General features: G+C 73.4%; 47 protein-coding genes, 1 tRNA gene and 1 pseudogene. 16 read left to right on the top strand and 33 right to left on the bottom strand.

The genetic code is table 11. The features are described from left to right. Nucleotides 1–96: 96 nt before the first annotated feature. The 15 genes from AB0K43_RS12150 to AB0K43_RS12080 all read right to left on the bottom strand — a co-directional run bounded on the left by AB0K43_RS12150 (nt 97) and on the right by AB0K43_RS12080 (nt 18,839). The gene (locus AB0K43_RS12150) at nt 97–1,437 is read right to left on the bottom strand and encodes an MraY family glycosyltransferase (RefSeq protein WP_363638596.1); all 1,341 of its coding nucleotides are present in this window, start codon (nt 1,435–1,437) and stop codon (nt 97–99) included. A 175-nt stretch (nt 1,438–1,612) separates the two neighbouring features. Further along, nucleotides 1,613–2,893, bottom strand: a complete 1,281-nt coding sequence (gene glyA, locus AB0K43_RS12145) for a serine hydroxymethyltransferase (protein WP_363638594.1) — start codon at nt 2,891–2,893, stop codon at nt 1,613–1,615. Nucleotides 2,894–3,138: 245 nt separating this feature from the next. Next, entirely contained in the window at nt 3,139–3,780 is a 642-nt protein-coding gene (locus AB0K43_RS12140; RefSeq protein WP_363638789.1) for a protein-tyrosine-phosphatase, read from the bottom strand. A 35-nt stretch (nt 3,781–3,815) separates the two neighbouring features. Continuing rightward, complete coding sequence (locus tag AB0K43_RS12135) at nt 3,816–4,463, bottom strand: L-threonylcarbamoyladenylate synthase (RefSeq protein WP_363638592.1); 648 nt, start codon at nt 4,461–4,463, stop codon at nt 3,816–3,818. A gap of 217 nt (nt 4,464–4,680) precedes the next feature. Continuing rightward, entirely contained in the window at nt 4,681–5,547 is an 867-nt protein-coding gene (gene prmC / locus AB0K43_RS12130; RefSeq protein ID WP_363638590.1) for a peptide chain release factor N(5)-glutamine methyltransferase, read from the bottom strand. Nucleotides 5,548–5,584: 37 nt separating this feature from the next. Continuing rightward, entirely contained in the window at nt 5,585–6,661 is a 1,077-nt protein-coding gene (gene prfA / locus AB0K43_RS12125; RefSeq protein ID WP_363638588.1) for a peptide chain release factor 1, read from the bottom strand. A gap of 128 nt (nt 6,662–6,789) precedes the next feature. After that, the gene (gene rpmE, locus AB0K43_RS12120; protein ID WP_363638586.1) at nt 6,790–7,014 is read right to left on the bottom strand and encodes a 50S ribosomal protein L31; all 225 of its coding nucleotides are present in this window, start codon (nt 7,012–7,014) and stop codon (nt 6,790–6,792) included. 132 nt (nt 7,015–7,146) lie between these two features. After that, nucleotides 7,147–8,370: an LCP family protein gene (locus tag AB0K43_RS12115; protein WP_363638584.1), complete on the bottom strand. Its 1,224-nt coding sequence runs from the start codon at nt 8,368–8,370 to the stop codon at nt 7,147–7,149. A 218-nt stretch (nt 8,371–8,588) separates the two neighbouring features. After that, nucleotides 8,589–10,688: a transcription termination factor Rho gene (gene rho / locus AB0K43_RS12110; protein ID WP_363638582.1), complete on the bottom strand. Its 2,100-nt coding sequence runs from the start codon at nt 10,686–10,688 to the stop codon at nt 8,589–8,591. A 589-nt stretch (nt 10,689–11,277) separates the two neighbouring features. Further along, a complete protein-coding gene (thrB, locus tag AB0K43_RS12105) occupies nt 11,278–12,195 on the bottom strand; it encodes a homoserine kinase (protein WP_350637978.1) in 918 nt (305 codons plus the stop codon). A gap of 326 nt (nt 12,196–12,521) precedes the next feature. Then, nucleotides 12,522–13,613: a threonine synthase gene (gene thrC / locus AB0K43_RS12100; RefSeq protein WP_363638579.1), complete on the bottom strand. Its 1,092-nt coding sequence runs from the start codon at nt 13,611–13,613 to the stop codon at nt 12,522–12,524. 8 nt (nt 13,614–13,621) lie between these two features. After that, on the bottom strand, nt 13,622–14,914 hold the full coding sequence (locus AB0K43_RS12095; RefSeq protein ID WP_363638577.1) for a homoserine dehydrogenase: 1,293 nt from the start codon (nt 14,912–14,914) through the stop codon (nt 13,622–13,624). A gap of 129 nt (nt 14,915–15,043) precedes the next feature. After that, on the bottom strand, nt 15,044–16,435 hold the full coding sequence (lysA, locus tag AB0K43_RS12090; RefSeq protein ID WP_363638575.1) for a diaminopimelate decarboxylase: 1,392 nt from the start codon (nt 16,433–16,435) through the stop codon (nt 15,044–15,046). Between the two features lie 199 nt (nt 16,436–16,634). Continuing rightward, nucleotides 16,635–18,290 (bottom strand): arginine--tRNA ligase, encoded by a 1,656-nt coding sequence (argS, locus tag AB0K43_RS12085; protein WP_363638573.1) that lies wholly within the window; start codon nt 18,288–18,290, stop codon nt 16,635–16,637. Nucleotides 18,291–18,356: 66 nt separating this feature from the next. After that, entirely contained in the window at nt 18,357–18,839 is a 483-nt protein-coding gene (locus AB0K43_RS12080; protein WP_363638571.1) for a response regulator, read from the bottom strand. Between the two features lie 157 nt (nt 18,840–18,996). Here AB0K43_RS12080 and AB0K43_RS12075 point away from each other — a divergent pair. The 3 genes and pseudogenes from AB0K43_RS12075 to AB0K43_RS12065 all read left to right on the top strand — a co-directional run bounded on the left by AB0K43_RS12075 (nt 18,997) and on the right by AB0K43_RS12065 (nt 20,368). Beyond that, a tRNA-Arg gene (locus AB0K43_RS12075) sits at nt 18,997–19,068 on the top strand. 272 nt (nt 19,069–19,340) lie between these two features. Beyond that, nucleotides 19,341–19,577: pseudogene (locus tag AB0K43_RS12070) on the top strand (UTRA domain-containing protein); the annotation flags it as partial. A 32-nt stretch (nt 19,578–19,609) separates the two neighbouring features. Next, the gene (locus tag AB0K43_RS12065) at nt 19,610–20,368 is read left to right on the top strand and encodes a protein phosphatase 2C domain-containing protein (protein WP_363638569.1); all 759 of its coding nucleotides are present in this window, start codon (nt 19,610–19,612) and stop codon (nt 20,366–20,368) included. Here the strand turns inward: AB0K43_RS12065 and AB0K43_RS12060 are convergent. The 4 genes from AB0K43_RS12060 to AB0K43_RS12045 all read right to left on the bottom strand — a co-directional run bounded on the left by AB0K43_RS12060 (nt 20,365) and on the right by AB0K43_RS12045 (nt 25,960). Next, entirely contained in the window at nt 20,365–21,372 is a 1,008-nt protein-coding gene (locus AB0K43_RS12060) for a serine protease (RefSeq protein WP_363638567.1), read from the bottom strand. The genes AB0K43_RS12065 and AB0K43_RS12060 overlap by 4 nt on opposite strands. Nucleotides 21,373–21,605: 233 nt before the next feature. Continuing rightward, nucleotides 21,606–23,102 carry an MFS transporter gene (locus AB0K43_RS12055; RefSeq protein WP_363638565.1) on the bottom strand — a complete coding sequence of 499 codons (1,497 nt, stop codon included), beginning with the start codon at nt 23,100–23,102 and terminating at the stop codon, nt 21,606–21,608. A 190-nt stretch (nt 23,103–23,292) separates the two neighbouring features. Next, nucleotides 23,293–25,002, bottom strand: coding sequence for a DUF885 domain-containing protein (locus tag AB0K43_RS12050; RefSeq protein WP_363638563.1), 1,710 nt, complete (start codon nt 25,000–25,002; stop codon nt 23,293–23,295). Between the two features lie 127 nt (nt 25,003–25,129). Then, complete coding sequence (locus AB0K43_RS12045; protein ID WP_363638561.1) at nt 25,130–25,960, bottom strand: rhomboid-like protein; 831 nt, start codon at nt 25,958–25,960, stop codon at nt 25,130–25,132. Between the two features lie 154 nt (nt 25,961–26,114). Between AB0K43_RS12045 and AB0K43_RS12040 the strand changes: the two genes are divergently transcribed. Beyond that, on the top strand, nt 26,115–26,936 hold the full coding sequence (locus tag AB0K43_RS12040; RefSeq protein WP_363638559.1) for a TetR/AcrR family transcriptional regulator: 822 nt from the start codon (nt 26,115–26,117) through the stop codon (nt 26,934–26,936). A gap of 90 nt (nt 26,937–27,026) precedes the next feature. On the opposite strand, the gene AB0K43_RS12035 is transcribed toward AB0K43_RS12040, so the two are convergent. The 3 genes from AB0K43_RS12035 to AB0K43_RS12025 all read right to left on the bottom strand — a co-directional run bounded on the left by AB0K43_RS12035 (nt 27,027) and on the right by AB0K43_RS12025 (nt 29,574). Then, nucleotides 27,027–27,878, bottom strand: a complete 852-nt coding sequence (locus tag AB0K43_RS12035) for a fumarylacetoacetate hydrolase family protein (protein ID WP_363638557.1) — start codon at nt 27,876–27,878, stop codon at nt 27,027–27,029. 188 nt (nt 27,879–28,066) lie between these two features. Beyond that, nucleotides 28,067–29,209, bottom strand: a complete 1,143-nt coding sequence (locus tag AB0K43_RS12030; RefSeq protein WP_363638555.1) for a DUF6745 domain-containing protein — start codon at nt 29,207–29,209, stop codon at nt 28,067–28,069. A gap of 38 nt (nt 29,210–29,247) precedes the next feature. Then, nucleotides 29,248–29,574, bottom strand: a complete 327-nt coding sequence (locus AB0K43_RS12025) for a hypothetical protein (RefSeq protein WP_363638553.1) — start codon at nt 29,572–29,574, stop codon at nt 29,248–29,250. 168 nt (nt 29,575–29,742) lie between these two features. Between AB0K43_RS12025 and AB0K43_RS12020 the strand changes: the two genes are divergently transcribed. The 6 genes from AB0K43_RS12020 (at nt 29,743) to AB0K43_RS11995 (ending at nt 36,076) form a co-directional block, all read left to right on the top strand. Beyond that, nucleotides 29,743–30,696, top strand: a complete 954-nt coding sequence (locus AB0K43_RS12020) for an STM4015 family protein (protein ID WP_363638551.1) — start codon at nt 29,743–29,745, stop codon at nt 30,694–30,696. A gap of 83 nt (nt 30,697–30,779) precedes the next feature. Further along, nucleotides 30,780–31,715 carry an STM4015 family protein gene (locus tag AB0K43_RS12015; RefSeq protein ID WP_363638550.1) on the top strand — a complete coding sequence of 312 codons (936 nt, stop codon included), beginning with the start codon at nt 30,780–30,782 and terminating at the stop codon, nt 31,713–31,715. Nucleotides 31,716–31,729: 14 nt separating this feature from the next. After that, nucleotides 31,730–32,950, top strand: coding sequence for an STM4014 family protein (locus AB0K43_RS12010; protein ID WP_363638548.1), 1,221 nt, complete (start codon nt 31,730–31,732; stop codon nt 32,948–32,950). Between the two features lie 17 nt (nt 32,951–32,967). Further along, nucleotides 32,968–33,849 carry an STM4013/SEN3800 family hydrolase gene (locus AB0K43_RS12005; RefSeq protein WP_363638787.1) on the top strand — a complete coding sequence of 294 codons (882 nt, stop codon included), beginning with the start codon at nt 32,968–32,970 and terminating at the stop codon, nt 33,847–33,849. Continuing rightward, nucleotides 33,846–35,174, top strand: a complete 1,329-nt coding sequence (locus tag AB0K43_RS12000) for an STM4012 family radical SAM protein (RefSeq protein WP_363638547.1) — start codon at nt 33,846–33,848, stop codon at nt 35,172–35,174. The genes AB0K43_RS12005 and AB0K43_RS12000 overlap by 4 nt, the downstream gene beginning before the upstream one ends. Before the next feature lie 53 nt (nt 35,175–35,227). After that, nucleotides 35,228–36,076, top strand: a complete 849-nt coding sequence (locus tag AB0K43_RS11995) for an STM4011 family radical SAM protein (protein WP_363638785.1) — start codon at nt 35,228–35,230, stop codon at nt 36,074–36,076. 44 nt (nt 36,077–36,120) lie between these two features. Here AB0K43_RS11995 and AB0K43_RS11990 read toward each other — a convergent pair whose 3' ends face one another. From AB0K43_RS11990 to AB0K43_RS11965, 6 genes are read right to left on the bottom strand one after another with little or no spacing between them, the layout of a single operon-like run. Then, on the bottom strand, nt 36,121–37,104 hold the full coding sequence (locus AB0K43_RS11990) for an ABC transporter substrate-binding protein (protein WP_363638545.1): 984 nt from the start codon (nt 37,102–37,104) through the stop codon (nt 36,121–36,123). A 45-nt stretch (nt 37,105–37,149) separates the two neighbouring features. Continuing rightward, the gene (locus AB0K43_RS11985) at nt 37,150–37,914 is read right to left on the bottom strand and encodes an amino acid ABC transporter ATP-binding protein (RefSeq protein ID WP_363638543.1); all 765 of its coding nucleotides are present in this window, start codon (nt 37,912–37,914) and stop codon (nt 37,150–37,152) included. After that, nucleotides 37,911–38,903, bottom strand: a complete 993-nt coding sequence (locus AB0K43_RS11980) for an amino acid ABC transporter permease (protein WP_363638541.1) — start codon at nt 38,901–38,903, stop codon at nt 37,911–37,913. The genes AB0K43_RS11985 and AB0K43_RS11980 overlap by 4 nt, the downstream gene beginning before the upstream one ends. A gap of 55 nt (nt 38,904–38,958) precedes the next feature. Beyond that, nucleotides 38,959–39,891, bottom strand: a complete 933-nt coding sequence (locus AB0K43_RS11975) for an ABC transporter substrate-binding protein (protein WP_363638540.1) — start codon at nt 39,889–39,891, stop codon at nt 38,959–38,961. 11 nt (nt 39,892–39,902) lie between these two features. After that, on the bottom strand, nt 39,903–40,403 hold the full coding sequence (locus tag AB0K43_RS11970; RefSeq protein WP_363638538.1) for a GNAT family N-acetyltransferase: 501 nt from the start codon (nt 40,401–40,403) through the stop codon (nt 39,903–39,905). Continuing rightward, nucleotides 40,400–41,569 (bottom strand): LLM class flavin-dependent oxidoreductase, encoded by a 1,170-nt coding sequence (locus AB0K43_RS11965; protein WP_363638536.1) that lies wholly within the window; start codon nt 41,567–41,569, stop codon nt 40,400–40,402. Before AB0K43_RS11965 ends, AB0K43_RS11970 begins: the two co-directional genes overlap by 4 nt. Before the next feature lie 575 nt (nt 41,570–42,144). On the opposite strand from AB0K43_RS11965, the gene AB0K43_RS11960 reads away from it, so the two are divergent. Together AB0K43_RS11960 and AB0K43_RS11955 are read left to right on the top strand one after the other, a co-directional pair. Continuing rightward, nucleotides 42,145–43,137, top strand: a complete 993-nt coding sequence (locus AB0K43_RS11960) for an amino acid ABC transporter permease (RefSeq protein WP_363638534.1) — start codon at nt 42,145–42,147, stop codon at nt 43,135–43,137. Then, on the top strand, nt 43,134–45,149 hold the full coding sequence (locus AB0K43_RS11955; RefSeq protein WP_363638532.1) for an FAD/NAD(P)-binding protein: 2,016 nt from the start codon (nt 43,134–43,136) through the stop codon (nt 45,147–45,149). Before AB0K43_RS11960 ends, AB0K43_RS11955 begins: the two co-directional genes overlap by 4 nt. A gap of 7 nt (nt 45,150–45,156) precedes the next feature. Here AB0K43_RS11955 and AB0K43_RS11950 read toward each other — a convergent pair whose 3' ends face one another. Then, nucleotides 45,157–45,876: a hypothetical protein gene (locus AB0K43_RS11950; RefSeq protein WP_363638531.1), complete on the bottom strand. Its 720-nt coding sequence runs from the start codon at nt 45,874–45,876 to the stop codon at nt 45,157–45,159. Between the two features lie 183 nt (nt 45,877–46,059). Here AB0K43_RS11950 and AB0K43_RS11945 point away from each other — a divergent pair, with 183 nt between their 5' ends. Then, nucleotides 46,060–48,345 (top strand): FdhF/YdeP family oxidoreductase, encoded by a 2,286-nt coding sequence (locus AB0K43_RS11945; protein ID WP_363638529.1) that lies wholly within the window; start codon nt 46,060–46,062, stop codon nt 48,343–48,345. Nucleotides 48,346–48,414: 69 nt separating this feature from the next. Here the strand turns inward: AB0K43_RS11945 and AB0K43_RS11940 are convergent, their stop codons facing one another. Continuing rightward, nucleotides 48,415–49,983: an NlpC/P60 family protein gene (locus tag AB0K43_RS11940; RefSeq protein WP_363638527.1), complete on the bottom strand. Its 1,569-nt coding sequence runs from the start codon at nt 49,981–49,983 to the stop codon at nt 48,415–48,417. Nucleotides 49,984–50,342: 359 nt separating this feature from the next. Here AB0K43_RS11940 and AB0K43_RS11935 point away from each other — a divergent pair, with 359 nt between their 5' ends. Continuing rightward, on the top strand, nt 50,343–51,509 hold the full coding sequence (locus tag AB0K43_RS11935; protein ID WP_363638525.1) for an inorganic phosphate transporter: 1,167 nt from the start codon (nt 50,343–50,345) through the stop codon (nt 51,507–51,509). 21 nt (nt 51,510–51,530) lie between these two features. Next, nucleotides 51,531–51,773: a hypothetical protein gene (locus AB0K43_RS11930; RefSeq protein WP_363638523.1), complete on the top strand. Its 243-nt coding sequence runs from the start codon at nt 51,531–51,533 to the stop codon at nt 51,771–51,773. 69 nt (nt 51,774–51,842) lie between these two features. On the opposite strand, the gene AB0K43_RS11925 is transcribed toward AB0K43_RS11930, so the two are convergent. Next, complete coding sequence (locus AB0K43_RS11925) at nt 51,843–53,399, bottom strand: MDR family MFS transporter (RefSeq protein ID WP_363638521.1); 1,557 nt, start codon at nt 53,397–53,399, stop codon at nt 51,843–51,845. A gap of 164 nt (nt 53,400–53,563) precedes the next feature. On the opposite strand from AB0K43_RS11925, the gene AB0K43_RS11920 reads away from it, so the two are divergent. Next, nucleotides 53,564–54,613, top strand: a complete 1,050-nt coding sequence (locus AB0K43_RS11920) for a DUF3533 domain-containing protein (protein ID WP_363638519.1) — start codon at nt 53,564–53,566, stop codon at nt 54,611–54,613. Between the two features lie 46 nt (nt 54,614–54,659). Here AB0K43_RS11920 and AB0K43_RS11915 read toward each other — a convergent pair whose 3' ends face one another. Both AB0K43_RS11915 and AB0K43_RS11910 read right to left on the bottom strand, forming a co-directional pair. Beyond that, on the bottom strand, nt 54,660–55,178 hold the full coding sequence (locus tag AB0K43_RS11915; RefSeq protein WP_363638517.1) for a GtrA family protein: 519 nt from the start codon (nt 55,176–55,178) through the stop codon (nt 54,660–54,662). A 54-nt stretch (nt 55,179–55,232) separates the two neighbouring features. Further along, nucleotides 55,233–56,669, bottom strand: coding sequence for a hypothetical protein (locus AB0K43_RS11910; protein ID WP_363638515.1), 1,437 nt, complete (start codon nt 56,667–56,669; stop codon nt 55,233–55,235). Nucleotides 56,670–56,992 lie beyond the last annotated feature (323 nt).

The following is a 56,992-nucleotide window of genomic DNA, read 5'->3' as shown; positions in this document are numbered from 1 at the left end:
AAACTATTTGATTAGAGCTTTACCATGAACGTGTGGTACCTGTCACACCGATGGCCCAAGCGTGCCGCCGTACGGGTGCGGCCACTTGACGGAACGTCAGCCGTTCCGCTCGGCGTGCGAGCCCACCGCGGTGGCCCCGGTGCCCAGCCGGCCGAGCAGCTCCTGGTCGTCCGCGGAGAGCTCCGCCGCCGCCCGGGCCGCGGGCCCGACCGCCGACCGGTGCTCCGGCGCCTCGGCCGCCGCCCCCGCCACGGCTCCGGCCGCCTCGGGCTCCTTGCGGTAGCGCGGCGGCACGAAGGCCTGCACGGCCCGGGGCGCGTGCGGGCGGAACCGCGGCATCAGCAGCACCACCAGGCCCACCAGGCAGAGCCCGGCGAGCGCCAGGACCACGGTGCGCCCGGTGTTGGTGACCGAGAAGGCGACCGTGCCGAAGGCGATCAGCGCGGCCCAGAAGTACATGATCAGGACGGCCCGGCTGTGCGAGTGGCCGACCTCCAGCAGGCGGTGGTGCAGGTGCTGCTTGTCCGCCGCGAACGGCGACTTGCCGGCCCAGGTGCGGCGGACCACGGCCAGCAGCAGGTCGGCCAGCGGCAGCGCGATCACGGTCAGCGGCAGCAGCAGCGGGATGTAGGTCGGCACCAGGGCGTGCACGGTGGCGGTCTGCGAACCGGTCTGGTCGGTGACCAGGTCCGGGTCGACCCGGCCGGTGATCGAGATCGCGGCGACCGCGAGCATCAGGCCGAGCATCATCGAGCCGGAGTCGCCCATGAAGATCCGCGCCGGGTGCAGGTTGTGCGGCAGGAAGCCCAGGCACATGCCGATCAGCACCGCGCTGAACAGCACGGCGGGGGCGGCGTCGTTGATCCCGTAGCCGTACCAGAGCCGGTAGGAGTAGAGGAAGAACGCGCCGGCCGCGATGCAGACCATGCCGGCGGCCAGGCCGTCCAGGCCGTCGATGAAGTTCACCGCGTTGACCATCACCACCACCAGGGTGACCGAGATGATCATGCCCTGGGTCGGGGTCACCGCGACCGGGCCGACCCCGGGCACCGGGATGGAGATCACCGTGATGCCCTGCCAGACCATCACACCGGCCGCGATCATCTGACCGCCCAGCTTGACCAGCGCGTCCACGCCCCACTTGTCGTCCAGCACGCCGAGGATCCACATGATCCCGGCCCCGGAGAGCAGCGCCTTGGTGTCCTCGCTCTGGATGAACAGGCGACCCAGGTGGGTCAGTTGCGCGGCCACCAGCAGGCCCGCGCACAGCCCGCCGAACATCGCGATGCCCCCCAGCCGGGGAGTCGGCTCGCGGTGCACGTCCCGGGCCCGGACCGGCGGCATGGCGCCCGCCAGGATGGCGAACTTCCGCACCGGACTGGTCAGCAGGTAGGTCACGGCCGCCGTCACGAACAGGACCAGCAGATACTCACGCACCACTGGCCTCCTGGTTCACGGCTCGACGATTGAGTACGGAGCGTACTCCGCCGCCCGGCCGGGGCGTGCTGGATCGGGGTTCGAGGTGCGTCGCCACGGTGCACACCTTATTGAGTCGGACGCGCCGGGCGTGCATCGCGGTTCGCCTTGGCCGGCACCGGAATCCCCCGAGCCGCTACCGGCGGCCCGCGAAGGCGCGCGCCAGCTCCTGGACCCGGCCGCGGATCCGGGCGTCCGGGCCGTCCGCGAGCACCCGTCCGATCAGTGCCCCGACCTCGGCCAGCTCGGCCGGCCCCATCCCCTGCGCGGCCACCGCGCCGGTGCCCAGCCGGATGCCGGAGGCCTCGGACGGGGGCGCCGGGTCGAACGGCAGGGCGCACTTGCCGAGCATCAGGCCGGCCCCGGCGCACCGCCGCTCCGCCTCCGCGCCGGACAGCCCGAAGCCGCTGATGTCGACGGTGACCAGGTGGGTGTCGGTCCCGCCGGTCAGCGGCCGGGCGCCGGCCTCGGTCAGCGCCTGTGCCAGGGCGCGCGCACCGTCCACCGCGCGCTGGATGTAGGTGGCGAACTCCGGCGTGCCCGCCTCCAGCAGGGCGACCGCCTTGCCGGCCACCTCGTTCATCGCCGCCCCGCCCTGGGTGAACGGGAAGACCGCCCGGTCGATCCGGTCGGCCAGCTCCGAGGTGCACAGCAGCAGGCCGCCGCGCGGTCCGCGGAGCAGTTTGTGGGTGGCCGCCACGGTGACGTCCGCGTACGGCACCGGGGAGGGCGCCGCGCCCGCCGCCACCAGGCCGATGGTCTGCGCGGCCGAGGCCACCAGGTAGGCGCCGACCTCGTCGGCGACCTCCCGGAAGCCGGCCCAGTCCAGGTGCCGCGGGTGCGAGATGCCCCCGGCGATGATGGCCTTCGGCCGGTGCGTCCGGGCCAGCTCGCGCACCTGGTCCAGATCGACGGTGCCGTCCTGCTCGCGGACCCCGTAGCCGACGAAGTCGAACCACCGGCCGGAGAAGTTGGCCCGGGAGCCGGCGCTCAGGTGCCCGCCGTGCTGCAGCGACATCGCCAGCACCGCGTCGCCCGGCCGCAGCAGCGCGGCGTAGGCCGCCAGCATCGCCGAAGTGGCGGATCGCGGCTGCACGTTGGCGTGCGGGGCACCGAACAGCGCGCGGGCCCGGTCCACCGCCAGCAGCTCGACGGTGTCGGCCGGCGCGCAGCCGGTGTGGTGCCGGTGGCCGGGGTAGCCCTCGGCGTACTTGTCGATCAGCGGGCCGCCCAGCGCCGCCAGCACGGCCGGGCTGGTGAGGTTCTCGCCGGCCAGCAGCTGGAGGCTGTCGGCCCGGCGCTCGCTCTCGGCCGACAGCAGGTCGGCGACCAGCGGATCGGCCTGCCGCAGGGCCTGGGCGGCCTCCCAGTGGGTGCGGGTCTCGGTGGAGCCGTGCACGGTGTCGGTGACGGTCATGGCGGCGCTCCCGGGCAGCGGCGGGCGAGGTGCTTCCAGGGTAGGACGGCGCCGCCGCCCGGGCCCGCCCGCGCGCGCCGGGTACACCCGTCAGGGCGGGAGCACATCCTGAGCACCCGACAGACACACATGGCCCACAGCACCTCCCGGAGTCCTCCCCATACACCGGGTGTGGCCCCGCAGAGACCCCTCAGCGGCCCCACGGCGACCTCGCAGTGGCCGCGCGACGCCCCGGAGCGCGGGGCTCAGTGCGCGCCGGGCACGCCGGTCAGCGCCGTCACCACCGGGTCGAGGGCGTCGAATATCTCCTCGCCGCAGTTGCGGAACATCCCGATCGGCGCCCCGTACGGGTCGTTCACCTCGTCGAACTCCGGCGAGGCCGCCAGCAGCCAGCCGCGCAGCGCCGCCGCCGAGCGGACCAGCGCCCGGGCCCGGTCGGTCAGCCGGGAGCCGTCGCCCTGGTACGGCAGGGTGCCCGGGTCGACCCGGCGGACCAGCCGGGTGAACTCCTTGAGCGTGAAGGTCCGCAGCCCGGCCGAGTGCCCCATCGAGATCACCTGCGCCCGGTGGTCGAGGGTCGCGGTGAGCACCAGGTCGGCGTCGATGACGTGCTCGTCCAGCAGCTCGCGCCCGGCGAAGCCGGCGCTGTCGGCGCCGTACTCGTCGAGCACGGTGGCCGCGTGCGCCTCCATGGGCGCGCCCTCATGACCCCAGGTGCCCGCGCTCTCCACCACGATCCGCCCGGCGGCGGCGGGGCCGAGCCGGGTGACCAGTTCCAGCCGGGTGAGCCGCTCGGCGATCGGCGAGCGGCAGATGTTGCCGGTGCAGACGAACAGGATCCGGAACGAGTCGAGCGGGCGCGGCACCACGGCCAGTGCGGAGGGTATGCCGGGGTCGGCGCCGTGCAGCGAGGCGGCGGCCGTCAACTGCCGGCCTCCAGGTCCGGGACGACCTCCCTCAGCTGCTCGACGCTGATCGCGCCCGCCCGCAGCACCACCGGCACCTTCCCGGTGACGTCGACGATGGTGGAGCCCGTCGCGTGGTCGGCCTGGCCGCCGTCGAGGTAGACCGAGATGGCGTCGCCGAGCTGGGCCTCGGCCTCGTCGCAGGTGGCCGGCGAAGGGCCGCCGGTCCGGTTGGCGCTGGAGACGGCGAGCGGGCCGGTGGCGTTCAGCAGCTCGATGGCGACCGGGTGCAGCGGCATCCGGACGGCGACGGTGCCCCGGGTCTCGCCCAGGTCCCAGCGCAGCGAGGGCTGGTGCCGGGCGACCAGGGTCAGACCACCCGGCCAGAACGCGTCCACCAGCTCCCAGGCCTGCTCGGAGAAGTCGGTGACCAGCCCGTGCAGGGTGGTCGGCGAGCCGACCAGCACCGGCGAGGGCATGTTCCGGCCACGGCCCTTGGCGGCGAGCAGCGCGCCCACCGCGTCCGGCGAGAAGGCGTCCGCCCCGACCCCGTACAGGGTGTCGGTCGGCAGCACCACGAGCTCGCCGCGGCGGATCGCCGAGGCGGCCTCACGCAGACCGGTGGCGCGGTCCCCTGCATCGGCGCAGTCATAACGGCGGCTCATCGGTGCGGTCCCCTTCCGAGATGGCTCAAGCTGAGATGTGCGCTGCGGTACGCGGCGGCGCGCCGCGCGCGGTGCTGCGCTGCCCGATCGTTCACAACGACGCCCTGCGGGCTGTCGTGCAGTACCCGACCGTTCACAACGACGCCCTGCGGGCTGTCGTGCAGTACCCGATCGTTCACAACGACGCCCTGCGGGCTGTCGTGCAGTACCCGACCGTTCACAACGACGCCCTGCGGGCTGTCGTGAACCTGGGCCGGTGGTTCAGGTCGCGGTGGTCGGCGGCGTCGGTCCAGCCGCTCTCCTCCTTGAAGATCCACGGCACCTGACCGCCCTGGGTGTCGGCGTGCTCGATCACCACCGCGCCGCCCGGGCGCAGCAGGCGGGCCGCGACGCGTTCGATGCCGCGGATGGTGTCCAGGCCGTCCTCGCCGGAGAACAGGGACATCTGCGGGTCGTGGTCGCGGGCCTCGGGCGCCACGTACTCCCACTCGGTGAGCGGGATGTACGGCGGGTTGCTGATCACCAGGTCGAAGCGGCCGTCCCAGCCGCGGTCGCCCTCGAAGGCGCGGGTGGCGTCACCGGCGTGCAGGGTGATCCTGGCCCGGTCCGGGCTGGCCGCGATGTTGCGCCGGGTGTACTCCAGGGCGCCCTCGTCCAGCTCGAAGGCGTGCACGGTGGAGCGCGGCAGTTCCTGGGCCAGCGCCAGCGCGATCGCGCCCGAGCCGCTGCACAGGTCGACCACCAGCGGTTCGGCGACGTCCATGTCCCGCACCGCGTCTATGGCCCACTCCACCACGCTCTCGGTCTCCGGCCGCGGCACGAAGACCCCGGGGCCGACCTCCAGCTCCAGGTAGCGGAAGAACGCCCGCCCGGTGATGTGCTGGAGCGGCTCACGCGCCTCGCGGCGGGACACCGCCTCCCAGTAGCGGGCGTCGAAGTCGCCGTCCGGCACGGTGTGCAGCTGGCTGCGCTTGACGTTGTGGATGTACGCCGCCAGCTCCTCCGCGTCGAAGCGCGGCGACGGCACGCCGGCCGCGGCCAACCGCTGGGTGGCCTGGGCCACCTCGGCGAGCAGCAGGTTCATCCGTACACACCCCTGACTCGTGGGCTTGGGCTGGTGCTCAGTTCTCCTGCGCGGCGGCCAGCTTGGCCGCCGCGTCGGCGTCCACGCAGGACTGGATGACCGCGTTCAGGTCACCGTCCAGGACCTGGTCCAGGTTGTAGGACTTGAAGCCGGTCCGGTGGTCCGAGAGGCGGTTCTCCGGGTAGTTGTAGGTCCGGATCCGCTCCGAGCGGTCCACCGTGCGGACCTGGCTGCGGCGCGCGTCCGAGGCCTCCTGCTCGGCGGCCTCCTGCGCTGCGGCCAGCAGCCGCGAACGCAGGATGCGCATCGCCTGCTCCTTGTTCTGCAGCTGGCTCTTCTCGTTCTGGCAGGACGCCACGATACCGGTCGGCAGGTGGGTGATCCGGACCGCGGAGTCGGTGGTGTTCACCGACTGGCCGCCGGGGCCGGACGAGCGGTAGACGTCGATCCGCAGGTCGTTCGCGTGGATCTCCACCTCGACCTCCTCGGCCTCGGGGGTGACCAGCACGCCCGCCGCGGAGGTGTGGATCCGGCCCTGCGACTCGGTGGCCGGCACCCGCTGCACGCGGTGCACGCCGCCCTCGTACTTCAGCCGGGCCCAGACGCCCTGGCCGGGCTCGGTGGTGCCACGGGTCTTCACGGCGACCGAGACGTCCTTGTAGCCGCCGAGGTCGGACTCGTTGGCATCGATCAGCTCGGTCTTCCAGCCCACCCGCTCGGCGAAGCGCAGGTACATCCGCAGCAGGTCGCCGGCGAACAGCGCGGACTCCTCGCCGCCCTCGCCCGCCTTGACCTCCAGGATGACGTCCTTGTCGTCGTTGGGGTCACGCGGCACCAGCAGCAGCCGCAGCTCCTCGGTCAGCTCGTCCCGGCGGGCCTCGGAGGACTTCACCTCGGCGATGAAGTCCGGGTCCTCGGTGGCCAGCTCACGGGCGGCCTCGATGTCCTCGCCGGCGGCGCGCCAGGCGCGGTACGCGACGGTGATCGGGGTGAGCTCGGCGTAGCGCTTGGCGAGCTTGCGGGCGTTGGCCTGGTCGGCGTGGACCGACGGATCGGCCAGCCGCGTCTCGAGGTCGGCGTGCTCGGTGAGGAGCTCTTCGACTGCCTCGAACATGGGGTGGGCCTACTTCCCGTGGGAGCTGGTGGTGCGGGGCGAGAAAGGTGCGCGAGGAGACGCGAACGGCGCCGGCCCCAGCCTCCCCACCGTACGACGGGGACGCTGGAGACCGGCGCCGAGAAGCGCTAGGCCTGGGTGGTGCTGTGCTTCTTGCCGAAGCGGGCCTCGAAGCGGGCCACGCGGCCACCGGTGTCGAGGATCTTCTGCTTGCCCGTGTAGAACGGGTGGCACTGCGAGCAGACCTCGGCGCGGATCTCGCCACTGGTCTCGGTCGAGCGGGTCGTGAACTCGGCGCCGCAGGTGCAGGTCACCTTGGTGAGCACGTACTCGGGGTGAACGTTGGGCTTCAAGGGATTCTCCTAGGTTTCGGGAGGGCACCGGGTCGGCAGCCTGGAGCTGCACGTGAACCGGGACCGACGGACCAGTGTGCCAGCACTGACCGCATCTTCCCAAACCGGGTACATTTCCCGGTTATTCCGGGGCTAGCCGCCGGCCCGACGGGTGCCGGCCGTGGCCGTGGGGGCCGCGGGGGTGGGCGTGGGGGCCGCGGGAGTGGGCGTGCCCGCGGCCGTGGGGCGCGTGGTAGGGCGCGTGGTGGGGCTCTGCGCGGGGTTGGCGGGCTGCGAGCCGGTGACGGACTCCGGGACGGGCCGGTCGGCCTTCAGGGCCGTCCACAGCTGATCCGCCTCGGGGTGCCTGGGCACCACCCGGTTGGGGTCGGCGGGTGCGGTGGCGACCGGCAGGGTGACCATCGTCATCTGGTCCGGCCCGATCCCCTTCAGGGTGTCGACCAGGCCGACCAGGGAGTTGACCGAGCCCAGGTCGGAGTCGGTGGTGACACTGCGGGTGAGCTTGTCCGCGGTGGCCCAGAGCTTGGCCGGATTGGTGGTAAGCCCCGCCCCGTCCACCTGCTTCATGATCGCCTTGACCATCTGCTTCTGCAGCTCGATCCGGCCGAGGTCGCTGCCGTCCCCCACCCCGTGCCTGGTCCGGACGAAGGCGAGCGCCTGGTCCCCGTCCAGGTGGCTGGTGCCGGCCGGCAGCTTCAGCCCACTGTCCTGGTCGGTGATGGCCACCGAGGTGGTCACGGTGACCCCGCCGATGGTGTCTATCAGGTCCGCGAAGCCGGCGAAGTCGATCTGGACGAAGTGGTCCATCCGCATCCCGGTGAGCTGCTCGGTGGTCTTCACGGCGCAGACCGGGCCGCCGACCTCGAAGGCCGAGTTGAACATCGCGCTGCGGGCGGCCGGCACCGCCTTGCCGTCCGGCGCCGTGCAGGCCGGCCGGGCGACCAGGGTGTCCCGGGGGATGCTCACCACCGCGGCGTGGGTGTGGGCCTGGTCGATGTGCACCACCATCGCGGTGTCCGAACGGGCCGTCCCCTCGACGGCGCCGCCGGCCAGCGCTCCGTTGGCACCGCCGCGCGAGTCGGAACCGAGCACCAGCAGGTTGAACGAGCCGTCGGTGGCGGCCGGCGGCCGGGCCTGGCCCAGCTGGCCGTCGATGTCGACGCTGTGGATGTTCCCGTTCAGCTTCAGGTAGGCGTATCCACCCGCCCCGGCCGCGACCAGCACCAGGGCGCACGCGGCGATCACGAGGTTGCGGGTCAGCCGGCGGCGGGGGGAGCCCTGCGGGGCCTTGCGGTGGGTCCCGCTCTGCGAGCGGCGGAAGCGTGGCCGCCTGGGCTCGTCCTTCGGTGCGGCCATCTCGCCTCCTCGTCGCTCGCAGCGACCTCGGTCGGGCATGCCGTGCTGGCCGGTATGACCGACATTTCGAGGATAAGCGCATCGAATGACCTTTAGTCCCTTTTGGGGCCCTCCCCCGCCCTTTCTCAGACACTCCTCACCGAGGGCCGGCAGCGCCCGGACAAGCCGAGGGCCCCGGACCGCAGTGCGGTCCGGGGCCCGGTCGGCCGTTCCTCGGGTCAGTCGCCGGAACCAGGGGTGGTCTTGGCGATCTGCATCAGGAACTCGGCGTTGCTCTTGGTCTGCTTCATCTTGTCCAGGAGCAGCTCGATGGCCTGCTGCGAGTCGAGCGCGTGCAGCACCCGGCGGAGCTTCCAGGTGATCGCGAGCTCGTCGTTGCCGAGCAGGATCTCCTCCTTGCGGGTGCTGGACGCGTCGACGTCCACCGCGGGGAAGATCCGCTTGTCGGAGAGCTTGCGGTCGAGCTTGAGCTCCATGTTGCCGGTGCCCTTGAACTCCTCGAAGACCACCTCGTCGGCCCGGGAGCCGGTCTCCACCAGCGCGGTGGCGAGGATGGTCAGCGAGCCGCCGTTCTCGATGTTGCGCGCGGCACCGAAGAACTTCTTCGGCGGGTAGAGCGCGGTCGAGTCGACACCACCGGACAGGATGCGGCCGGAGGCCGGCGCCGCCAGGTTGTAGGCACGGCCCAGGCGGGTGATCGAGTCGAGCAGGATCACCACGTCGTGGCCCAGCTCCACCAGGCGCTTGGCGCGCTCGATGGCCAGCTCCGCGACCACGGTGTGGTCCTCGGCCGGGCGGTCGAAGGTCGAGGAGATGACCTCGCCCTTCACCGACCGCTGCATGTCGGTGACCTCTTCCGGACGCTCGTCGACCAGGACGACCATCAGGTGGCACTCGGGGTTGTTGTGGGTGATCGCGTTGGCGATCGCCTGCATGATCATGGTCTTGCCGGTCTTCGGCGGGGCCACGATCAGACCGCGCTGGCCCTTGCCGATCGGCGACACGAGGTCGATGATGCGGGTGGTCAGCACGCCCGGGTCGGTCTCCAGGCGCAGGCGCTCCTGCGGGTACAGCGGGGTCAGCTTGCCGAACTCGGGGCGGCCGCGGCCGCTGTCCGGGTCCATGCCGTTGACGGAGTCCAGGCGCACCAGGGCGTTGAACTTCTCGCGGCGCTCGCCGTCCTTGGGCTGGCGCACCGCGCCGGTGATGGCGTCGCCCTTGCGCAGGCCGTGCTTGCGCACCTGGGCGAGCGAGACGTAGACGTCGTTGGAGCCCGGCAGGTAGCCGGAGGTCCGGACGAAGGCGTAGTTGTCGAGGATGTCGAGGATGCCCGCGACCGGGATCAGGACATCGTCGTCGCCGACCACCGGCTCCGGGGCACCGGTGCCCTCGAAGCCCTCACGGCGACGGCCACGGCGGTCGCGGTAGCGGCCGCGACGGCCACGACGGCCGTCACCGAACTCGTCGTCGTCGTAACCGCCGGCCTGCTGCTGCTGCCCGGCCGGCTGGCTCTGGCGCGGGGCCTGGCCGCCGTCCTGCGCGCCGCCCTGCTGGCCGCCCTGGCGCTCGCTGCGCTCGGGCCGCTCGGTGCTGCGGTCGCGCTCGCGGCGGTTGCGGCGGTCCCGGCGGGACTCGCGGGAGTCGCCGTCCTGGGCCTCGGTGGTCTCCGGACGCTCGGCCCCGCCCTCACGGCGGTCCCGGCGGTCGCGGCGGTCGCGGCGCTCGGTGCGGGCCTCGCCCTCGAAGCCGCGCTGCTCGGTCCTGGTCTCGGCCTTGGCCTCGGCGACCACGGCACCGGCCTGCTCGGCGGCGACGGCGTCCGCGGTGGGGGCACCGGCGGCCGAGGTGGCCCGGCGACGGGTGCGCTCGGTGCGGGCGGGCGCGGTGGTCTCGGCGGCGGCCTGGACCGGGATGTCGATCTGCGGCTGGGCCTCGACGGCCGGAGCGGCGGCGGCGCGGGTGCGCCGGGCCGGCTTCTCCTCGACCGCGGCAGCCTCGGCCGGGGCCTCGTCGGCGACCGGGGCGGCGGCCTTGGCGGCCTTCTTGGCGGCGGCCGGCGCGGGTGCGGCGGCGGAGCCGGCGAGCAGCGGGTCGCCGCCGCTCTTGTCCTTGATGGCCTCGATCAGCTGGCTCTTGCGCATGCGTCCGGTACCGCTGATTCCGAGAGTCGAGGCGAGCTTCTGAAGCTCGGCCAGGACCAGGCCGTCCAGGCCCGCGGCAGCGCTACGACGGCGCCGTGCCGGGGCCGCGGGGGCGGCGGCTGCGTCCGACGCCTCGGCGTCCGGGCGCGCGCCCATCAGATCGGTGGTGTCGCTCACTAAGGGTCCTTCCCTGGAGCGGACGTCGGCCTGTCTGGCTCGGCGACCGGTTGTGCTGTCCTGACCAACGTCTGTTCGCGCTGGTCCGAGGCGGGATTCCCCCGAACGGCTGATCCGATCGGGAGAACTGCGAAGTGCGGTGCACTGTGGTGCGAAGTGGCGCGTACGGCCGGGCTCTGTTGCCGACCTTGCTGCCTGCGATACCCGGGCCCCCGTCGCGTTCCGGCACCCAGGGCGCTGCCCGTCCGGGCCTCAGTCTGGAGGCTGCGGGTGGGAGTCAGGTGCCTTCACGGCTTCGGGATGCGCCGCAGACGCGCAGGCAGGCTGCGTACGCGCTGTGGTGGGCTCCCGGAGAATCGTGGTCCCGCGCTTCCGCAGCTCACCCGATACGGCTGTCGGGCCGTGCAGGCGGGATGTCGGGATCGGGACGCAACGCACCGCGCCCCGGAGGGCACCTGGTGCAGCATTGAGGTTAACACTACCGACCCCCTGACACATTCCCCAGCCCTGTCCTTGTCAATCGTGTCCGTCCGGCGAATCCGGGCGGATACGTATTGGCTGCTCAGCCCGGCGTGCGCCCCGCGCGCCGTCACATCTCCAGCGGCAGGACGCGGGCTCCGGCGCGGTCGAGCTCCAGCCGGTGCGCGGCGAAGCCCGGGCCGGCGAAGTGCAGCACCTTGTCGGCGCCCGCCTCGTCGGTCAGCGCCAGCACGGTCGGGCCGGCGCCCGAGATGACGGCCGGGAAGCCCTCGTTGCGCAGGGTGGCCACCAGGGCGGCGCTGTCCGGCATCGCCGAGGCCCGGTAGTCCTGGTGCAGGCGGTCCTCGGTGGCGGTCAGCAGCAGCTCGGGGCGCCGGGTGAGCGCCTCGACCAGCAGCGCCGCCCGGCCCGCGTTGACGGCGGCGTCGGCCAGCGGCACGGTCCTGGGCAGCAGTCCCCGCGCGGTCTCGGTGAGCACCTCGGTGGAGGGCACGAAGACGATCGGCACGACCTGGGTGGAGGGCTCCAGCACGATGGTCCGGGCGCCGTCCTCCTCCGTCCAGGCCACGGTGAAGTTGCCGCGCAGGCAGGCGGCGACGTTGTCGGGGTGGCCCTCCAGCTCCGAGGCGAGGACCAGCAGAGCGTCGTCGTCCAGCAGGTTCTGGCCGCCGATGGTGACGGCGCGGGCGGCCACCAGGCCGGCGCAGATGGCTGCCGACGAGGAACCGAGGCCCCGGCCGTGCGGTATCCGGTTGGCACAGACCACCTCCAGGCCGCGCGGCTGGCCGCCGAGGCGGTCGAAGGCGGCACGCAGGGAGCGGACCACCAGGTGGCGCTCGTCCCGGGCCAGGTTCTCCGCACCCTCACCGGCGATGTCGACGGTGAGTCCGGAGTCGGCGACCCGGACGACGACGTCGTCGTAGAGGCCCAGGGCGAGTCCGAAGGCGTCGAAGCCCGGGCCGAGGTTGGCGCTGGTCGCGGGAACCCGGACCCTGACGGCGGCAGCGCGGAACGCGGGACCGGCCATGTGGTTGGTGTCTCCTGGGGAGTGGGACGGCCCGGTTGCGTACGGGCCAGTGGTACGGCGGCGGGACCTGCCCGGCAGACTCCGACGGAGCGGGCAACCGCAGGCCGAAGGCGCGGCCCGCCAGGGGCCAGACTATCGAAGAGAGGTTCCAGAGCGGTACACCCCGCTCCCGTTCGATCTGCCGTGTTGCCGGTTGTGGCCGGAAACCGCACGGAAAACTGCAGGGAAAACGGCAGCGAACCGACACCGAAAGTGTCATTCGGACACCAATGGTGGGCCGACCCCCGAACGGGGCGGCCCACCATTGACGTACTGTCAGGCGCGGATCAGTCGAGCAGCCCGAGCCGGACCGCGGCCGCCTCGGCGTCGATCGGCACGATCTGCGGCTGCGGCGCGCCGGCCACCGCCCAGTCCGGGTCCTTCAGGCCGTTCCCGGTGACGGTGCAGACGATCCGCTGGCCCGGGTCGACCAGGCCGGCCTCCGCCTTGGCCAGCAGGCCGGCCACCGAGGCGGCCGAGGCGGGCTCCACGAACACGCCCTCCTGGGAGGCCAACAGCCGGTAGGCGGACAGGATCTGACGATCCGTCACCTTGTCGATGAGGCCGCCGGACTCGTCCCGGGCGGCCAGCGCGAAGTCCCAGGAGGCCGGGTTGCCGATCCGGATCGCGGTGGCGATGGTCTGCGGCTTGAGCACCGGGGCGCCGTCCACGATCGGGGCCGAGCCGGACGCCTGGAAGCCCCACATCCGCGGCGTCCGGGTGGCCAGACCGTCCGCGGCGTACTCGCGGTAGCCCTTCCAGTACGCGGTGATGTTGCCCGCGTTGCCGACCGGCAGGACGTGGATGTCGGGGGCCTCGCCGAGCATGTCGACGATCTCGAAGGCCGCGGTCTTCTGGCCCTCGATCCGCACCGGGTTCACCGAGTTGACCAGGGCGACCGGGTACTTCTCGGACAGTTCACGCGCGAGGGTGAGGCAGTCGTCGAAGTTTCCGTCCACCTGGAGGATCTTCGCGCCGTGCACCAGCGCCTGGCCCATCTTGCCGAGTGCGATCTTGCCCTGCGGCACCAGCACGGCCGAGACCATGCCGGCGCGCACCGCGTACGCCGCGGCCGAGGCCGAGGTGTTGCCGGTGGAGGCGCAGATGACGGCCTGGGCGCCGTCCTCCTTGGCCTTGGAGATCGCCATCGTCATACCGCGGTCCTTGAAGGACCCGGTCGGGTTGGCGCCCTCGACCTTGAGGTAGACCTCGCAGCCGGTGCGCTCGGACAGCACCTGGGCGGGGACGAGCGGCGTGCCGCCCTCCAGCAGGGTGACCACGGGGGTGGCGGCGCTCACCGGAAGGCGGTCGCGGTACTCCTCGATGAGACCGCGCCACTGGTGGGTGTGACCGCTGACTCTGTCGATGACGGCGTTCATGGCTGTTCCTACTCCCCTTCAACCCGCATGATGCTGGCCACGTCGCGCACGCTGTCCAGCGCGCGCAGCTTGTCGACCGTCGCCGACAGCGCGGCGTCGGTGGCGCGGTGGGTGACCACCACGAGCGAGGCGTCGCCGTCCCGGCCCTGCTGGCGCACGGTGTCGATGGACACCCCGTGCTCGGCGAAGGTGGAGGCGACCTGGGCGAGCACGCCCGCGCGGTCGTCCACGTCCAGGCTGACGTGGTACCGGGTGACGACCTCGTCCATCGGCTTGGCCGGCAGCCGGGTGTAGAGCGAGTCGCCCGGCCCGGTGGCGCCGTTCAGCCGGTTGCGGCAGACCGCGACCAGGTCGCCGAGCACCGCGGAGGCGGTCGGCGCACCGCCGGCGCCCGGACCGTAGAACATCAGCCGGCCGGCCGCCTCGGCCTCCACGAAGACCGCGTTGTAGGCCTCGCGGACGGAGGCCAGCGGGTGGCTGAGCGGGATCATCGCGGGGTGCACCCGGGCGGTCACCGACCCGCCGTCGGTGGCCCGCTCGCAGATCGCGAGCAGCTTGACCACGCAGCCCATCTGCTTGGCGGAGGCGATGTCGGCGGCGGTGACCTCGGTCAGGCCCTCGCGGTAGACGTCCGCGGCGGTGACCTTGGTGTGGAAGGCGATGCCGGCCAGGATCGCGGCCTTCGCGGCGGCGTCGAAGCCCTCCACGTCGGCGGTCGGGTCGGCCTCGGCGTACCCCAGCGCGGTGGCCTCCTCCAGCGCCTCGGAGTACCCGGCGCCGGTGGTGTCCATCTTGTCCAGGATGAAGTTGGTGGTGCCGTTGACGATGCCCAGCACCCGGTTGACCTTGTCACCGGCCAGCGACTCGCGCAGCGGGCGGATCAGCGGGATGGCGCCGGCCACGGCGGCCTCGTAGTACAGGTCCACCCCGGCCTTGGCCGCCGCCTCGTGCAGCTCGGCGCCGTCCTGGGCGAGCAGCGCCTTGTTGGCGGAGACCACCGAGGCGCCCTTGCCGATGGCCGAGAGGATGAGGTGCTTGGACGGCTCGATGCCGCCCACCACCTCGATCACCACGTCGATGTCGCCCCGGGTGACCAGGGCCTCGGCATCGGTGGTCAGCAGGTGCTCGGGCACCCCCGGGCGGGCCCGGCCGGTGCGGCGGACGGCGATGCCCACGAGCTCCACGGGCGCGCCGATCCGCGCGGCGAGGTCGTCGGCGGTCGTCGTCATGATGCGCGCCACCTCGGAGCCCACCACACCACAGCCCAGCAACGCCACCTTCAGCGGGCGCGTACGCATCATCCGACTCCGCTCTGCATTCTCGGTCTCCGACGGCGCTCGGTCGGCATCCATCGGTATTCGGTCTCTACCAGTCTCGGGGACTTTCCGCACAGATCTACGGTCGTTCCATGATCTGAGACAAGGATTTCGTCATCCGATATCCAGCCGCAGAAGATCCTCTTCCGTCTCGCGCCGGACGATCACCCGGGCCCGGCCGTCCAGGACGGCCACCACCGGAGGCTTGAGGGCGTGGTTGTAGTTGCTCGCCATCGAGCGGCAGTACGCACCGGTGGCCGGTACGGCGATCAGGTCGCCGGGAGCCAGGTCCTCGGGCAGGAAGGCGTCCCGGACCAGGATGTCGCCCGACTCGCAGTGCTTGCCCACCACGCGGGACAGCATCGGGCCGGCCGCAGTGGTCCGCGAGACCAGGGCCACCGAGTACTCGGCGTCGTACAGCGCGGTGCGGATGTTGTCCGACATCCCGCCGTCCACGCTGACGTAGGTGCGCAGGCCCTCCAGGTGCTTCACGGTGCCCACCTCGTAGAGCGTGCAGGTGGTCGGGCCGACGATCGCCCGGCCCGGTTCGACCGAGAGCCGGGGGGCCTCCAGCCGGGCGGCCGCGCACTCGCGGTGGACGATCGCGGCCAGCGAGGCGGCGATCTCGGCCGGCTCGCGCGGGTCGTCCTCACTGGTGTAGGCGATGCCCAGGCCGCCACCGAGGTCGATCTCCGGCAGCTCGATCCCGTGCTCGTCGCGGATCTCGGCCAGCAGGCCGACCACCCGGCGGGCGGCCACCTCGAAGCCGGCGGTGTCGAAGATCTGCGAGCCGATGTGGGAGTGGATGCCGCGCAGTTCGAGGCTGCCGTGGGCCAGCACCCGGCGGACCGCCTCCAGCGCGGCGCCGCCGGTCAGCGAGAGGCCGAACTTCTGGTCCTCGTGCGCCGTGGCGATGAACTCGTGGGTGTGCGCCTCGACCCCGACCGTCACCCGGATCAGCACCGGCTGGCGCACCCCTTGGCCGGCCGCGACCTCGGCCAGCCGCTCGATCTCCTGGTAGGAGTCGACGACGATGTGGCCGACCCCGGCCTTGACCGCCTGCTCCAGCTCGGCCGGCGCCTTGTTGTTGCCGTGCAGCGCGATCCGCTCGGCCGGCATCCCGGCCGCCAGCGCCACCGCCAGCTCGCCGGAGCTGCACACGTCGAGGTTCAGCCCCTCCTCGTGCAGCCAGCGCACCACGGCCTTGGAGAGGAAGGCCTTGCCCGCGTAGTACACGTCGGCGCCAGGGCCGAAGGCGTCCCGCCAGGCCCGGGCCCGGGCCCGGAAGTCCGCCTCGTCCAGCAGGTACGCCGGGGTGCCGAACTCGGCGGCGAGCGCGCGCACGTCGAGGCCGCCGACGGTGACCACGCCGTGCTCGTCACGGGCGACGGTGGCCGACCAGACCTTGGGGTCCAGTGCGTTGAGGTCGCTCGGCGGGGCCTGGTAGTGGCCCTCGGTCAGCACATCGCCGTGGCGGGGGCCTGCGGGGTGGGCGGAGCGGCTCATCCGGTGCCTCTTCCTGTGCTGGTGGTGCTGCGCTGTTCCGGTGCCGGCCGGGTGCTGGACCGGCCGTGCCGGTGCCGGCCGGGTGCTGTGCCGGCGTGGCCCGTGATGACCCGGCCGGGCGGCCGGGTGCTGTGCGAAGGGGCGGTGACCGTCCTGATGGACCGTCACCGCCCCCCTTGGCGCTGGGAGTTGCCGGCCGCTACATCCGCTCGGGGGCGGATACGCCGAGCAGCGTCAGACCGTTGGCGATCACCGTACGCGTCGCGTCGGCCAGCCAGAGGCGGGCGTGCGTGAGCTCGGTGACCTCCTCGTCGCCCTTGGGCAGGATCTGGCAGTGGTCGTAGAACCGGTGGTAGTCCCGGGCCACGTCCTCCAGGTAGCGGGCGACCCGGTGCGGCTCGCGCAGCTCACCCGCGGCGGCCAGCACCCGGGGGAACTCGCCGAGCTGGCCGAGCAGCGTGGACTCCCACTCGGTGGCGAGCAGCTCCGGCTGGAAGTCCGCGGCCTTGGTGATGCCCAGGTCGTTGGCCTTGCGCTGGACGCCGCACATCCGGGTGTGCGCGTACTGGACGTAGAAGACCGGGTTCTCGTTGGTCTGGCTGGTCAGCACGTTGATGTCGAGCGTGATGGTGGAGTCGGTGGGCGAGCGCACCAGGGTGTACCGGGCCGCGTCCACGCCGATCCACTCGACCACGTCGTCGATGGTGATGATGTTGCCGGCCCGCTTGGACATCCGGACTTCTTCGCCGTCCCGGACCATCTTCACGAACTGGCCGATCTTCACCTCGATGTTGCGGTCCATGTCGTCGCCCGCGCAGGCGACGATGGCCTTGAGGCGGTTGACGTAGCCGTGGTGGTCGGCGCCGAGCATGTAGACCGAGACCTCGCTGCCCCGGTCCCGCTTGCTCAGGTAGTACGCGGCGTCGGCGGCGAAGTAGGTGGTCTCGCCGTCGGCCTTGATCAGGACGCGGTCCTTGTCGTCGCCGAAGTCGGTGGTGCGCAGCCAGATCGCGCCGTCCCGGTCGAAGACGTGGCCCTGCTCGCGCAGCCGCTCGATGGCCTTCTCGACGGCGCCCGACTCGTGCAGCGTCTTCTCGGAGAACCAGACGTCGAAGTGGGTGCCGAACTCCTCCATCGAGCGCTGGATCTCGCCGACCATGAGCTCCAGGCCCTTGGTCCGGAAGGCCTGCAGCTGCTCGTCCTCGGGCAGGTCGAGGATGCCGGGGACGCCGTCGGTGATCGCCTTGGCGATGTCGACGATGTACTCGCCGACGTAGCCGCCCTCGGGGGCCGGCCGGCCGTTGGCGACCGCCTGCAGCGAGGCGGCGAACTTGGTGATCTGCACGCCGGCGTCGTTCAGGTAGTACTCGGTGGTGACCTCGGCGCCGGTCGCCTTGAGCACCCGGGCCAGCGAGTCGCCGACGGCCGCCCAGCGGACGCCGCCGATGTGGATCGGGCCGGTCGGGTTGGCCGAGACGAACTCCAGGTTGATCTTCAGGCCCTTGAGCGCCTCGTTGCGGCCGTACGCCTCACCGGCCTCGACGATCGTCCGCGCCAGTTCGCCCTGGGTCGCGGCGTCCAAGGTGACGTTCATGAAACCCGGCCCGGCGATGTCGACCTTGGCGACCCCGGGCAGCTCTCGCAGGCGGGCGGCGACCAACTCGGCCACGGCTCGCGGCGGCTGACCGGCCGGCTTCGCGAGCTGGAGGGCCACGTTCGTCGCGTAATCGCCGTGGTCCCTGTTCTTGGGCCGCTCGACCGTCACGTGCTCGGGCACGGCGACGGCCAGGTCGCCTGCCTCAACGGCGGCGCTCACGGCGGCCAGGACTGCCTGGGAAAGCTCTGCGGGTGTCACGAGCCCAAGGGTAGGCGAGAGGGGGGAGGGGGCCGCCACCCGGTTTGCCGGTTGAGACGTCGGCCATCAGGGGTAACTCTCCCCCACGGCGCCCTGTTCGCCCACAGCGGAATCCCTCCGGGTGGGCGCGCCGACGCCGAATCCGTACGCGAAGCCGCCCGCCCGGCCGGCCGCACCGAGCTGCCGCAGCCGGTCGACCAGGGCCAGCAGCTCGGCCGGGTCGAAGGGCTTGGCGAGGTAGCCGTCCACCCCGACCGCCTCCCCGCGGCGCAGGTCCGCCGGGGTGCAGGCGCTGATGATCGCGATCGGCAGCCGCCGGGTCTCGGGGGCGGCCCGCAGCCGGGCGGCGGTCCGCAGACCGTCCAGCCGGGGCATCATCACATCGAGGGTCACCACGTCGGGCGCGACCCGGCGCACCACTTCGAGGCACTCCGCACCGTCGGCAGCAGTCACCACCTCGAAGCCCTCCAGCTCCAGGTTGACTCTGATCAGCTGGCGGATCACCTCGCTGTCGTCCACCACGAGGACCCGCCCCGACGCTCCCGGCACATCACCGAGGGTAGCCGCGCACCTGTCACCCCGTCCGGGCTTTGGCCAGAGCCGGCCGGAGCCACCGTCCGGACGCTCCGTGGAAACCCGTGCACGGAGCACGCCGCGGGCCTGGTAATGTTCTCCACGTCGCAAGGAACACCGCGACACACAGCAGGCCCCCGTAGCTCAGGGGATAGAGCACCGCCCTCCGGAGGCGGGTGCGCAGGTTCGAATCCTGCCGGGGGCACTTCGCAAGAAGTGCAACGATGGCCCAGTTCAGCGGATGGTCGCCGCCGAGCTGGGCCTTCGTCATGTCCGGGGCCTGTTGCGGCCCGTGCCGGTCACGCGACGTCCCTGACGGTCACCGGGTCGGTGGAGACCAGCAGCTCGGGCACGCTGTGCGGCCCCGATCTCGCCAACCGGAACCGTCGCGGGCGGACCCGGGACGGTCACCACCCGGAACTCGGTGAACGGCAACCGGACCGGCGTCCACACCGCCAGCTCGGCGGCGGGGGATTCCCGGGTGGCACCTACGCGCGGCTGGCCGAGGTGGGCGCGCGGCCCGTTCGGTTCCGGGAGGAGATCCGCTCCCGGATGCCCGTGGCGGACGAGGCTCTGCGGCTGGGGCTGGCCGCCGGGATGCCGGTCGTGCTGGTGTGTCGTACTGCGTTCACCTCGGGCGGGCAGGCTGTGGAGATCAACGAGATGGTGCTGGACGCGGCGGCGTACGTGCTGGAGTACGAGTTCGACGCCTGAGCGCCTGGGTACAGCAGCGCAGGAGGGGTGCCGTGCAGATCAGTTCGGTGTGCGTGGGGGTTGCGGGCGGTCCGGGCAACGAGGACTTCGTGCTGGTTGGTGGGCGGTTCGTGGTGGTGCTGGACGGGGCCACGGCCAATGGGCTGCCGACCGGGTGCGAGCACGGGGTGGGGTGGCTGGTCGGGCGGCTCGGAGGGGCGCTCGCCTCGGTGCTGGTGGAGGAGCCGGGGCTGGACCTGCGGGAGGTGCTGCGGGAGGGGATCGCCCGGGCCTGCGCGCTGCATCCGCGGTGCGATCTGGCCAATCCGGACAGCCCGTCGAGCACGGTGGCCCTGGTGCGGGAGCACGACGGGTGGCTGGACTGCCTGACGCTGGCCGATTCGCCGGTGGTGGTGGAGACGGTGGACGGCGCGGTGACGGCGATCGTCGACGACCGGCTGGAGCGGTTGCCGCCGATGGAGCGGGAGGCGGTGAGCCGGCTGCGGAACACCGACGCGGGGTTCTGGGTGGCGAGCACCCGGCCCGAGGCGGCCGACCGGGCGGTGACGCGGCGCTACCGGACCGCCGAGGTACGGAGCTTCGCGCTGCTCAGCGACGGGGTGACCCGGCTGGTCGAGCGGTTCGGCTGGAGCTGGGAGCAGCTGATGGAGACGCTGGAGAAGCAGGGCCCGGGCGAGGTGGTGCGCGCCGTGCGGGAGGCCGAACTGGCCATGTCGGAGGGCGGTTTCCTGGGCAAGCGGCACGACGACGCGACGGCGGTGTTCGGGTTGGCGGGCCCGGCCGGGCGCTAGCCGGCGGCGGCGAGGGCCTTCCGGTAGAGGTCGCCGACGGTCTTGCCGAAGGTGGCGCTGTAGGAGGTGTCGTCGGTGTCGCCGCCCTGCTGGTAGCCGCCGATGACGCCGATCACCTGCCCGTCGCTGGTGTCGATCCACGGGCCGCCGCTGGTGCCGCCGGGGAAGGACGGGCAGTCGATCCGGCGCTGGGTGCTGTTCTTGCGGGTGGTGTCGTTGGTACACAGGATCGGGGCCTCGGAGCCGTCGGGGTAGCCGTAGAGGCGGACCTTGGCGGTGCCGGTGGCGTCCAGACCGAGGGGGTTGCCGCCGACCACGTCCTCGATGCTCCGGCCGCCGAGCGGGGCGATCCGCAGGATGGCGAAGTCCTCGTCCACGTCGCCGTCCTCGCGCCAGCCGTCCGTGGTGAACACCGCGCTGACCTGCCAACTGCCGTACGGCGCCTTGCCGTCGCGGTAGCCGGGGGCGAACCGCAGTCCGGCGGTGTCGGAGACGCAGTGGGCGGCGGTGAGCACCAGGTCCTTGGTGTCGCTGTGGATGACACTGGCCGTGCAGTCGTGGTTGCCGGCCTTGACGGCTCCGCCGAACAGCGCGCCGACTCGGTCGGTCTCCGTGCCGGCGGGTGCCGTGTCGGTGCTCCCGTCGCCGCGGTACAGGGTGGCCTTCTCGCCCTGGTGGCCGGAACCGGCGGTCGGGACGGTGACCGAGCGGGCGGCCGGGCCGCCGTCGCCGCCGGACGGGTCCGCGGAGACCTCCGGCGAGGCGGCGGTGGCAGCGGGGGCGGCAGCGGACGTGGCAGCGGAGGCCGAGGGGGAATCGGAGGCATCGGCAGGGCCGGTGGCCCCGGCGCTGACGGCGGACGCGTCCGCCGGGCGGCGGGCGGCGGCGATCTGCGGGGCGAGCGTGTTGACGCCCGCGATCGCGCCCGCCAGGCCCAGGGCCAGCAGGGAGGTCACCGCCACCGGGCGGCGCACCCGGCGCCGCTTCTCACCTCGACGGTCCATCAGCTGCTCCATTCCCGCCCGGGATCAGGGACCCTGTCGCACCGTGTTCGGCGCGTACATTCACGTTATGGGCTGCCGAGGTGGGAAGGGGATGATCCGCCCCTGGGAGACTCGTGAGAATCGGCCGGCCGGTCGTTCGTCCACCCCTCGCCCGCCGGGGCCAGCGTAGTGCCCCGCCCGGCGCTCGGGCCGGGCGGGGACGGCGGGTCGCCGGTGGTCAAGAGGCGTCCGCCTCAGGCCAGTACCTGGGCCTCGGACTCGGCGCCCTTCTTGGTGGCTTCGCCGGGCGCCGGCCGGTGGTTGATCAGCAGGAAGGCGATCACGGCCGCTCCGATCAGGATGCCCATCGCGACGCCGGTGGCCACCGCGTAGCCGTGCACCGCACCTTGGGCCTGGACCAGTGGGTCGGCGGCGTTGCGGGTGGCCAGGTAGGTGGTGGTGACGCTGGCCGCGATGGTGTTCAGCAGGGCGATGCCGATCGATCCGCCGACCTGCTGCGAGGAGTTGATGGTGGCGGAGGCCGCGCCGACCTCGTCGGGTGCGACCCCGAGGGTGGCCAGGCTCATCGACGGCATGAACACCAGGCCCATGCCGAGGCCGAGCAGGATCTCGGCGGGCAGCACCAGGCCCGCGTACGAGCTGTCGACCTTCATCTGGGTCAGCAGGGCCATGCCGGCGGCGGCCAGCAGCAGCCCCGGGACGATCAGGGCGCGGGAGGGGATCCTGGTCATCAGCCGGGCCGCGATGCCGGTCGAGCTGAGGATGATCGCGCCGACCATCGGCAGGAAGGCGACGCCCGCCATCACCGGCGAGTATCCCTTCACCACCTGCAGGTAGTAGGTCAGGAAGAGGAACAGGCCGAACATCCCGACCACCGCGAGGCCCACCGACAGCGCGGCGCCGCCGCGGTTGCGGTCGCCGACGATGTGCGTCGGCAGCAGGGCGTGCGGGGTGCGCCGCTCCACCAGCGCGAAGATCGCCAGCAGGGCGACACCGCCCAGCAGGCAGGTCAGCACCAGCCAGTCGCCCCAACCGCGGGACTCCGCCTCCGAGGTGCCGAAGACGATGGCCAGCAGGCCGCCGCAGCCGAGGAAGGCACCCGGCAGGTCCAGCCTGACCCGGTGGCTCTTGTCGATGTGGTCGCGCCTGAGCAGCGAGTACGCGCCGAGCGCCGCCGCGATCGAGACCGGGACGTTGACGAACAGGCACCAGCGCCAGTCCAGGTACTCGGTGAGCAGGCCACCCGCGATCAGGCCGATGCCCGCGCCGGCACCGGCGATCGCGCCGAAGATGCCGAAGGCGGTCGCCCGCTCGCGGGGGTTGGTGAAGGTGGTGGACAGCAGGCCCAGCGCGGAGGGCGCGAGCAGCGCGCCGAAGGCGCCCTGCAGGGCGCGGGCCGCGAAGAGCATGGTCGGGTCGACCGCGAAGCCGCCCAGTGCGGAGGCGGCGGCGAAGCCGAGCAGACCGATGGTGAAGGTCCGTTTGCGGCCGTAGAGGTCGCCGATCCGGCCGCCGAGCAGCAGCAGGCCACCGAAGGCGAGGGTGTACGCCGTGATCACCCATTGCCGGTTGCCGTCGGATATGCCCAGGTCCTTCTGCGCCGATGGCAGCGCGATGTTCACGATGGTCGCATCGAGCACGATCATCAGCTGGGCGATCGCGATCACGGCCAGCGCCCACCAGCGGCGTGGATCGGCCGCTTGGACGTCTGGGGTGGGCTGAGAGGACACCGTAGGCCGCCTTCCGGAGGGAACTGGGCTCGGGCGCGCGCAGCGCTCCTTACCAGAGAAGCTCTCGGATGGACGATGGGCAAGGCGATATCCGCGTTTATGTCAGAGAATGTCGGATTTTGGGACTAAAGTCCCACAGCGGGCCGGTCCCCCGGGGTAGGACCCCGCCGGACCGGCCCGCCGGACCGGGTCAGAGTGCGCCGAGCTCGGCGACCAGATCGTCCAGGCCGAGCGAGCCCTGGGAGAGCGCGGCCATGTGCCAGGCCTTGAGGTCGAACTCCTCGCCGCGGGCCTCGGCGGCGGCCCGCGCGGCGGCGCGGCCCTGGAGCCAGGCCCGCTCGCCGAGCTTGTAGCCGATCGCCTGGCCGGGCAGGCCGAGGTAGCGGATCAGCTCGCTGTCCAGGAAGTCGGTGGACAGCCCGCAGTACCGGCCGAAGAACTCCCGGGCGTCGTCGGGGAGGACCGGCTCGCCGGGCTTGAACGGGGAGTCGGCGGGGAAGTCCAGGCCGACGTGCATGCCGATGTCGACGATGACCCGCAGCGCCCGCATCATCTGGGCGTTGAGGTAGCCGAGCCGGTGGCCGGGGTCGGTCAGGTAGCCCAGCTCGTCCATCAGGCGCTCGGCGTACAGCGCCCAGCCCTCCAGGTTGGCGCTGACGCCGCCCAGGGTGACCTGGTAGGTGGAGAGCCGGTCGGCGACGTACGTCCACTGCGCCAGCTGCAGGTGGTGGCCGGGGACGCCCTCGTGGTACCAGGTGGAGACCAGGTCCCAGACCGGGAAGGACTCCCGGCCCAGGGTCGGCAGCCAGGTCCGGCCGGGGCGGGAGAAGTCCAGCGAGGGGCCGGTGTAGTACGGCGCGGCGGCGCTGCCGGCCGGGGCGAGCCTGGACTCGACCTTCAGCAGCGGCTCGGCCAGGTCGAAGTGGGTGCCCTGGAGGTCGTTGATCGCCTGGTCCATCAGGCCCTGGAGGTACTCGCGGGCCGCCTCGGGGCCCTTGATCGCCGGCCCGTCGGTCTCCAGCCACTTCATGGCTTCCATCGGGGTGGCCCCGGGGCGGACCTTGTCGGCCTCCACCCTCATCTGGGCTTCCAGGTCGTGGAACTGGCCCCAGGCCCAGCGGTAGGCCTCGTCCAGGTCCAGGTCGGCGCCGGTCCAGTAGCGGACCCAGTGGGCGTAGCGCTCACGGCCGACCGGGTCGGTGGTGCCGGCGGCGGCCGGCGCGTACACCTCGCTCAGCCAGTCCCGGAAGTCGGCGAGCGCGGCCGTGGCCTCGACAGCGGCGGTGGAGAGCCCGGCGGCGACCGGCGCGGGCGCGTCCTGCACGAAGGTGCCGAACCAGCCGCCCGGGACGTCCCCGGCCACCCACTCCTCGAGCTGGCCGATCACCGTGGTGATCTGGCGTGGGCCGGACAGCAGACCGCGCTCGACCCCCTCGGCGAGGGTGGCGCGGTACTGCTCGACGGCCTGCGGCACCTTGGCCAGCCGGCGGCCGATGAGCTGCCAGTCCTGCTCGGTGTCGGTGGGCATCAGGGTGAAGGCCTCGCGCACGTTGTGCACCGGCGAGCCCAGGTTGCGCAGCGAGCGCAGGTGCTCGCCGGCCTCGTGCACGGCGAGCTCGGCGGTCAGCCGCTCGCGGAGCAGTCGGGCGCAGCGCTGCTCGGCCTCGTCGAGGCCGCCGGCGGCCTGGGCGTCGTCGAGCTGGGCGAGGGTGCGGCGGGCAAGGTCGGCCAGGGCCTCGTTGCCGGCCGGGGAGAGGTCGGGCAGCCGGTCGTCCTCAGGATTCAGTCCGAGGTAGATCGCGGTCAGCGGGTCGAGCTCGGCGAGGGCGTGCACATAGGCATCGGCGATACGGCGCGGGGTGGGGCCGTCTTCGGGAGAGGTGATCAGTTCATCAGCCATCCGGCCATCTTTTCGTAGCCGGTCGCGATTTCAAGACCTTCTCGGCCCTTGCATTCACCCCTGCTGACGGAATGTCCGGTCGTGGGGGATCCGGCCGGATCTCGGCCGCTCAGACGGCGTCGGCCGCTCAGACGGCGTCGGCCGGGCCCGCGGCGGCGGCCGGGCCGGTGGTGTCCGCGCGGGCGTCCGCGCGGGTGGGCGGGGTGGCGGGCGGGCGCGGACGAAGGCGGCGGCGCCAGCTGCGCCAGGTGCGGGCCGGGTCCCAGGTGGGGCGGCCGCGGGTCATCCGGTGGAAGCCGAGGCCGATCAGGACGGCGCAGAAGTGCCCGAGGTCCGTGAAGGTGTGCGAGACGACCAGCGGCACCAGGTAGAAGGTGAGCACGGCGCCGCCGTACAGCAGTCGCCAGCGGCCGGCGAAGCGGTAGGTGAGGACGCCCTGCACCCCGGCCAGGGCGTAGGAGACCCCGACGTCCACGGTGTCCGCCAGGCCCGGCGACAGACGTCCGGTCTCGACGCCCCAGGCGACCACGCCCTCGCTGATCAGGGTGGCCAGCACATGGGCGGTGAGCGCGACGGTGAGCCAGCGCCGGGTGCCCAGCCAGCGCTCGGCCGGCACGTTGAAGAGGTGGAAGACCACGAAGTAGAACGGGAAGTTCGCCCGTTCCGTCCAGATCGCGCTGGCCACCAGGGCGTGTACGGGGCGGCTGCGGAGCTGTTCGAGGTTGGTGCTGCGCTTGGCCAGGAACCAGTCCAGCGAGGCCGGTTTGATCTGCGTGACGATGAGGCTGGTGATGGCGAGCAGCAGCAGCCAGACGTACGTCCCGGGGGCGGCGCGGATCCAGCGCCAGAGCGCGCCGGGGGTGGCGCGGGCCCAGCGCCGGAGTGCGCCCGGGGCGCGGGCGGCCAGTGCGGCGACGGACCGGCGGGTCACCCCCAGCCGACCGACCGTCCGCCGCATCCCGCCGCTCCTCCGTGTGCCACGTCCTGACTTTCTGTCACATGATGCGGTGGTATGTCCCGACCTCGCCCGACGACCCGCCGGGCCGGGCCGGGCCCGGTTCGCGGGCTCCGGCCCCCTCCGCGGGGGCCTCCGGGCGATTACGCTGACCGGCATGGCAGCGCGCGCAGCATCCCCCGCCTCCCCGGACGCCCCCCTGGACCCCCAGCCCGATGCCGGCGAGCGCCCGCGGCGGGCCGGGTACCGCCGGCTGCCGGTGCAGCAGCGCCGCGAGCAGCTGATCGCCGTCGCGCTGGAGCTGTTCGGCTCGCGGCCGCCGGAGGAGGTCAGCCTGGACGACGTGGCCGAGGCCGCCGGCGCCTCCCGCCCGCTGGTCTACCGGTACTTCGCCGGCGGGAAGCAGCAGCTGTACGAGGCCGCGCTGCGGACCGCGGCCGAGGAGCTGACCGGCCGGTTCCGGGTGCCGGCCCGGGGCACGCCGACCGAGCAGCTGGCGGCGGTGCTGGACCGCTACTTCGACTTCGTCGCCGAGCACGACGCCGGGTACGGGGCGCTGCTGCGCGGCGGCTCGGTGGTGGAGACGGCGCGGACCACGGCGATCGTGGACGAGGTGCGGCGGGCGGCGCTCAGGCGCACCCTGCGCCACCTGGGGGTGCGGGAGCCGGGGCCCCGGCTGACCCTGCTGGTGCGCTCGTGGATCTCGGTGGTGGAGGCCTCGGCGCTGAGCTGGCTGGACGAGGGGCGGCAGATCCCGCCCGACGCGCTGCGGGACTGGCTGGTCGACCAGTTCGTGGCGATGAGCGCGGCCACCGCGGGACATGATCCGCAGACCGCCCGGATGCTGGCCGGGGTGCTGGCGCTGGAGGTGCCGGGCGGCCCGGCGGACGTGCTGCTGGCGCGGCTGCGGGGGCTGCCGGCGGCGGGCGCGGCGCAGGAGGCCGGTGGGGCGCAGGAGACGGACGGGGCGCAGGCGTAGACCCGGTGCGGGGGGACCCGACCCCGTGCCCGGGTCGGGTCGGCCGCGGTGGCCGCCGCGGCGTGGCGGCGGGTGCGGCGGGTGGGCCGGTCAGGCCTTGCCGAGCACCTGGCGCTGCCGGCCTAGGCCCTCGACCTCCAGCTCGACCACGTCGGACGGGCGCAGGAACGGGGTGCCGGGGTGGCCCAGGGTGACCCCGGCCGGGGTGCCGGTGATGATCACGTCGCCCGGTTCGAGCACCATGAAGTGGCTGAGGTAGCGGACGATCTCCAGCACCGGGAAGACCATCTGGGCGGTGTTGCCGTCCTGCCGCAGCTGCCCGTTGACCCACAGCCGCAGGCCGAGCGCCTGCGGGTCGGCGACCTCGTCCGGGGTGACCAGCCAGGGGCCGAGCGGGGTGAAGGTCTCGGCCGACTTGCCCTTGTCCCACTGGCCACCGCGCTCGAACTGGAACGCCCGCTCGGTCACGTCGTTGACCGCCGCGTAGCCGGCGATCACCTCGGCGGCCTCCCGGTGGCTTTCCAGGTACCGGGCCGTCCGGCCGATCACCACGGCGAGCTCGACCTCGTAGTCGGTCTTCTCGCTGCCGCGCGGCACCAGCACCTCGTCCTCGGGGCCGACCACCGTGTTGCTCGGCTTCAGGAAGACCACCGGCTCCTCGGGGAGCGGGGCGCCCGCCTCCGCGGCGTGGTCGCGGTAGTTCAGACCGATCCCGACCACCTTGCCGGGCCGGGCCACCGGGGCCCCGACGCGCTGCCCCGCGAGGTCCGTCCGGGGCAGCTCGCCCGCCTCGACGGCGGCCGCCAGCGCGACCCGGTCCAGGCCGGCGAGGAAGGCGCCGTCGATGTCCGCAGCGCGGCCGGAGAGGTCGTACGCGGCGCCGTCCCGGCCCAGCACGACCGGACGCTCGGCGCCCACAGGGCCCACACGGAGAAGCTTCACTGACCATCACCACCTGGTTCGTCGCATCTCGACGGGGGAGGCCACAGACCTCCCCCGTCCTATGCGTCCGAGGTATATCAACCCCCTCCACCTGCGAACCAGTGGGTGCGGCTCGGCGAATTCCTATCAATCCGTACAGGCCACCGGGGTGCCGAATCAGGCGGCCACACCCTTGACAACCGGCCCCCTCAGGTCTCGCGCTGCGGCCGGTAGTCCTGCGCGGACACCCCGAAGGTCCAGGCCACCCCGGCCCGGGCGGTCCGGGTACCGGGCGGGACCCGCAGCCAGTAGGTGCGGAAGGTGCCGTCCGGCTCGGCCGTGGAGTTGACCACCTCGACCATCACCACCGGCTCGTCCTCCGGCAGCTGGATCCGCCAGAGCACCCCGGTCTCGTCCCGGTGCAGCGGCTCGGCACCGGAGTCGGCCAGGTAGCGCTCGTAGCCGTAGTGCTCCAGCAGCACCCGGCGCAGCTCGGCGTTCTCCTCGGTGCGGATCCGCTCCGGGGTGACGGTGGCCAGGCCGTCCAGGAACTCCGCCGGCACCGGCATCCCCCGCCAGGCGTGCAGCGCGAAGCCGTCCGGGTAGGCCAGGGCCGGGCCGTCGGCGCGGTCGAGCCGGCCGGCCTCGTCCCGGTGCAGCTCGGCCGGGCGCTCGCTGAGCAGCGCCACCCCTTCGTACGGCCACCACCAGCCGGCGCCCCGGGCGATCTCGGCGAGCGGCGCCAGCGGGCCGAGATCGCCGGCCGCGTCGAAGGCCGCCAGCCAGGGCGCGTCGTGCGGGCCGCCCGCCGCGTCCAGCAGGACCAGGCGGGCGGCGGTCCGGGCGGCGGCGGCGCGCTCCCAGGCCTCGCGCTCCTCGTCCGCGCCGGGCTCCGGGGCCAGCCGGTCGAGCACCGCGTCCCGGATCCGGCCGGACAGCGCGCGGGTCTGCGGCCAGAGCTCGGCGCCGGTCAGCGCCCACAGCTCGGCCCAGCCCGATGCGCCCAGCTCGGTGTGCACCCGGCGGCGGGCGGCCTCCCAGGGGGCGGTCCGGACCGCCTCGCGCACGCTGACGGCGCCGCCCGGCCGCACGCCGGCCGCGGCCAACCGGTCGGCCGGCGGCCCGGGCACCGCGCCCGCGGGCCCGGCGCCGGTCAGCACCAGCGCGGCGGCGGCCGCCTCCAGCGGTGAGCCGAACCACAGCACCGCCGAGGGCTCCGCCAGCCCCGCCGTGCGGTACGCCGCCCGGACCGCCCGCTCGACGGCGGGGCGGTCGGCGGGGCCGGTGCCGGCGGCGGCCGCGCGCCAGCGGGTCACCGCCTCCCGGGTCGAGGAAAGCTGCTGTACCACCATCGGTCTGCTCCGTTTCCGTATCGCCGGGTACCGGCTGCTCAGTCCGCCACGACCCGGACCGCGCCCGGGGTGTACTCCCGCTGGCGCACCACCCGGTACCAGCCCTTGGGCAGCGGGATCACCGCGTGCTCCTCGTGCACCACCCGGCCGCCCTCCGGCAGCCGGAGCCAGGCGGCGGCGAACGGCCCGGCCTCCCGGCGCAGCTCGCCGGGGCCGACCACGGCGTGCGCGTGGCCGGTCACCTCGCCGAGCGCCAGCACCAGGCGCCCGCGCGGGTCGCGCGGCTGCGGCGGCAGCCCGGCGACCACGCTCGGCACGGCGCCCTCCTCGACCGGCACGATCAACACGTCACCCTGGCGGTACATCAGGCCTCCGGCGCTCCGATCCGACCGGGCGCCGGATCCACTACCGGCAAGCTAGACCGAGGCGCTGACAGTCCGTCGGCCGTGCCGCCCGCTCGGGCCGCCCCCTCGGTCGCGCTGTCGGCGGGGCCTGATAGACAGGCCTTCCCGTCCCGTTCCCAGGAGCAGCACATGGCCATCTCCGAGCACGCCGAGCACTTCCACGACCTCCCGGTCTTCGCTCTCGTCCCCGCGCTGGACGAGGGCGCCGCGCTCCCGGACGCGGCCGAGGTCGCCTGGAAGATCGGCCTGGACTACGACTCCGAGCAGACCTTCGAGCAGCGCTGGCAGCAGTTCCTCGACCGGGTGGACACCGAGCGGGTGCGCGCCCTGGTGATCGGCGCCTGGTGGCAGGACGAGCAGGAGCCCGCCCAGGAGACCGTCGAGCTGATCACGGCGGCCGCCGGGCGGCTGCCCGCGCTGCGGGCGCTGTTCTTCGGCGACGTCACGTACGAGGAGTGCGAGATCTCCTGGATCCAGCAGTCCGACGTGACGCCGTTCCTGACCGCCTTCCCGGCGCTGGAGGAGCTGGTGGTCCGCGGCGCCGGTGGGGACTGGGACGGCAACGGCGGGCTGGTGCTCACACCGATGCGCCACCAGGCCCTGCGCAGCCTGCGGTTCGAGAGCGGCGGCCTGCCCGCCGAGGTGGTGCGGGCGGTCGGCGGGTGCGACCTGCCCGCGCTGGAGCGGCTGGAGCTCTGGCTCGGGGTGGAGCAGTACGGCGGCGACTCGACGGTCGCCGACCTCGCGCCGATCCTGGACGGCCTGCGGCTGCCCGCGCTGCGCCGGCTCGGTCTGCTCGACAGCCTGGCCCAGGACGAGATCGCGGCCGCCGTCGCGCACGCCCCGGTGGTGGGGAGGCTGGAGCACCTCGGCCTGGCCATGGGCCTGCTGACGGACGCGGGCGCGGGCGCGCTGCTGGAGGGCCAGCCGCTCACCCACCTGAAGTCGCTGGACCTGCACCACCACTACCTGAGCGAGGAGATGCAGCAGCGCCTCACCACGGCGCTGCCCGGGGTGGAGATCAACCTCTCCGAGGCCGGGAAGCCGGACGACAGCTGGCGCTACGTGGCCGTCGCGGAGTGACCGGCCGGTAGCCGGCGCCTGGTCGAACGGCTGTCGCCCGGGCCTGGTAGACAGGTCCCCCGTCCCGTCCCGAGGAGCAGCGCATGACCGTCAACAGGCACCTTGAGCAGTTCCACGGGCTGCCGGTGTTCGACTTCACCCCCGGCCCCGACACGTCGGCCGAGCTGCCCGCGGCCGGCGCCGTCGCCTGGCGGATATCGGTGGAGTACGGCACGAAGGCCTCGTTCGAGGACACCTGGCTCGACTTCCTCGACCGGGTCGACTCCGCCCGGGTGGGGGCCGTGGTGGTCGGCGCCTGGTGGGCCGAGGACTACGAGCCGATCGGCGGCACGCTGGCCGCGGTGGTCGGGGCGGCCGAGCGGCTGCCGGCGCTGCGCGGCCTGTTCATCGGCGACGTCACCTACGAGCAGTGCGAGATCTCCTGGTTGGAGATGTCCGAGGTGACGGCCGTGCTGACCGCCTTCCCCCGGCTGGAGGAGCTGGTGGTGCGCGGCGGCAGCGGTCTGAAGCTGCGTCCGGTCCGGCACGAGCGGCTCCGGGCGCTGCGGTTCGAGGCCGGCGGCCTGCCCGCCGAGGTGGTGCGGGCGGTCGGCGAGTGCGACCTGCCCGCGCTGGAGCGGCTGGAGCTGTGGCTCGGGGTGGACGAGTACGGCGGTGACCACTCCGTGGCGGACCTCGCCCCGTTCCTGACCGGCGTCCGCTTCCCCGCGCTGCGCCACCTCGGGCTGGAGAACTCCGAGTACCAGGACGACATCGCCGCGGCCGTCGCGCAGGCCCCGGTGGTGGCCCGGCTGGAGCACCTCGCGCTCGCCATGGGCGTGCTGACCGACGAGGGCGCGGGCGCGCTGCTGGAGGGCCAGCCGCTCACCCACCTGAAGTCGCTGGACCTGCACCACCACTACCTGAGCGAGGAGATGCAGCAGCGCCTCGTCGCGGCCCTGCCGGGGGTGGAGGTCGACCTGTCGGACGCGGAGGTCGAGGAGGTCGAGGAGGACCGCTACGTGGCCGTGGCCGAGTAGCGGGCCCGTACCCCATGACCGCTGCCCGCACCAGCCTCGCACCCCTGACCGCTGCTCCCCTGACCACTGCTCCCCGGCTCACCGTGGTCGGCAACCCCGGCCACCGGCGGGTCACCCTGTTCGCCGCCGCCGCCCGGGCCGCCGGGCTGCCCGAACCGGCCGTGCTGCCCTGGCTGGACGTGCTGCGCGGCGACTACCGGCTCGCCCCGGGTGCCCTGCTGCGGATCGAGTCGCCCGGCGAGGACGAGGCGGTGGACCGGCTGCTGCGCGGCCCGGCCCTCGGCGAGGGCTACGCACCGACCAGGGTGGAGGGCACCGCCGCCTGGTACGAGGGGCTGACGTCGGCGCTCGGGCGGCTGGCCCGGGCCGTCCAGGAGACGCCCGGCGCACGGCTGCTGGCCGACCCGGCGGAGATCGCGGTGATGTTCGACAAGCGCCGGGCGCACCGGCTGCTGGCCGCCGCCGGGGTGCCGGTGCCGCGCACCCTGGGCGGCGAAAGCCCGTCCGGCTGGGCCGAGTTGAAGGAGCGGCTGGCGGCGGCCGGGCTGCGCCGGGTGTTCCTGAAGGCCGCGCACGGCTCCTCCGCCGCCGGGGTCCTGGCGCTGGAGTTCGGGCCGCGCGGGCAGGTGCAGGCCACCACCTCGGTCGAGCTGGCGGACGGGCAACTGCACAACTCGCTGCGGGTGCGCCGGTACCGCTCGGAGGCCGAGGCGGCGGCCGTGGTCGACCTGCTGGCGCCGGACGGGCTGCACGTCGAGCAGTGGGTGCCGAAGGCCTCGCAGCGGGAGCGCGCCGCCGACCTGCGGGTGGTGGTGGTCGCCGGCCGGGCCACCCACGCGGTGGTGCGCACCAGCCGCCATCCGATGACCAACCTGCACCTCGGCGGCGCCCGCGGCGATCTGGAGCTGGCCCGCGCGGCGGCCGGCCCGGCCTGGCCGGAGCTGATGGCGGTCGCCGAGCGGGCGGCGGCCTGCTTCCCGCACTCGCCGATGGTGGGGGTGGACGTGCTGCCGACCGGCGGCTGGCGGCGCGGCCTGGTCGGCGAGGTGAACGCCTTCGGCGACCTGCTGCCCGGCCTCACCGGTCTGGCCGGCGGCCCCGCCGAGGGGCTGGACACCTACGGCGCCCAGCTCGCCGCCCTGCTGCCCCGGTCCTGTCCGTCCTCGCGCCGGCCCGATCCCGCCTCGCCCCCACCGCCGCACCGCCCCGCACCACCGACCGGAGCCGCCCGATGACCGAACAGATACCCGACATGCGCCGCATCGTCGGCAGCCACGACCTGCTCCTGGTCACCCTGGACACGCTGCGCTTCGACGTCGCCGAGGAGCTGGCCGCGGCCGGGCGGATCCCGCACCTGGCCGCCGTCCTGCCGGGCGGCCGCTGGGAGCGCCGGCACTCCCCCGGCAGCTTCACCTACGCCGCGCACCAGGCGATCCTGGCCGGCTTCCTGCCCACCCCGGCGCACCCGGACGGGCCGCACCCGCGGCTGTTCGCGGCCCGCTTCGCCGGCTCCGAGTCCACCGAATCCCGGACCTGGGTGTTCGACTCCCCCGACCTGCCCGCCGCGCTGGCGGCGGCCGGGTACCGGACGGTCTGCATCGGCGGGGTCGGCTTCTTCAACAAGCAGGGCCCGCTCGGGTCGGTGCTGCCCGGGCTGTTCCAGGAGAGCCACTGGGAGCCGGCGATGGGCGTGCCCTCACCCACCTCCTTCGAGGCCCAGGTGGCCCGCGCCGAGCAGGTCGCCGCCGAGCAGCCGGCCGGGCAGCCGCTGTTCCTGTTCCTCAACGTCTCGGCGCTGCACCAGCCGAACTGGTTCCACCTGCCCGGCGCCACCCGCGAGCACGGCGACACCCGGGCCAGCCACGCCGCCGCGCTGGAGTACGTGGACGCCCACATCGGCCGGCTGTTCACCGCGATGAGCCGGCGCCGCCCGTGCTTCGCGATCGTCTGCTCCGACCACGGCACCGCGTACGGCGAGGACGGCTACACCGGGCACCGGATCGGCCACGAGGTGGTCTGGACGGTCCCCTACGCGCACTTCACCCTCCCCGCCGCACAAGGCCCGGCACATGGCCCGGCACAAGGCAGCGCCGAACGCCGCACCCAGGACACCGCCGAGGAGCCCGCCCGATGACCAGCACCGCCGAGACCCTGCGGCCGTACCGCTCGTACGTCTACGCCTACCCGCACAAGACCGCCTACCGGCGGCTGCCCGAGCGCCCGGCGCTCGGCGAACTGTGGGCGGGCGAGCCGCAGCACGCGCTCTCGCTCTACCTGCACATCCCGTTCTGCGAGGTGCGCTGCGGCTTCTGCAACCTGTTCACCCGGATCGGCAGCCCCGAGGGCCTGACCACCGCCTACCTGGACGCCCTGGAGCGGCAGGCCACCGCCGTCCGCCGGGCGCTGGCGGACGACGCCCGGTTCGCGCTGGCGGCGTTCGGCGGCGGCACTCCCACCTACCTGACGGCGGGCGAGCTGGAGCGGCTGTGCGACATCGCCGAGCAGCGGATGGGCGCCGACCTGCGGGCGGTGCCGCTGTCGGTGGAGGCCTCGCCGGACACCTGCACCGCGGACCGGCTGGCGGTGCTGGCCGAGCGCGGCACCACCCGGCTCAGCCTGGGGGTGCAGTCCTTCCTGGACGAGGAGGCCCGCTCGGCCGTCCGCCCGCAGAAGCGGGCCGCCGTGGAGGCGGCGCTCGGCCGGATCCGGGCGGCCGGCTTCCCGGTGCTCAACATCGACCTGATCTACGGCATCGACGGCCAGACCGAGGCCAGCTGGCTGCGCTCGCTGGACGCCGCGCTCGCCTGGCGCCCGGAGGAGCTCTACCTCTACCCGCTGTACGTGCGGCCGCTGACCGGGCTCGGCCGACGCACCGCCGAGATCTCCGAGGCCGGCTGGGACGCCCAGCGCCTCGCCCTCTACCGGGCCGGCCGCGACCACCTGCTGGCGCACGGCTACCAGCAGGTGTCGATGCGGATGTTCCGCCGGCTCGACTCCCCCGCGGCGGGCGACGGCGAGTACGCCTGCCAGACCGACGGCATGGTCGGGCTCGGCTGCGGCGCCCGCTCGTACACCTCCCGGCTGCACTACTCCTTCGACTACGCGGTCAACGCCACCGAGGTCCGCGGCATCATCGACGACTACGTGGCCACCGAGGACTTCGACCGGGCCGAGGTCGGCCACCCGATGAGCGGCGCCGAGGCCCGCCGCCGGCACCTGCTGCAGTCGCTGCTGCAGGCCTGCGGGCTCGACCTCGCCGAGTACCGGCAGCGCTTCGGCGGCCCGCCGGCCGAGCACTTCCCGCGCGAGCTGGCCGAGTTGGCGGCCCGCGGCTGGCTGGCGCCGGGCGCCGGGCGGCTCGCGCTGAGCCCGGAGGGCCTGGCGTACTCGGACGCGATCGGGCCGCTGCTGTTCTCCCCGGAGGTCCGGGCCCTGATGGAAGGCTACGAGGCGAAGTGAGCGTCTTCCTGGGCCTGCCCGGGCAGCCCGGCGCCGCCGGCGACCCGGGGCCGCTGGACCTGACCATCCTCTACCGCGGCCCGCTGGCCTCCTGCGACTACGACTGCCCGTACTGCCCGTTCGCCAAGCGGCGGGACGCCCCGGCGCAGCTGCGGGCCGACCGGGCGGCGCTGGAGCGCTTCACCGCCTGGGCGGCGGCGCAGACCGGCGACACCCTCTCGCTGCTGTTCACCCCCTGGGGCGAGGGCCTGGTCCGGTCCTGGTACCGGCGGGCCCTGGCCGAGCTGAGCCGGCTGCCGCAGGTGCGCCGGGTGGCGATCCAGACCAACTTCAGCTGCCGCACCGACTGGCTGGCCGAGGCGGATCTGGACACCCTGGCGTTCTGGATCACCTACCACCCGGGCCAGGTGACCCACGAGCGCTTCCTCGCCCGCTGCCGGGAGCTGACCGCGCTCGGCGCCCGGTACAGCGTCGGCGTGGTCGGCGAGCCGGAGCACCTGGCCCCGGCCCGCCGGCTGCGCGCCGAGCTGCCGCCCGAGGTCTACCTGTGGATCAACGCGGCGGACGGCCGGAGCTACACCGATCAGCAGGCCGCCGGGTGGACGGCGCTCGACCCGCTGTTCGGCTACAGCCGCGACCCGCACCCGAGCGCCGGCCGCCCCTGCCGCACCGGCGAGTCGGTGATCTCGGTGGACGGGGACGGGACGGTGCGCCGCTGCCACTTCGTGCGCCCGCCGCTGGGCAACCTCTACGACGGCTCGTACCGCGCCCAGTTGCTGCCGCGCCCGTGCCCGCTGCCGGTCTGCGACTGCCACATCGGCTATGTGCACCTGGAGAGCCTGCCGCTGTACGAGGTGTTCGCGGGCGGCGTGCTGGAACGGATCCCGCACACCGCCCGCTGACCGCCGGCGCCCGTCGTCGGCCCGGCCTCGTCAGGCCGCCGTCGTCAGCTTGTCTTCGGCAGGCCGGGCGGGTTGATCTCGGAGCTCTGGACGATCTCCTCCGAGAGCCCCCAGCGCTTCAGCACCGAGGCGTAACTGCCGTTCTTCAGCACCTCGTTGATCGCTCCGTTCAGCGCCTTGACCAGGCCGTTGTCCTTCTTCGTGGTGGCCGCGATCTTGCCGAGCACCTGGTCGCCGGCGCCGGAGTAGGTGCCGACCACCTCCGTCTCGCCGGTCTGCGCGGCGTGGAAGGCCGCGGTGGGGTTGGGGCCGAGGTAGGCGTCGATCCGGCCGGAGGAGAGCGCCAGGTAGTAGTCGGAGGAGTTCTGGAAGTACTTGATGTCGACCGGCTTGAGGCCGGCCTTCAGGTTGGCCTCGTTCCAGGAGATCAGCAGCTTCTCCTGGTTGGTGCCGGAGGCGACGGCGATGGTGCGGCCGGCCACGTCCTTGGGCCCGGTGATCTTCCAGCCGGCGCCCTTCTTGGCCTCGAACCCGAGGATGTCCAGCCGGTAGGTGGCGAAGTCGTACTTCTCCTTGCGGGCCTCGGTCACCGTGATGTTGGTGATGCCGACGTCGTACTTGCCGCTGTCCAGGCCGACGAAGACGTTCTCCCAGGAGACCGGGTTGAGCTCGACCTTCAGGCCGAGCACGTCGCCGAGCAGGTAGGCCAGGTCCGGTTCGGCGCCGATGATGGTCCTGTCGTCGGTGGCGTGGAAGTCCAGTGGTGGCACGGTGCCCAGGGAGTCGACCACCTGGAGGGTGCCTCTCTTCCTGATCTCCTCCGGCACCAGGGCCGCGATCGCGTCCACCTTCGCGGTGGTGACCCTCTTCTGGTCGGCCGTCAGGTTCACCGTGGTCCCGTTCGGCGCCACGCTGCCCTTCGTACCGCCGAGGTCGGCGGTGGCGTCCGAGGACGAGCCGCAGGCGCCGAGCACCAGGACGGCGGACAGGGCGGCGGCGGTGACGAGGGCGCGACGGGGTAGGGACATGGCGGAGCTCCGTTCGGGGGTTGGGTTTGTTGCAGGACCTTGGAGTTAGAGGACCTTGGAGAGGAAGGCGCGGGTGCGCTCGTGCCGCGGGTGGTCCAGCACCTCGGCGGGCGGGCCCTGCTCGACCACCACACCGCCGTCCATGAAGACCACGGTGTCCGCCACCTCGCGGGCGAAGCCGATCTCGTGGGTCACCACGATCATGGTGGTGCCGCTGGTGGCGAGGTCCTTGATCACGTCCAGCACCTCGCCGACCAGCTCGGGGTCGAGGGCCGAGGTGGGCTCGTCGAAGAGCAGCACCTTGGGCTCCAGGGCCAGCGCCCGGGCGATCGCCACCCGCTGCTGCTGGCCGCCGGAGAGCCGGCGCGGGTAGGCGTCGGCCTTGTCGGCCAGGCCCACCCGGTCGAGCAGTTCGAGCGCCCGGGCCCGGGCCGCGGCCTTGGGCACCCCCAGCGCGCTGATCGGCGCCTCCACCAGGTTCTCCAGCACGGTGAGGTGCGGGAAGAGGTTGAAGTTCTGGAACACGAAGCCGAGGTGGGTGCGCTGGCGCAGCACCTCGCGCTCCTTGAGCTCGTACAGCCGGTCGCCGGAGCGGCGGTAGCCGATCAGCTCGCCGTCGATCGCCACGTACCCGCGGTCCAGCTTCTCCAGGTGGTTGATGGCCCGCAGCAAAGTGGACTTGCCGGAGCCGGACGGCCCGAGGATCACCGTCACCGACCCGGCCTCGGCCTGCAGGTCGACCCCGCGCAGCACCTCCAGGCGCCCGAAGCTCTTGTGGACGCCGCGGACGTCCACCATGGTCGCGGTCATGAACGGCCTCCCGGGGCGGTGGAGAGCCGGCTCTCCTGGATCTGGCGGACGAAGGCGCGGGCGCGCGCCAGCGGGGTCGGCGGCGGGGTGCGCTCGGCGCCCCGGGCGAAGTACCGCTCGATGTAGTACTGGGCGATCGACAGCAGGGTGGTCAGCAGCACGTACCAGGCGGTGGCCACCATCAGGAGCGGCACCACCCGGCCGGTCCGGCCGTAGATCACCTGCACCTGGTAGAAGAGCTCGCCGATCGCCATCACGTAGACGATCGAGGTGCCCTTGAACAGCGAGATCACCTCGTTGGCGGCGTTCGGCAGGATGCCGCGCATGGCCTGCGGCAGGACGATCCGCCAGGCCTGCCGCAGCCGCGGGATGCCGAGCGCGGCGGCGGCCTCCAGCTGGCCGGCGTCCACCGAGAGCACCCCGGCCCGGACGATCTCGGCGGCGTACGCGGCCTGGTGCAGCGCCAGCCCGAGGACGGCCGCGCCCAGCGCGCCGAGCACGTCCATGGTCTCGAACTGCCAGAACGTGGGCCCGAACGGGATGCCGACCCCGAGCCGCTTGTAGAGGTAGGACAGGTTGAACCAGAAGACCAGCTGGACGATCAGCGGGATCGACCGGAAGGCCCAGACATAGGCCCAGGCGATGGTCTGCAGGATCGGGCTGGCGGACAGCCGCAGGGCGGCGATCACCGCACCCAGCGCGAAGCCCAGGACCGTGCCGTAGCAGGTGAGTTGGAGGGTGATCCAGACCGCCCGCAGGATGCTGTCGGCGGTCACGAAGGCGTTGAAGGTCTGCCAGTCCCAGCCCGGGTTGGTGGCCAGGCCGTGCAGGAACTGGGCGACCAGCACGACGGCGGCGACGCCGGCCAGCCAGCGCCACGGGTGGCGGGCGGGGATCACCCGCAGGCCGGCCGGGCCCGTGGCGGGCGGCGGAGCGGTGGTGTCGGTGGGCTCGGTGGTGTCGGTGGGCTCGGTGGTGGTGACGGTCATGGCGCCCGATTCCTCGGTTGTGGCCGGTTGTCGGCCGGCGGCGGCGGACACGGGATCACGGGTGCTCGGGCGGGCTGATCAGCGACTGGGTGATCGCCGAGTCGGTGGTGCCCCACTTCTGGAGGATCCGGCCGTAGGTGCCGTCCTTGATCAGCTGGTTGACGGCGGCCTGGAAGGCCGGGGTCAGCGGCGAGCCCTTCTTGAACGCGAAGCCGACGTCGAGCCGGTGGAACTCGCCGAGGAACTTCGTCCCGGAGGCCTCCTGGCCGGCCTGGTAGCGCAGGCCGTTGATGGTGGACATCACCACGTCGACCCGGCCCTGCTGGAGGCCGGTCAGCACCGCGCCGCTGTCCGCGAAGGCCCGTACCTCGTACGGCTTCCTGCCCGCGTCGGTGCAGACGTTCTTCCTGCTGTTCAGCGTGGTCTCGAAGGTGGTGCCGACGCCGGTGCCGATGGTCAGGCCGCAGAGCTGGACCAGGTCGGTGACCGGCTGGATCGCGGTGTTGTCCTTCTTCACCGCGAAGCCCTGGCCGTCGTCGATGTAGGTGACGAAGTCGATGGTCTTCAACCGCGCGGTGGTGACCCCGAAGTTGCCGGTGCCCACGTCGTACTTGCCGCTGTCCAGCGCCGGGAGGATGGTCTCGAAGGCCGCCTCCTCCCGCTGGATGGTGATGCCCAGGACCTTGGCCACCGCGTCCGCGAAGTCGACGTCGATCCCGGCGGCCTTGTGGACGGCCGGGTCGGGGAAGAACGCGCTCGGCGGGGTGCCGCCGGCGCCGCCGAGGCGCAGCGTGCCCGCGGCGCGGACGTCGGGCGGCAGCAGGGCCGCGATCGGCTCGACCTTCCGCTCGGCCGCCACCACGTCCTGGCCGGCCGCCGCGACGGCGGAGGCCCCCGGGGCGCCCGGGCCGGCGGGTGCCGGGGCGGAGCTGCAGCCCGCCAGCACCACGGCGGTGGCGGCGAGGGCTGCGGGGAGTGCGCGTCTCACGGTGGTGCCTCTCAGTGGGGTGCGGCGAGGTGCTTCTCGAACGGCAGCGGGCGGGCCTCCGGCGGCGGATCGGCGCCGGGAACGGCCTGGGGGTCGAACAACGGGGTGTACCCGGTGGCCAGGTAGAGCGCCTTGGCCTCGGGCTGGCGCGGGCCGGTGGTCAGGTGGATCCGCCGGTAGCCGGCCGCCGCGGCGGCCCGCTCCAGCTCGACCAGCACCCGGCGGGCCAGCCCCCGGCGGCGGTGCGCCGAGTGCGTCCACATCCGCTTCACCTCGGCGGTGTGCTCGTCGTACCGGCGGTACGCGCCGCCCGCCACCGGCCGGCCGTCCTCCAGCAGGAGCAGCAGCAGACCGTGCGGCGGGGCGAACTCCGCGGCGGGGTAGCGGGCCATCTCCGCGTAGCCGCCGGGGCCGTACCGGGTGACGTACTCATGGGTGAGCTCCCGCACCAGCGGCTCGGTCAGCGGGTCGCCGAGCAGCACCTGCTGGACCTCGACCGGCGGGCTGCTCACGCCTGCGCCGCGATCAGCTGGTGGCGGTCGCGCTCCCGGGCGGCGACCGCGGCCGCCTCGCGCTCGGCCGCCTTGGCGGCGTCCCGCTTGGCCACCTCCGCCCGGACGATCGGGATCACGTACCGGCCGAAGTCGATGGCGTCGCCGAGCAGGTCGTAGCCGCGGGCGGAGAGGATGTCGGCGCCCAGGTCGTAGTAGTCCAGCAGCGCCTCGGCGACCGTCTCGGGGGTGCCGACCAGCGCATTGGAGTTGCCCGCACCGCCGGTGGCGGCGGCGGTCGGGGTCCACAGCGCGCGGTCGTAGCGCTCGCCCTGCGCGGCGAACTCGATCAGCCGCTGCGAGCCGGTGTTCTCCGGCGTCCCGGCCGGCCGTCGGCGGACCAGGTCGGTGTCGGTGGCCGCCCGCCGGGCCCGGATCGCACCGACCGTGCGGTGCGCCTTCTCCCAGGCCAGCTCCTCGGTGGGCGCGATGATCGGGCGGAAGGCGACCTGGATCCGCGGGGTGTCGGTGCGCCCCGCCGCCCGGGCGGCCTGCCGGACCAGCTCGATCTGCTCGGCGGTGGCGGCCAGCGGCTCGCCCCAGAGGCAGAAGATGTCCGCCTCGGCGCCACCGGCCGCGTAGGCGGCGGCGGAGGAGCCGCCGAAGGAGACGTTCGGCCGGGGCTGCTGGACGGGGAAGACGTCCGAGACGAAGTCGTTGAAGCGGTAGTGCTCGCCCTCGTGGTCGAAGGGCTCGTGGCTGGTCCAGGCCTTCTTGACGATCCCGATGTACTCGCGGGTGCGGGCGTAGCGCTGGTCCTTGGTCAGGAAGTCGCCCTCGCGCTGCTGCTCGTGGTCGCTGCCGCCGGTGATGAAGTGCACCGTCAGCCGGCCCTCGCTGATCCGGTCGAGGGTGGCGAAGGTCTTCGCGGCGAAGGTCGGGTAGGAGACGTTGGGGCGGTGCGCCAGCAGGATCTGCAACCGCTCCAGCCGCGCGGCGAGGAAGGCGGCGGCCGGGGCCGGGTCCGGGGCGCCGGCGCCGTACGCGAAGAGCACCCGGTCCCAGCCGTGGTCCTCGTGGGCGCGGGCCAGCCGCAGGGTGTAGTCGCGGTCGAAGGCGGCGGTGGTCCGGGCGGTGGTCTCCGAGCCGTCGCCGGTGGCGGCGATACCGAGGAACTCGACGGGCATGGTGCTGGCCTTTCCAGGACGATGCGGGCATGCCGGAGCCGGGGCAGGGCGCCCGGGCGTGCGGCAGCGCGGCACAGGGGAGGTGAACGAACCGTCGTACGGCGGAGTGTGACGGAGGATCAGCTACGTTCGGAAGATGGCGGCAGCGCACGCCTGTCGATCCGTCGGACATGACGGCATCCCGGCCCGCGACGGGGCAACCGAGGGAGGTCTCCGAGGGAGAGCAGGGCCGGTCAGGCGGCCCGCTGCCGGGTCAGCTGCAACACGCCGCGGACCACACCCGACCGAAGTCGATGTGGCCGCGCGTGACCAGACGCTGCTCGGCATTCATGTCGCAAGTTGAGCAGCGAACCTCCGATTTCGTCAACCACTGTCCAGGAAGCGGCCGTCCGGGCGGCGGATCCGCCGGCGGCCGGCCTTGACACTCCCGGACCGCTCCCACGTACGATCGGCCGTGGAGTGAGTACGCCTCGGGATCCGGCCGAACCCTGGCCGCCCCAAGCCGTGTTGAGGGACACGGCAGGCGCGTGACGGACAGCGGACCTCTGCCTGCCCGCTCGCCTCTGGAGCCCTCCATGGCCACCACGCCGGACGTCCTGCCGCCGACCGCCGCACCGCCACCCGCCCGCGCGGAGCCGGCCGACCCGCCCTCCGCCCCTTCCGCCGCGGCCCTGGTGATCGTGGCGCGCCGCCGCCCCGGCCGGCTGCTCGCGGCCGCCGCCGCGCTGCTGCTCTTCGGCATGGTCCTCAACTCCCTGGTCCGCAACCGCGCCTTCCGGTGGGAGGTGGTGGGGCAGTACTTCACCACCACCTCGATCGTCGACGGACTGCTGCTCACGCTCTGGCTGACCGCCCTGGTGATGGTGCTCGGCTTCGCCCTGGGCACCGTGCTGGCGCTGGCCCGGCTCTCCGACAACCCCGTGCTGAAGTCGCTGAGCTGGGGCTTCGTCTGGGTGTTCCGGGCCACCCCGCTGCTGGTCCAGCTGCTGTTCTGGTTCAACATCGGGGCGCTCTACCCGCGTCTGGGGGTGGGCGTCCCGTTCGGCCCCGAGTTCCTGACCGTGAAGACGGTCAACCTGCTCGGCCCGGTGCTCACCGCCGTGATCGGGCTCACCCTGCACGAGGCCGCGTTCGCCGCCGAGGTGGTGCGCAGCGGAATCCTCTCGGTGGACCAGGGCCAGCTGGAGGCCGCCGCCTCGCTCGGCCTGCGCCGGCGGCGGGTGCTGCGCCGGATCGTCGTCCCGCAGGCGATGCGCTCGATCGTGCCGACCGCCGGGAACATGCTGATCGGCACCCTCAAGGGCACCTCCATCGTCAGCGTGCTCGCCGTGCAGGACCTGCTCTACTCGGCGCAGCTGGTCTACAACCAGACGTACCAGGTCATCCCGCTGCTGATGGTGGCCACACTCTGGTACATCGGCGTGACCAGCGTGCTCTCGGTCGGCCAGTACTACCTGGAGCGGCACTTCGCCCGGGGCGCCACCAGGGACGGGCTCCCGCCGACCCCGCTGCAGCGCGCGGCCGCCGCCTGGCGCCGGCTGAACGCCAGGGCCGGTGAGGTCGGTTGAGCACCCTGGTGATCATCGGCGCCGGCCCGCGCGGCACCGGCCTGCTGGAGCGCCTGGCCGCCAACGCCGCCGAGCTGCTGCCGCCCGACCGGCCGCTGCACATCCACCTGGTCGACCCCTACCCGCCGGGCGGCGGCCGGATCTGGCGCCACCGGCAGTCGCCGCTGCTGCGGATGAACTCGATGGCCGAGGACGTCACCATGTTCACCGACGAGACCTCCACCACCGAGGGCCCGGTCCGGCCCGGCCCGTCGCTGGCCGAGTGGGCCCGCGCGCCCGAGCGGTACGCGCCGTACCGGCCGGTGGCCGACCGCGGGGTGCGGGCCGAGCTCGCCGCCCTGCGGCCGACCGACTTCGCCACCCGCCGGGCCCAGAGCGCCTACCTGGACTGGGTGTTCCGGCGGGCCGTCGCCGACCTGCCCGGGCACGTCACGCTCACCGTGCACCGGGACACCGCCCGCGCGGTCGAGGGCCCGCCGGACGGTCCGCAGCTGGTCCGGCTGTCCGACCGGGTGCTGGTCGCCGACCAGGTGGTGCTGACCCTGGGCCACCTGGAGTCCGCCCCCGATCCGCGGCACCGGGCGACCGCCGCCTTCGCCGCCCGGCACGGCCGCTTCCACCTCCCGCCGGTCTTCTCCTCGGACGCCGACCTGTCCCGGCTGGCCCCGGGCGAGCAGGTGATCGTGCGCGGCTTCGGGCTGGCCTTCGTCGACCTGATGGCGCTGCTCACCGAGGGCCGCGGCGGACGCTTCGAACCGGCCCCGGACGGCCTGGTCTACCACCCCAGCGGGCGCGAGCCGGTGCTGCACGTCGGCTCGCGGCGCGGCGTGCCGTACCACTCCAAGACCGACTACCGGCTGCAGGGGCCGCCCGCCCCGCTGCCGCGGTACTTCGACGCCGCCGCCGTGGACGCCCTGACCGCGCGCCCGGAACCGGTCGAACTCCGGCGTGACGCCTGGCCGTTGATGGCCAAGGAGATCGGCTTCGGGTACTACCACGAGCTGTTCCACGCGCATCCGGAGCGCACCGCCCGGCCCTGGCCGGAGTTCCTCGCCGGGTACGACCGGCTGGGCTGGTACGACCCCGCGCTGGCCGAGCTGGTCGCCGGGGCCGTACCGGACCCGCTCGACCGGCTGGACTTCGAGCGGCTCGACCGGCCGCTGGCGGGCCTGCGGTTCGAGCGGCCGGAGCAGCTCCAGCAGCACCTGCGCGAGTACGTCACGGCCGACGCCGACCGGCGCGCCGACCCCGCGCACAGCGCCGACCTCGGCGCCTTCCTGGCGCTGCTGTCGCTGTACGGCAACCTGCCCCGGCTGGTCGGCTCCGGCCGGCTGTCGGCCCACTCGGTGGCCGAGGAGCTGGACGGCTGGTGGTTCGGCTTCTTCAGCTTCCTGGCCTCCGGCCCGCCGGGCTTCCGGCTACGGCAGCTGCTGGCGCTCGCGGAGGCCGGGGTGGTGCGGTTCCTCGGCGCCGAGGTGGCCGTCACGGTCGACGAGAGCGACGGCCGCTTCGTCGCCACCAGCCCCACGGTGCCGGGCCACGAGGTCCGGGCCACCGCGCTGATCGAGGGGTACCTGCCGCGGCACGCCGTCGACCGCAGCGCCGATCCGGTGCTGGCCGGGCTGCACCGGGCCGGCCGGCTCACCGAGGAGGAGGTCCGCGACCAGGACCACACCTACCGCTCCGGCCTGATCGTCACCGCTCCCGGGGACGGCCGGATCATCGACCCGGCCCTGGGCGGCGCCCCGCACCCCCGGCGCACCGCGCTCGGCCCGCACACCGACGGCCGCGCCCAGGCGGCCTTCGCCCGCCCCCGCACCAACGCCCCGGCCTTCCGGCAGAACGACGCGGCCGCCCGGACCCTGCTGCGCGCCCTCGCGCCCGCCGGGCCGGCTCTGCCGTCTCCGCCTTCCCCGCCTTCCCCGCCTTCCCCGCCGGCGAGCCGGGGCGGCGCGGCGGAACCCCCGGGAGCGGGGCTGGCCGAGCCGGCACTCCGTGGACGGCCCTCCTGAAGTCCTCTCAGGCGGGCCGGGGTTGGCCGAGGGCGAGCGCGGTGACCTGTTCGGGGGTCAGGTGGTCGGGCGCCGAGTAGATCCGGTCGGCCAGACCCTTGAGACCGGTCCGGCGCTCCAGCTCACCGACGCAGTCCAGGGCCTCCCGGTCGACCTCGAAGTCCCAGACCATCAACCGGTGGACCACCGCCACCGCCTCCACCCAGCCGATCCCGGTCGGCGCCCCCGGGAGCCGCCCCAGCTGCTGCACCTGCCGGCCGAGCACCGCCCGCGCCTCCCCGACCAGCGGGTGCTCCTCGCCGAGCGCCTGCTGGAGCTGCGGGACGAGCTGCACCAGCTGCCCGGCCGCACCGCCGAGGTCGCCCAGCGCCGCGGTCCGGGCGGCCAGGTCGAGCCGGGCGCCGAGGGTCTCCGGGTCGTTCGCCCCCAGCGCCCGGGCCAGGTCGGGGATCACCTGCCCGAGCAGGTGCGCCGCCCCGGCCGGATCGCCCGCCTCACCCTGCCGGCGGGCCACCTCGCGCCAGGTGGCCAGGGTCTCCCGGTCGTACCGGCCCAGCTCGGCGACCATCTCCCGGGCCACCGCCTCCAGCAGCTGGGCGGCACCGTCCGCGGTCCTGGCCACCTCGGCGGCCGCCCGCAGGCGCAGCAGCAGCTCGCGCACCCCGGGGGCCGGGTCCTGCTGCGTCGCGGGGCCGAACCGGCCCTCGGGTGCTTCGGTGGACGACATGGGCTGGCTCACTCCTGGGCGGGGATCTGACGGACCGGGGTCGCCCGGGCACGCAGCGATGGCCAATTCTGGCCCGGCCCGCCCCGGCGGTGCCACCCCCTCCGACCCCGAGCGGCACAGTGCGAGGATGGGCGGCAGGGGCACGGCAACGGTGCGGCCCCATCCGCAGGAAAGGTGTCAGCCATGGCCAAGCAGGCCCCGCAGAGCGACCCGGCGCAGGACGCGCCCGAGGTGGGTGCGCCCCAGCACGCCGCGGCCGGGCTGACCGCCGTCGCCAAGAGCCTGCAGATGGCCGGGGAGCAGATGGGCGTCCGGCGGACACTGGCCACCCTGCGCAAGGTCAACCAGCCGGACGGCTTCGACTGCCCCGGCTGCGCCTGGCCCGAGCCGGGCAGGACGCACACCGCCGAGTTCTGCGAGAACGGCGCCAAGGCGGTCGCCGAGGAGGCGACCGAGCGCCGGATCACCGCCGACTTCTTCGCCGCCCACCCGGTGGCGGAGCTGGCCGAGCGCTCCGGCTACTGGCTGGGCCAGCAGGGTCGGCTCACCGAGCCGATGCTGCTGGAGGAGGGCGCCACGCACTACACGCCGGTCTCCTGGGAGCGCGCGTTCGCGATCGTCGCCGACGACCTGAAGGCGCTGGACACCCCGGACGGCGCGGCCTTCTACACCTCGGGCCGGACCAGCAACGAGGCCGCCTTCACCTACCAGCTGTTCGCCCGCCAGCTGGGCACCAACAACCTGCCGGACTGCTCCAACATGTGCCACGAGTCCTCCGGCTCGGCGCTCACCGAGACGCTGGGCGTCGGCAAGGGCAGCGTCCATCTGAAGGACCTCTACCAGGCCGACCTGATCATCGTGGCCGGCCAGAACCCCGGCACCAACCACCCGCGGATGCTCTCCGCGCTGGAGCGGGCCAAGCGGGCCGGCGCGAAGGTGGTCAGCGTCAACCCGCTGCCGGAGGCCGGGCTGGAGCGGTTCAAGAACCCGCAGAACGCCCGGGGCCTGGTCGGCGTGGGCACCAAGCTGACCGACCTCTTCCTGCAGATCCGGCTCGGTGGCGACCTGGCGCTGTTCCGGGCGCTGAACCAGCTGGTGCTGGCCGCCGAGGGCGGGGTGGACCACGAGTTCATCGCCGAACACTGCCTCGGGTACGAGGAGTTCGCCGCCGAGGCGGCGGCCACCGAGCGGGCCGAGGTGCTGGCCGCGACCGGGCTGCCCTGGGAGCAGATCGAGGAGCTGGCCGAGCTGGTGCTGGCCTCCGAGAAGATCATCGTCTGCTGGGCGATGGGGCTGACCCAGCACAAGCACGCCGTGCCGACCATCCGCGAGGTGGTCAACTTCCTGCTGCTGCGCGGCAATGTGGGCCGCCCGGGCGCCGGGGTGTGCCCGGTGCGCGGGCACAGCAACGTCCAGGGCGACCGGACCATGGGCATCTTCGAGCGGCCCAGCGGCGCCTTCCTGGACGCGCTGGCCAAGGAGTTCGACTTCGAGCCGCCGCGCGAGCACGGTCTGGACTCGGTGGACACCATCCGGGCGATGCGCGACGGCCGGGTCAAGGTCTTCTTCGCGATGGGCGGCAACTTCGTCGCCGCCACCCCGGACACCCTGGCCACCGAGGCCGCGATGCGCGGCTGCCGGCTCACCGTGCACGTGTCGACCAAGCTCAACCGCTCGCACGTGGTCACCGGCGCCCGGGCGCTGATCCTGCCCACCCTGGGCCGCACCGACCGCGACCGCACCGCCGCCGGCCTCCAGTTCGTCAGCGTCGAGGACTCGATGAGCATGGTGCACTCCTCGCGCGGCGGGCTGAAGCCGCCGTCCGAGAGCCTGCTCTCCGAGGTGGCGATCGTCTGCCGGCTGGCCCGCGCCGCCCTCGGCCCGCACAACCCGGTGCCCTGGGAGGAGTTCGCCGAGTCCTACGACACCATCCGGGACCGGATCTCCCGGGTGGTGCCCGGTTTCGAGGACTTCAACGAGAAGGTCCGCCGCCCCGGCGGCTTCGTGCTCCCGCACGGCCCGCGCGACCACCGCACCTTCCCCACCGCGACCGGACGGGCCAACTTCACCGTCAACCCGCTGACCGCGCCCGAGGTGCCCGAGGGCCGGCTGCTGCTCCAGACGCTGCGCTCGCACGACCAGTACAACACCACCGTGTACGGCCTGGACGACCGCTACCGCGGCATCACCGGCGGCCGCCGGGTGGTGCTGGTGAACCCGGCGGACGCGGCCGAGTTCGGCCTGGTCGAGGGCGCCTACACCGACCTGGTGAGCGAGTGGCAGGACGGGGTGGAGCGGCGGGCCCCGCACTTCAGGGTGGTGCACTACCCGGTCGCCCGGGGCGGCGCGGCGGCGTACTACCCGGAGACCAACGTGCTGGTGCCGCTGGACTCCACCGCCGACATCAGCAACACCCCGACCTCCAAGGCCGTGGTGATCCGCTTCGAGCCGGACAGCGGCGACAGCTGAGCACGCGCCGGCGCCCGACCCCCCTGCCGGGGAGCCGGGCGCCGGCCCCGCGCGGTCGGTCCCGCCCGGTCAGTCCTGGGTCGCGTGCCCGGTGCCGCTCGGCGGGAGCTGGGCCGGGGAGCCGCTGCCGGTGGGCGCCGCGCTGCCGGCGGGCGGCGTACCGGTGGTCGAGGGCGTGGCGGGCGACCCGGTGCCGGTCGACGGGGTGGACGGCGCCGACGACGGGGTGGTCGAGCCACCGCTCGGCGTGCCCGAACCGCTCGGCGTGCCGGTGCCGGACGGCGTACCGGAACCGGAAGGGGTGCCCGAGCCGGACGGCGTACCGGACGGGGTGCCGCCGGTGGAGGGCGAAGGGTCCGGCGTCGTCGGCGCGGTGGGCGCGGTGGGTGCGGTGGTCGGCGGCGCCGGCGGGGTGGGCGTCAGGGTGGACGGCTTGGCCGGGGCGATCCGCACCTCGCCGACCTTCACGTCCGGCACCTTCCAGGCGCCGCCCTTGTCGTCCGCGCCCGCGTCCGGATCGGGGCGCACCACGCCGAGGATCGGCATCGCGCCGATCTGGGTCACCTTGACCACGTCACCGGTGTGCGGGGCCTGGACGATCAGCCCGCCGCCGATGTACATGCCGATGTGGGTGGCTCCGCCGTAGTAGACCACCAGGTCGCCGGCCCGGATCTGGTTCAGCGGGACGTGCTTGAGCTGGGCCCACTGCTCCTGGCTGGTGCGCGGGACGGACACCCCGGCGTGGATCCAGGCCTGCGAGGTGAGCCCCGAGCAGTCGAAGACGTCCGGCCCGGCGCCACCCCACACGTAGTCCTTGCCGAGCTGCGCCAGCGCGTACGCGACCGCCTTGCGGCCGGCCTCGGAGGGCGTGCGCTCGCCCTTGCCGAGCGCGCCCGAGGCGAGGAAGGCCAGCTGGGCCTGGTCGGCCTGCTGCTTCTCCAGGGCCTCCAGCTCCGCGCGCTGCGCGCCGGTCAGCGAGCCGACCAGTTGCTCGACCTCCGCGAGCCGCTTGGCCACGTCCGCCTTGGCCTGCTCCTGCTGGGTGGCCACCGCCTGCTGCTGGGCCAGCGACAGCTCGGCCTGCTGCTGAAGCACGGTCAGGGTGGCGCGGTCCGCCTTGAGCCGGTCCAGGAAGGCCGACTGGGAGCGTCCGGCCGCCTGCAGCAGCTCGGCCACCACCACGGCCTCGTACGGGTCGTCGGCCATCAGCAGCTCGCCGAGCTCGGAGGCGTGGCCGTTGCGGTACTGCGCGGCGGCCAGCTGGGCGGCCAGGTCGCCGCCGGCGTCCACCGCGGCCTGCTGCCGGTCGATCCGGGTCCGCAGGTCGGTGATGGTGCTCTGCAGCGCGGTGAGCTTGGTGACCGAGCCGTTGTACTGCTCGGTGGCCGCCTCGGCCTGCTGGTAGAGCTGGTGCAGCTGGTCCAGCAGGGGGCCCAGGGTGGCCTTGGCCGCGGCCAGCGGGTCGGCCCCGGGCGCGACCGTCGGCGCGGTCACCGGCGCGGTCGGCTCGGGCGCGGCGTAGGCGGCCTGGGCGAGCGACAGCGAGATCGCGGCTGCGGCCAGCACCGCCCCGCACCGCAGGGCAGCCCGCACCCATGGCCTGACGCCGGCCGTCTCCATCCGCTGCGCAGCCCCCATCGGCCCGCCCTCCCCCGCCTCGCGACCTCCGACCGGGCGTCCCACCCGGCGATCCACCGGGCTGATCCTGCCATGTCGGGGCCGCCGGGGGGCAGGTGGCACCGGTACGTACTGATGAACTTCTCATCTTGGCCCGGGGGCCGGTGTGAGACAGGTCTCAGCAAACCGCCACCAGATCGGTCATTCCCGGCAAAAGTGCTGATCAGGGGCCCGTGGGACACCCTGTGGATGCCCGGTCGAAATCCCTGGGACACCATCAGAACCTCAACTCCTGGCACAGTTAACCTTCCGTTCACCGAATCTCCCTACGGTCGGCGAGACAGCAGCGTCAGTCCGACAACTACGACGATTGTTTGGGTATGGAACACATCACGTTCCTGGTGGCCGTTGTGATCATCACGGCGCTCGCCTTCGACTTCACCAACGGTTTCCACGACACCGCCAACGCGATGGCCACCTCCATCGCCACCGGTGCCCTCCGCCCGAAGGTCGCGGTCGCCATCGCGGCCGTGCTGAACTTCGCCGGCGCCTTCCTCTCGGTGAAGGTCGCCACCACCATCTCGGGCGGCATCGTCAACGAGAAGGCCGGCATCCACCCTCAAGTGATCTTCGCGGCCCTGGCCGGCGCGATCCTGTGGAACCTGCTGACCTGGCTCAAGGGTCTGCCCTCCAGCTCCTCCCACGCCCTGTACGGCGGCCTGATCGGCGCCACCGTGGTCGGGGTCGGCATGAACGGCGTCAACTTCAGCGTCGTGGTCAGCAAGATCCTGATCCCGGCCGTGGCCGCCCCCCTGGTGGCCGGTGCGGCCGCCTGGGGCGCCACCAAGCTGGCCTACCGGATCACCCGCGGCGGCGACTCCACCACCAAGGGCTTCAAGCGCGGCCAGATCTTCTCCTCCTCGCTGATCTCGCTCGCCCACGGCACCAACGACGCCCAGAAGACCATGGGCATCATCACGCTGACCCTGGTCTCGGTGGGCGCGCTGCCCAAGGGCGCGCTGCCCCCCACCTGGGTGATCGTGAGCGCCGGTGGCGCGATCGCGCTCGGCACCTACATGGGCGGCTGGCGGATCATCCGCTCGATGGGCAAGGGCCTGGCCGACATCAAGGCCCCGCAGGGCTTCGCCTCCGAGACGGCCGCCGCCACCGCGATCCTGACCTCCACCCACATGGGGTACGGCCTGTCCACCACCCAGGTCTGCTCCGGCAGCATCATGGGCGCCGGCCTCGGCGGCCCCAAGGGCAAGCTGCACTGGGCCCTGGTCCGCCGCATGGTCTACACCTGGGGCCTGACCCTGCCCGCCGCCGCCATCGTCTCCGGCGCCGCCGCGTACGTCGCGGGCCGCGGTGACTGGGGCGTCGCCGTGGTCGGCACCGTGCTGGTGCTCGGCGCCGGCTCGATGTGGCTGCTCTCCCGCCGCCAGCCGGTGAGCGCGGACAACGTCAACGACGCCACCCCGGTCGAGCTCCCGGGCGCCCCCGCGCCCCTCACCCCGACCACCACCACCGCCGCCGTCGCGGCCTGACGCCGGAAGGACACCTCGATCATGAGCATCAAGTGGGCCGCACTCGGCCAGACCGCGGCTTTCAGCCTGCTGATCACCCTCGCGGTGGTCGCCGTCTTCGCCCTCGGCAACCTCGCCCTCTCCCGCCGCGAGGCCGCCCTGGCCGCCCGCCAGGCCGGCACCCCCGGCGCAGGCAGCGGCACCCTGGCACTGGCCGGCGCCGGCGCCTGCTTCGCGGTCTGCGCGGGCGTGGTGCTGTACGGGATCTCGCTGATCGCGGGCTGACCGCCCCCGGCACGGCGAAGGGCCCGCGGAGCTCGTGCTCCGCGGGCCCTTCCGCGTTCCCCGGCCCGGTCAGTCCGCGACCGGCACCGGCACCGGCTGCGGGTGCGGGTGCGACTCCTGGGTGGTGCGCAGCGGCTCCTCCCGGATGAACAGCACCACCAGGAAGGCCAGCAGCGCGAACGGCGCGGCCACCAGGAAGACCAGGCCCACCCCGTGCCCGAAGGCATCGGTGACCAGCGGCACCAGCGGCGCGGGCAACCGGTGCAGGTCCGGGATCTCGCCGCCGAGCGCGGCCCCGGCGCCGGGCCGCACGTGGGCGGCGGCGAGGTTCTCGACCAGGTAGTGCGAGACCCGGTTCGACAGCAGCGCGCCGAGCGCCGAGACGCCCATCGCACCGCCCATGGTGCGGAAGAAGGTGACCACCGAGCTGGCGGCGCCCAGCTCGTGCCGGGGCACCGTGTTCTGCACGGCCAGCACCAGGTTCTGCATGGTGAGGCCGAGACCGAGGCCGGTCAGCGCCATGTACAGCGCCAGCGGGCCGTACCCGGTGTCGTCCCGGACGGTGCCGAGCAGGCCGAAGCCGACGGCCAGCAGCAGGGTGCCGGCCAGCAGGTAGGCCTTCCAGCGGCCGTACCTGGTGATCAGCCGGCCGGCCACGGTGGAGGAGAGCGCGAGCCCGAGGATCATCGGCAGGGTGAGCAGCCCGGCCATGGTCGGCGACTCCTTCCGGGCCAGCTGGAAGTACTGGCCGAGGAAGGTGGTCGCGCCGTACATCCCGACGCCGACCAGCACGCTGGCCACCGAGGCGAGCGCGACCGTGCGGTACCGGAAGAGGCCGAGCGGGATGATCGGCTCGGCGGCCCGGCGCTCGGCGCGGACGAAGAGCGCCGCCAGCGCCAGCCCGCCGCCGACCATCGCGGCACTCTGCCAGGACAGCCAGCCGTAGTTCTTGCCGGCCAGGCTGATCCAGATCATCAGCAGGCTGACCGCGCCGGTGATCAGTGTCGCGCCGAGGTAGTCGATCCGGACCTTGCGGCGCGGCGCCTCGGGCAGGTGCAGGGTGCGCTGCAGCACCAGGATGGCGATCAGCGAGAACGGGATGCCCACGTAGAAGCACCAGCGCCAGCCGAGCCAGTCGGTGTCCACGATGACGCCGCCGATCAGCGGGCCGCCGATGGTGGCGAGGGCGAAGACGGCGCCGAAGTAGCCGCTGTAGCGGCCACGCTCGCGCGGCGGGACCATCGCGGCCAGGCAGATCTGGGCCAGCGCGGTGACCCCGCCGGCGCCGACGCCCTGGAGCACCCGGCAGGCGATCAGCTCGCCGGTGTTCTGGGACAGGCCGGCCAGCGCCGAGGAGGCGATGTAGATCACCAGGGCGATCTGGACCAGCAGCTTCTTGCTGACCAGGTCGGAGAGCTTGCCCCAGATCGGGGTGGAGGCGGTGAGCGAGAGCAGCGCCGCGGTGATCACCCAGGTGTAGGCGGATTCGCCGCCGTGCAGGTCGGTGAGGATCCGCGGCAGCGCGTTGGAGACGACGGTGGACGAGAGCACGGCCACGAAGAGGCCGAGCAGCAGGCCGGACAGGGCTTCGAGCACCTGCCGGTGGGACATGGGGGTCGTCGGCATGCGGATCCTTCGACGAGAGATTTGTTGCGTTTAGCAACCATACGGGCAGATGGTTGAGCAAGGCAACCTTTTACCCCGGATCCGAACCCCGCCCGCACGCCCCACAACTACTTCATGATATGAAGTATCCATCCGCTTTGTCCTCATCTCCAAGGAGCCACGCGATGACTGAACCCGCATCAGGTTTTCTCGCCGAACTCAAGGACGCGGTGACACCCCGGGCCGCCCTGCTGGTGATCGGCGTCCTCCTGCTCCAGCTCGGCTTCATCACCTCGTACGTCGGCGCGCTGCACCACCCGCAGCCGCACCAGCTGTCGATCGCCGTGGTGGCACCGCCGCAGGTCGCGCCGAAGCTGGTGGCCGGCCTGGAGTCGGTGCCCGACGAGGCCGTGAAGGCCTCCACCGCCCCGGACCGGGCGAGCGCCGAGGCCCGGATCAGGAACCAGGAGATCTACGCCGCCTGGATCTTCGACCCGGCCGGCAGCAAGGACACCCTGCTGGTCGCCGACGCCCGCGGGCCGGCCGCCGCACGGGCCGCCACCGAGATCGTCACCCAGGTCGACCAGACCCAGGGCCGCACCGTGGCCACCGAGGACGTGGTGCCGCTGGCGGCCGGCGACGCCGAGGGCCTGTCCTCCTTCTACCTGGTGATCGGCTGGTGCGTCGGCGGCTACCTGGTGGCCTCGATCCTCGGCATCAGCGCCGGCTCCCGCCCGGCCAACACCCACCGGGCGCTGATCCGGCTCGGCACCCTCGCGGTCTACTCGGTGGCGGCCGGCCTCGGTGGCGCGGTGATCATCGGCCCGGTGCTGAACGCGTTGCCCGGCTCCGGCTGGGCGCTGCTGGGCCTGGGCTCGCTGGTGGTGTTCGCGGTCGGTGCGATCACCATGGCGATGGAGTGCCTGTTCGGCGTGATCGGGATCGGCCTCGCCGTGCTGGTCTTCGTGGTGCTGGGCAACCCCAGCGCGGGCGGGGTCTTCCCGCCGCCGCTGATGCCGCCGTTCTGGCGGGCGATCGGCGCCTGGATCCCGAACGGCGCCGGCACCGACGTGGCTCGCTCGATCGCCTACTTCGGCGCCACCGGCATCACCACGGGGCTGCTGGTGCTGGCCGCCTGGGCGGTGGTGGGCGTGGCCGTCACCCTGCTCGCGGTCGCGAAGCGGCCCGGCGGGCGCCCGGCAAAGGCCGAGTCCGCGACCGCCGCCGCCGCGTAGCCCGGCCCACCGGCCCGGCCCGGCGGTCGGGCCGGGCCGGGCCGGGTCAGACCCGCTCGGAGGCCCGGTTCTCGGCCCGCACCCGGGCCGAGAACCGGGTGAAGACGAAGCGGTTCATCGCCCAGAACCGGAAGCCCATCGCCAGCAGCGTGCCGACGATCATGCCGCTGAGGAAGTCGGCCAGCTCCTGGGTGAGATGGCCGACGGCGGGCTCCCGCAGCTCCAGCACGTAGCGGGAGACCGCCAGCGGCAGGTCGTTGACCACCACGGCCACCGCGCTCACCGCGAAGTAGAGGGCGGCCTCACGCTGCCGCCCGGCGGCCCGGAAGGACCACTGGCGGTTCAGCACGTACGAGACGGCCGTCGCCAGCACGGTCGCGACGGTCAGCGCCAGCACCGGCTTGTCCCGCAGCACGGTCAGCTTGAGCCCGAAGTTCACCACCGCCGTCAGGGCGAAGCAGGTACCGCCCACCATCATGAACTTCACCAGCGTGCGGTGCTTCACCAGGAACGGGCGGTACCGCGGGGGCACTCGGGTCAGGGCCCGCTGAGTGGGCGACGGCACGGCGAAAGTGTCGCACGTCACACCGGCGTTGCGGTACTCGGCGCGGCCCCGCCGTCACCCCTCGGTGATCCGCAGCACGCCGGTGGTGGTGCCCTGAAGCACCACCCGGCCCGGCGCGATGGAGCCGACCATCTGCAGGGTGTCGAACAGGAAGCCGCTGCCCAGCCACTTGGTGCGGACCACCGCCCCGGTCTCCGGGTCGATCTCGGCGTAGGAGTAGGGGTCGAGCACCGAGGTGGCGTCGGTCCCGGGGACGACGGGGCCGCGCAGCACGGTGTGGATCAGGCCGTCGCCGGTGGACAGCCGCGGCACCGCCGCCGAGCGCACCGTGTTGTCCCACTTCAGGTCGCAGCCCGAACCGTCGGCGCGGACGTCCACCCGGCTCAGTCCGCCCCGGAAGGCGCCGGAGGCCGGCACCGCGGGGCCCGCGCCCTCGGGCAGCTTGGGGTACGGGTAGCCGTAGGTGCTGGCCACGAAGACCGCGTTGCCCACCGCGATCGGCGAGTTCTCGCTGCCGCTGCCACCCGCCCGCAGCACCGGCACCGAGCAGACCTGCTCGCCGCTCCCGGCCCGGTAGACCAACAGGTGGACGGTGGGGGCGGCGTTGTCGACGACCGTCAGGTAGTCGCCGCCGGTGGCCGGGCCGAAGAAGGTCGGGGTGGAGCCGGTGCCCCAGCTGAGCTGCCCGGGCTTGCGGCCGGGCCCGCGGTCGTACGGCTGCCGCCAGACGATCCGCGGGGTGCCGTCGGCCCCGGCGGCGAGCAGGTAGGTGGCGTGCGTGGAGGCGACCGCGGTGCCGGCGGGCGCGGTGGAGATGGAGTTGGCGATCTGCTCGCCCGGCGGGAGGGAGAGCGCGCGGACGGCCCCGGTGCGGTCGTCGGCGGTGCCGACCACACCGTGGCCGGTGGCGAACCAGACCCGGCCCTGCCAGTCCGGGGAGACGCCGGTGACCGCGTCGTCGGCGGGGACGACGGCTGCCAGCGGGAGCCGGCTGTCCACCGACAGCTCCCAGCCGCCGGCGGCGGTGCGGTGGTGCCCGATCCGCAGCAGGTCGCGGTTGCCGTCGACGGCCACCAGCCGGTCCCGGTCGTCCAGGTAGGCGTAGACCCCGCCGAGCAGCGAGCCCTTGGCCAGCGGGAGCTCGGCGAGCGAGCGGCCGTCGGCCGGGTCGAGCAGGTGGACGGTCGGGGTGAGGCCGAAGATCGTGGTGCAGAGCGCGACCGGGAATCCGTCGGCGCCGACCAGGACGGTCGGGCAGGCGGAGGCGAGCGCGGTGCGGTGCGAGTCGAGCGCCCCGGCCCGCGGGCCGGGCAGCGGGGTGGCGTCGGAGGAGCCGGTGTCGCCGTGCATGGTGGCGGTGCCGTCCGGGCCCGCGTACGGGTTGTGCGGCGGCAGCGGCGCGTACGGGCCGGCGGCCTGCGCGGGAGTGGCGAGCAGCAGCAGGGCGGCGGCCGAGAGTACGGCGGCGCGGGTGGGCAGCGCGAAGCGCATGAAGGTGTCCCGTCGGGGTGAGTAAGGAGAGGGCGGACCGCGCGGCGGTGCACACACCCGGACGTGCTCCCGGCCGCGGCCGGGCGGGGACACCGCGATCAGAGCGCGGTGCGACAGATCGCGGAGCACGCGTACGCCAGGTCGACGTCGAGTCGACGGCTCAGGTACGCGTGGCGATGCATGCCGCCAGGATCGCGTGTTGACGACCTCTCTCACAACACCCGTCTCGCCTGATGGATGGTCAGGCCGGATGCCGGGAAAGGCCTGCTGCTGGGCTGGCTGCGCGGTGCCCGGGTGGGCGCCGACGGGCCGCAGTTCCGCTT

The organism is Kitasatospora sp. NPDC049258 (genome assembly GCF_040678895.1).
Lineage (GTDB): Bacteria > Actinomycetota > Actinomycetes > Streptomycetales > Streptomycetaceae > Kitasatospora.
The sequence above is the reverse complement of the archived record's forward strand: the minus strand, read 5'-3'. Positions and strand labels throughout refer to the sequence as shown.

Bases quoted from the DNA above. Each gene is read 5' to 3' on its own strand.
- glyA (WP_363638594.1), bottom strand. From the start codon at position 2,893: ATGACCGTCACCGACACCGTGCACGGCTCCACCGAGACCCGCACCCAC.
- AB0K43_RS12135 (WP_363638592.1), bottom strand. From the start codon at position 4,463: ATGAGCCGCCGTTATGACTGCGCCGATGCAGGGGACCGCGCCACCGGT.
- prmC (WP_363638590.1), bottom strand. From the start codon at position 5,547: ATGAACCTGCTGCTCGCCGAGGTGGCCCAGGCCACCCAGCGGTTGGCC.
- prfA (WP_363638588.1), bottom strand. From the start codon at position 6,661: ATGTTCGAGGCAGTCGAAGAGCTCCTCACCGAGCACGCCGACCTCGAG.
- AB0K43_RS12115 (WP_363638584.1), bottom strand. From the start codon at position 8,370: ATGGCCGCACCGAAGGACGAGCCCAGGCGGCCACGCTTCCGCCGCTCG.
- thrB (WP_350637978.1), bottom strand. From the start codon at position 12,195: ATGGCCGGTCCCGCGTTCCGCGCTGCCGCCGTCAGGGTCCGGGTTCCC.
- thrC (WP_363638579.1), bottom strand. From the start codon at position 13,613: ATGAACGCCGTCATCGACAGAGTCAGCGGTCACACCCACCAGTGGCGC.
- AB0K43_RS12095 (WP_363638577.1), bottom strand. From the start codon at position 14,914: ATGATGCGTACGCGCCCGCTGAAGGTGGCGTTGCTGGGCTGTGGTGTG.
- lysA (WP_363638575.1), bottom strand. From the start codon at position 16,435: ATGAGCCGCTCCGCCCACCCCGCAGGCCCCCGCCACGGCGATGTGCTG.
- AB0K43_RS12060 (WP_363638567.1), bottom strand. From the start codon at position 21,372: ATGGACCGTCGAGGTGAGAAGCGGCGCCGGGTGCGCCGCCCGGTGGCG.
- AB0K43_RS12050 (WP_363638563.1), bottom strand. From the start codon at position 25,002: ATGGCTGATGAACTGATCACCTCTCCCGAAGACGGCCCCACCCCGCGC.
- AB0K43_RS12045 (WP_363638561.1), bottom strand. From the start codon at position 25,960: ATGCGGCGGACGGTCGGTCGGCTGGGGGTGACCCGCCGGTCCGTCGCC.
- AB0K43_RS12040 (WP_363638559.1), top strand. From the start codon at position 26,115: ATGGCAGCGCGCGCAGCATCCCCCGCCTCCCCGGACGCCCCCCTGGAC.
- AB0K43_RS12030 (WP_363638555.1), bottom strand. From the start codon at position 29,209: ATGGTGGTACAGCAGCTTTCCTCGACCCGGGAGGCGGTGACCCGCTGG.
- AB0K43_RS12025 (WP_363638553.1), bottom strand. From the start codon at position 29,574: ATGTACCGCCAGGGTGACGTGTTGATCGTGCCGGTCGAGGAGGGCGCC.
- AB0K43_RS12020 (WP_363638551.1), top strand. From the start codon at position 29,743: ATGGCCATCTCCGAGCACGCCGAGCACTTCCACGACCTCCCGGTCTTC.
- AB0K43_RS12015 (WP_363638550.1), top strand. From the start codon at position 30,780: ATGACCGTCAACAGGCACCTTGAGCAGTTCCACGGGCTGCCGGTGTTC.
- AB0K43_RS12010 (WP_363638548.1), top strand. From the start codon at position 31,730: ATGACCGCTGCCCGCACCAGCCTCGCACCCCTGACCGCTGCTCCCCTG.
- AB0K43_RS12005 (WP_363638787.1), top strand. From the start codon at position 32,968: ATGCGCCGCATCGTCGGCAGCCACGACCTGCTCCTGGTCACCCTGGAC.
- AB0K43_RS12000 (WP_363638547.1), top strand. From the start codon at position 33,846: ATGACCAGCACCGCCGAGACCCTGCGGCCGTACCGCTCGTACGTCTAC.
- AB0K43_RS11990 (WP_363638545.1), bottom strand. From the start codon at position 37,104: ATGTCCCTACCCCGTCGCGCCCTCGTCACCGCCGCCGCCCTGTCCGCC.
- AB0K43_RS11985 (WP_363638543.1), bottom strand. From the start codon at position 37,914: ATGACCGCGACCATGGTGGACGTCCGCGGCGTCCACAAGAGCTTCGGG.
- AB0K43_RS11980 (WP_363638541.1), bottom strand. From the start codon at position 38,903: ATGACCGTCACCACCACCGAGCCCACCGACACCACCGAGCCCACCGAC.
- AB0K43_RS11965 (WP_363638536.1), bottom strand. From the start codon at position 41,569: ATGCCCGTCGAGTTCCTCGGTATCGCCGCCACCGGCGACGGCTCGGAG.
- AB0K43_RS11960 (WP_363638534.1), top strand. From the start codon at position 42,145: ATGGCCACCACGCCGGACGTCCTGCCGCCGACCGCCGCACCGCCACCC.
- AB0K43_RS11950 (WP_363638531.1), bottom strand. From the start codon at position 45,876: ATGTCGTCCACCGAAGCACCCGAGGGCCGGTTCGGCCCCGCGACGCAG.
- AB0K43_RS11945 (WP_363638529.1), top strand. From the start codon at position 46,060: ATGGCCAAGCAGGCCCCGCAGAGCGACCCGGCGCAGGACGCGCCCGAG.
- AB0K43_RS11940 (WP_363638527.1), bottom strand. From the start codon at position 49,983: ATGGGGGCTGCGCAGCGGATGGAGACGGCCGGCGTCAGGCCATGGGTG.
- AB0K43_RS11935 (WP_363638525.1), top strand. From the start codon at position 50,343: ATGGAACACATCACGTTCCTGGTGGCCGTTGTGATCATCACGGCGCTC.
- AB0K43_RS11930 (WP_363638523.1), top strand. From the start codon at position 51,531: ATGAGCATCAAGTGGGCCGCACTCGGCCAGACCGCGGCTTTCAGCCTG.
- AB0K43_RS11925 (WP_363638521.1), bottom strand. From the start codon at position 53,399: ATGCCGACGACCCCCATGTCCCACCGGCAGGTGCTCGAAGCCCTGTCC.
- AB0K43_RS11920 (WP_363638519.1), top strand. From the start codon at position 53,564: ATGACTGAACCCGCATCAGGTTTTCTCGCCGAACTCAAGGACGCGGTG.
- AB0K43_RS11910 (WP_363638515.1), bottom strand. From the start codon at position 56,669: ATGCGCTTCGCGCTGCCCACCCGCGCCGCCGTACTCTCGGCCGCCGCC.